This is a genomic window from Pseudoalteromonas sp. APC 3893, from assembly GCF_030408095.1.
Classification (GTDB): domain Bacteria; phylum Pseudomonadota; class Gammaproteobacteria; order Enterobacterales; family Alteromonadaceae; genus Pseudoalteromonas.
In genome coordinates this window covers 807,400-865,070 of the sequence record NZ_JASDCD010000001.1, presented here as the reverse complement: position 1 = coordinate 865,070, position 57,671 = coordinate 807,400, and the positions used below count along the sequence as shown (strand labels likewise).

Sequence of the window (57,671 nt, the reverse complement as noted above, 5' to 3'; positions counted from 1 at the left end):
ATCTTCTAACCAACGATAAGGGTCGGCTACTTTTTCATCAAAATAGATATCAACAACAGCTCCTTTTTTAGTTTCAGGGTAGGTTAACTGCTGTGTAGTTTCGTTTTTAGTTATTACTTCTTTTTCACTTTTATTAACAGGCATATCCGAACAACCACTTAGTGCTGCTATAACGGCGCAGGCTAAAACTTTTTTTAACATTATATTTTCTTTCTCGCTAATTAGTTACCTTATAACATATTTTTTTACGGGACTATTGTCTAGCGTAATGCGACTAATAGATTGTGCTACTGTGAATATATGTAAACATGCTAAATGCAAGTTAGAAAACTATTCACTTAAAAGGTGTATAAAATGGAACAACAAAATAAACAAAAAACCTTTAAGATATATTAATGGGTAAATTCGCCGGTGAACAGCCTGCTTTTATTAACTGCCAATGCTATAGTAGCGCTAATTTTTGTTTTTTAAGATATTAAAATGTATCGATTATTTGAGCGGATGACAAAACCGTTCCCTGAACAACAGCCAAGCCAACCACCTGAAACTCTGCTTGCCTTCTGCCTGCACTATACTAAGGGTATGGAGCTATCTTTAGTACTAATGTCACTCAGTGCTGCAATGTTGGCCATTTTAGAAGTATCTCTTTTTAGTTACATGGGTCAACTAGTAGACTGGTTGGGAACATACACGCCAGAAACACTCTTTGTTGAGCAAAAATCAGAGCTCATTAAGATGGCTGTTGTCTTGCTGGTGGTATTACCCATAGTGGTGTTTTTTCACTCGGCTATATTACACCAAGCACTTCTTGGTAATTACCCCATGTCGATTCGTTGGTTGGCACATCGCTATTTATTACGCCAAAGTGTTAGCTTTTATCAAAATGAATTTGCTGGACGTATCGCCACAAAAGTAATGCAAACATCGTTGGCGGTTCGAGAAACCGTAATGAAGTTACTTGATGTACTGATGTATATTGTGGTTTATTTTGGCGCCATGGTATTTTTAGTTGCCGAGGCAGATTGGCGATTAATGATCCCACTACTAGTCTGGCTTGCACTTTATGCTGCAATTCAAATGTACTTTGTGCCAAAGCTAAAGCGTATTGCCAGCTCACAAGCCGACGCCCGTTCTGAAATGACTGGCCGAATTGTCGATAGTTATACAAATATTTCAACAATAAAACTGTTCTCATACACCCAGCGTGAAGAGCAATATGCAAAAGATAGCATGGACGTATTTTTACAACCTGTTTATAAGCAAATGCGGTTAGTCACCAGCTTAAATTTTTGCATTAATAGCCTTAATTATTTACTGGTTTTTAGTGTATCAGCATTATCTCTTTATCTTTGGTCATTAAGTGCAATCAGCGCAGGTGCAATTGCTATCGCTGTCAGTTTATCTCTTCGCTTAAATGGCATGGCACAATGGATTATGTGGGAAATTAGCAGCCTTTTTGAAAATATTGGTACAGTCAGTGATGGTATGAAAACCTTGTCGACACCGATTGATGTTGATGATGAACCAAATGCTAGTACACTGGCGGTTAGTGAAGGGCAAATTATATTCGATAACGTGTTTTTTAACTATGGTAAAGTGGCTAATGAAACCAACCGAGGCCCAGTTATTAATGGCTTAAATTTGAACATAAAACCCGGTGAAAAAATTGGCTTAGTGGGTCGTTCTGGTGCAGGTAAATCAACGCTCGTAAATCTCTTACTGCGTTTTTATGATGTTGACAGTGGTGCAATAAAAATCGATGGCCAAGATATATCAAAAGTCAGTCAGCAAAGCTTAAGAAAATACATTGCGATGGTTACGCAAGACACCTCTTTACTGCACCGTTCAGTTAAAGAAAACATTCTTTATGGCCGCCCAGATGCAACCGATGAACAAATGATTAATGCCACAAAACAGGCTAAAGCCATGGAGTTTATCGAAGACTTAGAAGACAGCAAGGGCAATAAAGGGTTTGCCGCACAAGTAGGCGAGCGCGGCGTCAAACTCTCGGGTGGCCAACGCCAACGCATCGCAATTGCACGAGTATTGCTTAAAAATGCCCCTATTTTAATTTTAGACGAGGCCACAAGCGCCCTTGATTCTGAAGTTGAAGCTGCAATTCAAGCTAGTCTAGATGATTTAATGACAGGCAAGACGGTTATTGCCATTGCTCATCGCCTATCAACCATTGCCCAAATGGACAGACTAATTGTGCTTGATGAGGGCGGTATCGTAGAACAAGGCAGTCACGAACAGTTATTGTCTCAAAACGGTATTTATGCGGCGCTATGGACCCACCAAACCGGTGGATTCATAGGCGTTGAATGAAGGAAGCAAGTTAGCAAGTTAGCAAGTTAGCAAGTTAGCAAGTTAGCAAGTTAGCAAGTTAGCAAGTTAGCAAGTTAGCAAGTTAGCAAGTTAGCAAAGCTTAGTCGGTGCTTTAGGCTAGTCAATTTAAAGTTAAATATACTTCAGTTTTAACTATCTGAAGTATATTTAACATCGCTATCAAGCCTAAATAATCGAGACTAACATCAATTAGCATAGTCATATTGACTAAAGTACCGCTTGTAACTGTTAATATTTTTCTAACCTTCCCCCTTTTATAAGCTTCAATCCTAGACCTTTGACTAATCCCAACTTGTACAAACTTGCTTTACTCTAGGCATTCAATATTTATTGCTTTGAAAAAGCTGTATTTAATTTTGAAACAGAGCAGCAAGCATGTTGCCGGAGAAGTTATGACAACAACATCACAGGATAAGAATCCACCCAACGCTAACACCGGTGATCACGATAACAGTGTAAACGGTAGTTATGAAAACCTCCATAAGCCCAGTTCATCATTTGATACCCGAGATGAATATCTCGAGCATGAACTACAAATAATGCAGCCAAAACGCTGGCGAGCAAACTTGCCTTTTCGTGATTACCGTTTTGAGTTTGAAGATACTATTCCAGCTATGGCAGGAACTATAGGTAAAGTTGTGATGGTTGGTGCAATTGCTGCTACCTTTGCGGCTCCGCTCGGTTTAGGTGATGCCTTTATATTAGAGAATGTGCGCTACGAACTATTAATTGTCGCATTTTTCATTATATTGTTTTCTGGATTCATTTTACCTACCGCTAATTTAGCGGGTACACATGGCCCTTTGATCCCCCTTATACCTATTGTGGTTGCAGCAGGCGGCCACCCAATGGCTTTTGGTTTATTGATAGGCGCATTTGGCTTTATTCTTGCCATCAGTAAAGGAGGTAGTTTACTTGCACGATTAACCAGCAAAGGTGTATGCGGAGGATTACTGCTCTATTTAGGGTTTATCGGTACTATTTCCCAGGTTAAAAAGTTATTTTCGTGGGCTGAAAGCATTAATATGAGCCACATAGCCTTCATTGTAATTTTAGCGACTATATTACTTTATGCACTCTTAGAGCACTTTAAAAAACGTTGGCTTGCTGTGCCGTTAAGCTGCTTAATTGGCGGTGTCACAGCGTTTGCTTTAGGTGCACCTTTTGAATTCAAAACAGCACCTGGCCTACCTAATATGAATCCAATGTACTGGTGGGGTGAAAATACTGGCTGGATGCTTGGTTTACCTACCCTCGAAAGCTTTGTTGTTGTGTTACCTTTTGCCATACTCGCTGTAGCAATGTGGTCACCTGACTTTTTAGGCCATCAAGTATTTCAAAAAATTAGTTACCCGCAACGTACTGAAAAAGTACATATGAATATAGACGATACTATGTTTAGCGCATCGGTTCGTCAAACCTGTGGTTCATTACTGGGGGGCTCTAACTTTACCTCATCTTGGGGTACGTATATTGTGCCAGCGGCTATCGCTAAGCGCCCTATCCCTGCTGGCGCTGTGTTAACTGCCCTATTTTGTATTATTGCTGGTATTTGGGGATACCCTATGGATTTAGCCATATGGCAGCCAGTACTTTGCGTTGCGCTAATTGTAGGGGTATTTATACCACTGCTTGAGGCAGGGATGGAAATGACCCGCGAAGGCAAAACCACTCAGTCCGCAGCCATTGTTGTATTTGCATCAACGCTGGTAAATCCTGCATTTGGTTGGTCTCTGACAATGCTGCTTGATAACCTGGGTCTAATTGGTTGTAAAGAGCGAAGTGCTGAGCTAAGCCCGATGAGTCGTTGGAAAATTCCGTTGATAATGTTTGTTCTATTAACCAGTGTAATGGCTATGGTCGGAATGCTACCTGGAATACCTGCACTGCTAAGTGATTTCAGACATTTATAAATAACCATCTTATACAAGCAGCAAACTAAGGGTTAGTTTGCTGCTTTTTATATTTTCTGAATGGATTTTTAAAAAGCAATTAAACGTAAACCTAATAGAACCAGCATCACCATATTTGCCCCTACACCCGCTAAAAAGAAATAGCTTCGAGGACTTGGATTTTTTTCTGTCGCAATAACATAATAAAGTGCCATGTGAATACAGCGAGCAATAACATAAACCCACATGCAAATTGCAAATACAGCACTGTGGTAACCAATTATGAATGAAAAGAAAACAGTGCCTAAAAACAACACACTATTCTCAAGGGTATTTTTAAACGTACGATGCGCCCTAAAGACAAAGCTATCGTGACTTAAATTAGAATCAATTTTACCTGGTACTGCATCTTTTTGGCTGGCTTTACTAAATGTAGCAACAGCCCATTGAGTAAAAACCATAATCAAGTAAAAATACAGAGCAAAATAGGCAGACAAAGCAAGTTCAGTCATCATTATTCCTTTTTTATTTAGATACTTACCATAAAGCAAAAAACAAGCCTGTTATAACCAACTGAATAATATGTAATTTCATATATGATTATTATCTAATATGTAAAAAATAGTCTTGCTTGTATAAAAACTACATTAATGTGAGTCATCATGTTTTTGATAGGTGTTATGTTTGCTGTATTGGGTGGTTTTAAATGTAATCTGCGGCTAAAAAAGTTCACTGCTAATATTTTTTAGATGGCATCAAATACCCATAAACAGAATATATATCAGTAATCTAATGTATGCATATTATCAATTGAAGTGTTCTAACAAACTAAAGTGTATGTAAACAGGTAATAAGTTTAGATTGAAAAACAAAGAAGACCTAGCTTCTTTGCTTTAAAGAAGTCGTTTTTGCTAAAACAAAGATGCATTTAACCACAAGTGCAACAAAATACTTGCAGCATAACCTAGTGCAATAACAGGCGTCCATTTTAAATGACCAAAAAAGGTGTAGTAGCCTCTGGCTTGTCCCATCAATGCAACACCTGCCGCGGAGCCTATTGATAACAAACTGCCACCTACTCCCGCAGTAAGCGTAATGAGTAACCACTGCCCATGAGACATATCAGGCTGCATAGAAAGTACTGCAAACATCACAGGTATATTATCTATCACCGCTGAAATAACCCCTAAAAAGATATTAGCGGATGTTGCTGACCAATTTCCGTAAAGCATCTCAGACATTAAATTTAGATAACCCAAAAAGCCCAAACCACCGACACACATAACAATGCCATAGAAAAACAATAAAGTGTCCCATTCAGCGCGTGACACTTTACTAAACACATCGAATGGCACCACACTACCGAGTTTGGCGATGCGGTCATTGTCACCAATTTGTTCTGCATGGGCCTTTTTACGCGCTAATGAGCCCGGTAATGTCATTCTTAAAAAGTAACCAAAAAACTGTAAATAGCCTAATCCCATCATCATACCTAGTACGGGAGGTAAATGTAAAAAGCTATGACACGCAACGGCCGTTGCTATGGTTAATAAAAATAGCGTTATAATTCTCAACGCACCGCGTTTAAGCTCAATTTCTTCGTACACCGCTGAAGGCTGTTTATTTGCAACATAAAAACTCATTATCGCAGCAGGTACTAAATAGTTTGCTAAAGCCGGTAAAAACAATACTAAAAACTCATTAAAATGAACGAGTCCCGCTTGCCAAACCATTAAAGTGGTAATATCACCAAAGGGGCTAAATGCGCCACCAGCATTGGCCGCAATAACGATGTTGATACAACTTAGATTAATAAAAGGCTTATCACCCTCTGCCACTTTCATTACTACTGCACACATTAATAATGCAGTGGTCAGGTTATCTGCAATTGGAGAGATAAAAAATGCTAAAAACCCGGTGATCCAAAAAAGGTTCTTATAATTAAAGCCCTTTTGAATCATCCATGAACGTAGCGCATCAAACACACGCCTTTCTTCAAGGGCATTAATGTAAGTCATTGCAACGAGTAAGAACAGCATAAGCTCGGCAAATTCGAGTAAATTGTGTCTAAACGCGGACTCAGTAATGCCCGGTATATCATTGTTTACATAATACGCACCGATTAAAATCCATATCAGACCCGCAGCAACCAGTACTGGTTTAGATTTTCGTAAGTGGAGCTTTTCTTCAAGCATAACCACTGCGTACGCAATGCAAAATATAACAATACACAGCAAGCCAACGTTCGAAGTTGTAAGATTTAATTGCCCTTCACTAGCCCATGCAGGAGAGCAAAATAGTAGTAACACTAAGCTAAATAAACTTAAGCCTCGTAATAAATTTTTCACACGGTACGTCCTGTTTTAATTTTAAATACGGTATTTTTATAACCAATTTTTTGTTGTCGTTATTATTAATGAGGGATGTTATAAAAAAGTTGACGTAAGTTATCATAATTTTACATAAAGGGAATTATACTCAAGTCTAAATATTCATTCTTTAGTGTTATATAAAAAATAACATCGATGAATACCTAATCGCGACTTTGAATTTTGCTTGTACGTTTATAAATTTAATTATTGCACTTTTAACAACTTAGCTTTACTTGTAAGCTGTAACCAACTAATGAACATCAACAATGAATTAAGGTAACATATGCGATTAGGACCAGGTTTACTCGTCACCGCAGCTTTTATCGGCCCTGGGACAATCACTAGTGCAAGTATTGCCGGTGCAAACTTTGGCTTCGCACTGATCTGGACATTACTATTTTCGGTCATTGCGACAGTATTATTGCAATCAATGGCAGCACGCTTAGGTGTTGCTACAGGTCTAGATCTCGCTCAAGCTCTACGTACTCATATACACACTCCCTTATTTAAGAAACTAGCAGCAGTTTTAGTTCTTAGTGCCATTGGGATTGGTAGTGCCGCTTATGAAGCTGGTAATTTGAGCGGCGCAAGCATGGGATTAATTGAAATATTCCCTCAAGTGAATGCTCAAATATGGACGCCTCTAATTGCAATTTTTAGTGCTGCCCTACTTTATAGTGGTAAACATAAAGTAGTGGAATCTGCTCTGATCCTGTTAGTTATTTTAATGAGTTTGGTGTTTATCTCCACGTTAGTCATGGCAGCACCTCCTATTATGTATATTCTCGAAGGGTTTATACCCAGTATTCCAAAGGGTTCTATGACAACAGTACTTGCATTAATTGGCACTACTATCGTGCCTTATAACCTCTTCTTACATTCAGGAGTGCTTGCAGCACAGCATGATAAAAATAGTGATAAAGCCACCATTATCAAACAAACTAACCTAGATACAGGTTTATCTATTTCATTAGGGGGTGTGATCACCTTGGCTATTTTATCTACTGCTTCAGTTGCTTTTTATGGCACAGATGCCGGTAAAATAAGTGCTGCAAATATGGCTATGCAGCTAGAGCCGCTACTTGGTAATGCTGCACATTACTTTTTTGCTATTGGCTTATTTGCCGCAGGATTAACCAGCGCGATCACCGCACCTTTGGCAGGTGCTTATGCCGTTTGTGGTATGCTGGGTTGGTCTAACGATATGAATGAAAATCGATTTAAATTGGTTGCAGTTATCATTTTAGTTTTTGGCGCCACAGTCGCATCGCTTGGTTTAGACCCCGTTGCAGTCATTATTTTTGCACAAGCAGCTAATGGGTTGTTACTACCGATTGTTACTACCTACCTTGTATGGTTGGTAAATCAAGAATCTGTGATGGGTGATTACACTAACTCACGATTTGTAAATTTTCTTGCGTTACCTGTATTAATACTGATTTTTTCACTCAGTAGTTATAAGCTAATTAGTCTATTGATACAGTAATGCTTAAAAAAGCCGCTATTGTTAGATAGCGGCTTCAAATATCTGTTTAGTTACAGAGTTGATAAACTTACGGTTAAAACAATAATTGATGGAAATAGTTTGTTCATTTTTATATCCTTATTTAAAGTTGCCAAGCGTAGCTTAGTTTTGTAAAGAAAGTGCGCTGATCACGCTCTATATCTTCAAGTGAATCATCTTGGTAACCTTTATCTGAATAGCCTAGGTAAAATAATGTTTGGGCATTAATTTTATATGAGTAGACTAACTGACTACCATAATCACGGTTTATTTTATCTACTGCATAGTAATAGGCGTTTTCGTTGCGATCGATGTCTTCAAATTGCAAAATAAGTTTAAGCATGGAACGCATATTGAATTTATAATAAATTCGTAAATCGGTCAGGTTCGCGGTAAATACATTATCCCCCTGTGGATTATTTAACCGACTGTAGCTATGCTCTAGTTGAACTTGCCAGTGATCATTTATATCCCACGTTAGTTCTGGCTCTAACGTAAATAAGTCCCCCAGTTGCTCATTGCCGTAATCTATTTTACTACCAAACTCAGTATATAAGTTTAACGTGAGATCCTTACTCGGTTTAAAACCGCCCCAGATATAGCCGATATTTTGGTTATAAAACTTATCGTCGTAGTTTTCATTTCTATGAACATAGCCAACCTCTAAAAATGACTGCATCTGCCCTTTTAGAAAAACATAGCCTTCGTATTCTTCCTCTAGCAAACTGCCATCTTGCGCCCAAGTTTTATCCCAATCAACATTATATGAGTATTCCGTAACCAGCTCGTTTGCGTCTAAATACCAAGTTTGCCCGCCACCTAGTAACGCTTTTTTATAATCGACTTGAGCTTGATAGCCTAAGTCAGTGCGGTAGTCTTCACCAATATCTTCATAACTAGCCAGTAATTTATAATCACGTTTCTCACGGGAAAACTCGAGCTTATAAGCTGTATCTGATTGACTTTCATTTAAACCATAATTATCAATTAAAAAAGCTGAATTGTTAGTATCAGAGGTCGCAACTTGGTACAACACGCTATCTGATTGGTTAAACCAATAGCTGCCATCAAGTGATAAAACCGTATTATGATAATTATCAGCTTCACGATGTGTTGTGCTAATACCAATTGTGCCTTGTTCGCCAATATCATACTGATAACGACCAACTGCAGCTTTTGATTTCTCTGCTAAATTTGCAAATCCTGAGCCTTGATTGGTCGGAAGTAAAATGCTGGTATTTTCATCATCAGCATACATGAACGCATAACTATGAGCGTCAGTTTTACCAGTTACTTTAGCCCCTATGTCAGGCTCGGCAATCGTACGGGTATAAAGTAGTTCGAATAGGCTACTTTTAAAATAGGATGCACCATCTAAAAAGAATGGGCGTTTTTCAGCGTAATAGATTGAATAAGTGGTGTTTACATCAAGCTCTAAACTATCAGTTTCAACTTGTGAAAAATCTGGGTTTATCGTGGCGTTTATAACAGCGTCTTGGCTAATACCCCAACGTATATCTAATCCTGCTTCGGTATCTATATCACCGTTTTGCCAATCTCCCGGCACTGTCTCTTTTACATCATGCCTTAGTGCTGTCAAGGTGGGGGTTAACTGGATATTTTTACTGGGCTCCATCGCATTAAAACCCGTTATTTTATCAAATTGACAAAAGCTGCATTTTACATCACGATCAAAACCAACATTTGACATCTGATACATCACATCACGTGGGAAGTTACGCCACAAAGCGATACTCCACGTCATATCCGCTTTATTTTTTGGAAACCGTAATGCAGTGAAAGGAATGCGCATTTCTACCACATAACCTTGGTCAGTTATTTGCCCTGCACTATCCCAAATTGCATCCCAAGATGGGTCTTCACTCCAGCCATCAGTATCTGTCATACGCATATCTCCCTGCGCACCCAGTGGATTTACGTAAAACTCGTAACCTGTTCTTTCATCATTAAAGGTATCAATCATTAATGCAACATTGTCATCCGTCCACAATGTATCACGATCGCGAAGCGCAGCACGGATATTTTCAGGTTTGTCGTCATAAGCGATAATGGCAACATATAAATACGTTCCATCTTCATATAGGTAAGCATCTGTTTTAACTGGTGGCGCGCCCTTTTCATTGGGTTCATTTTGATAGATTAGCGGAATCAGCGTGGCATCTTGCCAATGCGACTCTAAAAGCTGTCCGTCAAGATCAATTGATTGTTCAAGGTGAGCCAAGTTAAAGTTTTGTTTTTGTGCAAAAACATGCGTACTGAAATAAACTACAAAAATATAAAAAAGGGTTTTTATTATTTGATTTTGATACTGCATAAACATCCATTTAGGTTCGATTACTCAGCAGGAGTAAATTAACCAGAGGATTGTAATTTAGTAAGGTGCATTTGTTAACACTTTTATAGCTAAAATGTTAAAAACAATAATTATTTCGCAGTGATTTGAGGCAAAGTTAGATTATGTTTCAATTAATTTTAGTTTACCCACCACACCATTCCAGCTGTCAGCATCATTGGGGGCTGTTTTTACTTCGGTTATTCGCGGCCATACTAACGCGAGCTCAGCATTCAATTCAGTAAACTCTTGCTGATCTTGAGGAAGTTCTTCTTCTTGATAAATTGCCTCAGCGGGACATTCAGGCACACATAAACCACAGTCAATACAATCAATTGGACTAATGGCTAAAAAGTTAGGACCTTCATAAAACGCATCGGCTGGACACACAGCTACACAATCAGTGTATTTACACTTGATACAATTTTCTGTAACTACAAATGCCATTATTCCGTTTACCTAAGGTTTATATACTGTCAGGGCGGGATCATACCCAACCACAGCGAAAATACAATAAATAATCGCTGCCATCATTAGCTAAATTAACGTAAAATACATGCCTATTGTGAGCATAGCTAATGCGTTATTGCTAAGACACCTAACAGAGAAAAAATATGATACGTTTAACAGAAATAAAGCTACCGCTTGATCATGAAGAAGATGCCCTACAACAGGCAATTTTAACTAAACTTGGCATAGAAAAAGCGCATTTAAATAGCTTTAATGTCTTTAAACGTGGCTACGATGCACGAAAGAAAACCGCTATTTTACTTATTTACACACTTGATATAAACGTCGAAAATGAAGCTGAACTGTTGGCTAAATTCAGTAAAGATCAACATGTAAAGCCCGCCCCTGACACATCTTACAAATTTGTCGCTCAAGCCCCAGCTAATTTAACACAGCGTCCAGTGGTTATTGGTTTTGGACCATGTGGTCTATTTGCCGGTCTTGTGCTTGCGCAAATGGGCTTTAAGCCTATTATTTTAGAGCGTGGTAAAGAAGTAAGGGAGCGCACAAAAGACACGTTTGGCTTTTGGCGTAAACGCACTCTAAATACTGAATCAAACGTACAATTTGGTGAAGGCGGTGCAGGTACATTTTCTGACGGTAAACTTTATAGTCAAGTGAAAGACCCTAAACATTATGGCCGTAAAGTGATCACCGAGTTTGTTAAAGCCGGCGCACCTGAAGAAATTCTATATGTAAGCAAACCACACATTGGTACATTTAAACTAGTCACCATGATTGAAAAAATGCGCGCGCGAATAGAAGAGCTTGGCGGCGAAATCCGTTTTAGCACTCGCGTTGACGATATCCTACTCGAAGATGGCCAAGTAACTGGTTTAAAGTTATCGACTGGTGAGCAACTCGATACACAACATGTCGTACTTGCTGTTGGTCATAGTGCCCGTGATACATTCCAAATGGTTCACGACAAAGGTATCTATGTTGAAGCAAAACCATTCTCGGTAGGCTTTAGAATCGAACATAAGCAATCAATGATTGATGAGTGCCGTTTCGGGCCTAACGCAGGTAACCCTATTCTTGGCTCTGCTGATTATAAACTGGTACATCACTGCGATAACGGCCGAACTGTGTATAGTTTTTGTATGTGCCCAGGAGGCACTGTCGTGGCTGCAACGAGCGAAGAAGGACGTGTTGTTACCAATGGTATGAGCCAATATTCTCGTAGTGAGCGAAATGCAAATAGCGCGATAGTCGTGGGTATTTCACCTGAAAAAGACTTTCCAGGCCACCCACTGGCAGGTATCGATTTGCAACGTAAATTAGAAGAGCAAGCTTATGCGCTTGGCGGTAGTAATTACGATGCGCCAGCACAATTAATTGGCGACTTCTTAAAAGGTAAAGACTCAAGTGACTTAGGTGATGTTAAACCATCGTATACACCAGGTATTAAACTCACTGATTTAGCTAAAGTATTACCAAGTTTTGCCATTGATGCGATCCGCGAAGCTATTCCAGCGTTTAATAAACAAATTCGTGGTTTTTCATCGAATGATGGTCTATTAACTGGCGTTGAAACACGTACTTCATCACCAATCTGCATTAAGCGTGATAAAACCATGCAAAGTATAAACACCCAAGGCTTATACCCAGCTGGTGAAGGGGCCGGTTATGCGGGTGGAATTTTATCTGCGGGTATAGATGGTATTAAAGTGGCAGAGGCGCTGGCGTTATCAATGCTAGAAAAACACAGCTAAAAGCACTTATAGATTCAAAAAGCCTGAACTTATCAGGCTTTTTTGTGCTTTAAAGTAACTGCGTGTTATTTCTTAAGCGTTAGTTTTTCACCCTTAAGTGACTTACGTACACCTGATATACGTGAGCGATTTTTAGCTCTTGCTTCACCCGTTGCTTGTCCTGAAGGTTTATTTGCACGACTACGACGAAGGTGAGAAGGCTTCTTACCAATTTTATCAATTAAAACTTCGCGGTTACTCACTTCATAACCCGCTAAATATTCTCGCTTAATTTTTTGGCCAATTAACGTTTCAATTTCAAAAAGCATGTTTTCTTCTTCGCGGCTTACGAATGAAATTGCTTGGCCCTGATTACCAGCGCGGCCTGTTCGACCAATTCGATGCACATAATCTTCAGCAAGCCACGGCAAGTCAATATTGATAACACGAGGCAAACCATCAATATCAATGCCGCGAGCAGCAACTTCAGTCGCAACTAAGACACGAACCTTGCCTTCTTTAAAGTCTCTTAATGCGCGACGGCGATTACCTTGGGTTTTATCACCGTGACACACGGCAGCAGGAATACCATCTAAGTTAAGTTCTTTAACCAGTTCATCAGCCGTGTCTTTCATGTTTACAAAGACCAGCACTTGCTGCCAATTTTTCTTGCCTATAAGCTCAGATAATAGCTCTTGTTTACGGCGCTCTTCCACAGGATAAACCACGTGGTGAACGGTCGCAGCGGTGCTGTTAGTTTGATCTACTCTGATGATTTCAGCTTGCTTTAATACTGTGCTGGCAAATTGTTTAATTGCCGAAGGGAACGTTGCTGAAAACAGTAAAATTTGGCGCTCTTCAGCACAACCGTTTATCACCGTTTGCATATCAGTAATAAAGCCCATATCAAGCATACGATCGGCTTCATCAAGCACCAAGTGATTTACCTGTGCGAGGCTTAGATTACCAAGACGAATATGATCAAGTAAACGCCCTGGCGTTGCAACAACGATATCAGCCCCTTCTTTTAAGCCATTGGCTTGACCCGCAATGTTAACGCCACCAAATAAGCACACAGTTTTAAGTGATGTGTATTTAGCAAAATCTTTAATATTGTTCGCGATTTGTTCAGCAAGTTCACGTGTAGGAGCAAGTACTAATGCACGCGGAGCGTTCGTCGCTGTATGCTCAACTTCAAATAGCTTTTGTATAATAGGCAATGAAAATGCAGCTGTTTTACCGGTACCCGTTTGAGCACTGGCTAAAACGTCTTTACCTTTACGTACTGCAGGAATAGCGCCACGTTGAATGGGCGTGAGGGTGTGATAGTTAAGTTCGTCTAACGCCTGAAGAAGCTCAGGGGCAAAACTAAAAGATTTAAAATTCATGCTGTATAACCTACGGCCACATTATCAAGGGTCGCAAATTATACAGCAATTCTGTGGCAACAGTTAGTTATAACTTAACTAAAGTGCCTTTTAATGCAACGCCGGCCATGATTGTACCTGCGCCACACTCATATTCGGTGCTACTAACAAATTCACGTTTTTTATAGTAAGACTGAATGTTAACAACTGCATTCATACCCTCTTTAACTGCGCGCTCTTGCAACGCTTTTAAAGCACTGAGCATAACCCACTCACACGCCTCTTGGTCACTTTTATTAAATGCATTGGTTTTTTTATTCGTGATCACTTCGCCGTATTTACTGCTCTCACTACCATAACTTTGATCAGCAAAATATAGCGGAATATCGAGTAATGCGCTTTTTGCTTTGCTCGTTTCTAACAGTGACTGAATAGGATATTTACCTATATCATCACGTGCTTCAACCGCAGTGACTGTTAGCATTGATGTAGCTAATAATAAGCTTGTCATTAATTTCATTTTATATTCCTTCTTTGGTATAGAACTTCCATGCAACTCCAAAACCAAACGAGATACTACTATCTTGTTTCACTAAGGGACTACGTTGCTGTTTACTTTGAGCTAGATGGTGATATTTAATAAAACCACCTAGCCAATATTTTTTACTATCAAAATTAAGCCCCAACGACATATCAGCGCCAGAATAGCCCGACTGACTGTTAAACTCAGAACGTGCATTATGTGTATCTAATGCAGATATACCATAATAATAATTTAAGTAACGGTCATCGGCAAAATTAGCATTTGCTCGTATACTGGTAGTAATTTCATACGTTGGCGTAATAAGCACAGGGCTCTCATAATAAACACTCGGGCCATAACGCCAACCGACGTTAGTCACTGAGCTAAAATCAGTTGCCATAGCTTTACGGGTAAATAAGCCAATATAAAATTGTTCTGCCGCTTGGGGATCACCTTTAAAGTAATAATTTAGCGAAGGCCCAAGTTCAAATACCCAATCTAAATCATCCATGCCTTCACGGGCTTGATTGTCTTCACTGTCTACAGCAAGGCTCACACCCGCAGATATATCTAGGTGTACATTATCAAAATGCCATAAGTAACCAGTAAAGCTGTTACGGTCCACATCTAACTCATCACTTTGATAACGAACATAAGGCACTGGCATTATGTATTGTTCACTTTGATCAGAGCCTAAGTAATGAGGAATATCAGCCATAAAGGCGCCGCCACCAATTTCCAGTTTAGCAGCAGCCACACTCACCGAACTGTATAAACACAGCGAAATCAACAACCACGATATATTATTCACTTTTGAAGCGCTTAAATATTAATGAAGTATTGATGCCGCCAAACGCAAAGTTATTGCTCATTACATAGTCAGTGTTGATTTCTCGACCACACTCTGTGATGTAATCCAAAGCTGCACATTCATCGTCCACTTCGGTTAAATTAATTGTTGGGGCAAACCAGTTATCAGTCATCATATTAATACTTGCCCACGCCTCTATCGCACCACACGCACCTAGAGTATGACCAAGATAGCTCTTTAATGAACTGATAGGTTTAGCGCCTAAGGCATTAAAGGTGGCTTGACTTTCAGCAATGTCACCTCGGTCCGTTGATGTGCCATGCGCGTTAACATAACCAATTTGATCGGCAGATAAATTGGCATCTTGCAACGCCATCTCAATCGCAATTTGCATAGTGCCCGATGTTGGTTGCGTAACGTGTTGACCATCAGAGTTACAACCAAAGCCAACTATTTCGGCTAATATAGTTGCCCCTCGGGCTTTAGCATGCTCATATTCTTCTAAAATTAAAGTTGATGCACCCTCACCAATTACCAACCCGTCACGCCTTTTATCAAACGGCCTGGGTGTCAATTCAGGGCTATCATTTTGGGTACTTGTTGCATATAAAGTATCAAACACTGCGGCTTCTGTAACACACAGCTCTTCTGCACCGCCTGCAACCATGAGTTTTTGTCGGCCAAACTTTATCGCTTCAAATGCGTAACCAATACCTTGAGAGCCGGATGTACAGGCCGAGCTTGTTGTAATCACTCGCCCTTTGATACCAAAAAACACGCCAACATTAACCGGGGCTGTGTGCGCCATCATTTGAATATAGCTGGTGGCTGTTACTCCATTCATTGAGCCTGTGTCCATCATACGGCCAAATGATACCAGCGGTGCCGTAGAGCCAATTGACGAGCCATAAGACACTCCAGTCGAACCATCGGTTAATGCAGGATGATCAAGAAGCTGAGCTTGCTCAAGAGCACGTTCAGTGGCTAAGGTCGACATTAAAGACACACGCCCCATTGAACGCACTTTTTTACGTGAGTAGTGGGCAGGACGGCTAAAGTTTTCTATTGGGGCTGCAAGGTTGGTATTTAAGCCATCAATATACTCCCATTCCTGCATTCGTTTGACTGCATTTTTACCTGCGACCAATGCGCTTTTAAAATCACTCCAGTTATCACCCAAAGCGGTGATAGATGACATTCCAGTAACAACAACTCGCTTCATTACGCCATACCACCATTTACTTGAAGAACTTGGCGGGTGATGTAACTGGCGCCGTCAGACATTAAAAACGAGACCGCAGCAGCGACTTCCTCTGGATTACCCATGCGATTGGCGGGGATCATTTTTGTCATTTCTGCAATCGGTAGATCGTCGGTCATTCCTGTATCAATCAAACCAGGAGCAACACAGTTAACAGTAATTTTTCGCTTTGCAAGCTCAACCGCAAGTGCTTTAGATGCGCCTATGACGCCCGCTTTTGAGGCACTGTAATTGACCTGGCCACGATTGCCTGCCACACCAGACACTGACGACATAGCAACAATACGTCCACCCTTTCGCGTTCTGACCATCGGCATAACAAGAGGGTGTAACACATTATAAAAACCATCTAGATTGGTGTGCACTACACTATCCCACTCTTCATCTGTCATTGCTGGAAATGCAGTATCTGCGGTGATCCCAGCATTACAAACAACGCCATAAAAAGCACCATGGGTTTCAACGTACTTATCTAAAATTGCTTTTGCTGAGGCCCTGTCTGCTACATCAAACTGCAAGATATCAACATCTACACCCAACGCAGCTATTTCGGCTTTAACTTGCTCTGCCGCTTCTAGACCTGAGCGGCAATGCAGGCTAATATTAAACCCATCTTTAGCTAATTGTAGAGCAACGGCTTTGCCAATTCCTTTACTTGAACCGGTTACTAATACTCTTTTTGACATTACATTTGCTCCGCTAAAAATTGTTCTGGGTTTTCTGGTTGAAATACATTAATTTTGGCTTCAACAAGCAAGCTGTCGGCTTCTTGAATACGACAATCAAACGCACTTAAACCGTTAGCTTCACTGTAGAGCTTTTCTACTTTAACCGTTAACTTACTGTTTAAAGCAAAGTGATTACAGTGCATTTTATATTTTCGGCTACTCACTAAAAAACCAATTTCGACTTTAGCACCGCTATCTACTTGATTAGCATTTGCATAAGCGGCAATAGCTTGAGCCATATATTCGATGCCTACATGGCTTGCTACGCTTTGTGAGTCTGCATTATAAAAATTACTCTGTGGCGTAATAGTGACTGAGCAAATTCCAGTATTTTCATCATAACTATCTAAGCTATCGATCAAAATCATGGGCGCAGTATGAGGTAAAATAGTTTCAATTGGGTGCACAGGCATCTCTTATAATCCGATTAATACACTGACGTTATTGCCGCCAAAAGCAAATGAGTTTGACAGGCATGTTTTAATTTTTGTTTCGCTTTTCGCCCCGACAGGTACGAGGTTGATAGTTGGCAAAGCTGGATCCGCTTCACCATCCCAAATATGTGGGGCAAACTCATCGTCACCAAGTAACAACCAACATAAGCCGATTTCAGTTGCGCCTGCTGCACCTAAGGTATGCCCTATCATGCCTTTAGAAGAACTACAGGGTGTGTCAGTACCAAACACTTCAGCCACTGCAATGGCTTCCATCTCATCATTTTTGGGGGTTGCAGTACCATGCAAATTAACATAATCAACGTCACTTGGTTGATAGCCAGCTCGAGACAACGCAGCACGCATAGCCGCCACTGCACCTTCGCCTTGTGGGTGCGGGGCAGACATATGATGCGCATCGCTAGATTCTCCGACGCCGAGTAATTTAATTGTGCCTTGTTTTTCAACTATGCATAATGCCGCAGCTTCACCTAAATTGATACCATCACGGTTTATACTTGACGGATTGCTTATACCAGCAGAGGTTGAGGCCAATGCGGTAAAGCCATTGACAGTCATACCGCACAAACTATCTACACCACCAACAATTGCAACATCAGCAAGATCGCCAGCAATTAATTCTTGCGCTGTAGCAAATGCTTTGGCACTCGAAGAGCAAGCTGTTGATAAGGTCATCGCCGGCCCTTTTACTCCTAGATACAAACTAATAAACTGAGATAAATTATCCATCTCTTGCTGCTGATAATGATAATTTTCCCCAAACTCCCCTTGCGCTAGCTGTTGCACCATGGCTTGTTCACCTTGCGCGATCCCTGAAGTACTCGTCCCTACAATAACCGCAATTCGATGTTGGCCATATTGCTGTTTTAATTCGCTAACAGGGATAATAAGTTGCTCGAGTGCTAAAGCAGCTAATTGGTTATTGCGGGTATGAAACTCACGAGGATATTGCGCTAATGAAGGTAACGCTGCTTGCACCGCGCCAACATGAATTGGCTCTTCATTAAGTAGTTCATTATTAACAACTATGCCGTCTTGATTACCTGTTAACAAGTTACGTTTAATTGTTTTATTGTCACACCCTAATGGGTTAACCATGGCGTAGTGGCTAATAAATAGCGGTTGTTGCATATTAATATTCTTCTAATCGTTCTATTTTTAAGCGGTAGTCTTGCTCATACTCTGTCATTAGAGTAATAGCACCATTATACGTGATTTCTCGAACTAATGTGTCATTGCGATAAAACTGCCGAGTTCGCATTACTGTGTTATCAAGCTCAATCACCTGATTATTATCAAGCATGTTTTGCTCAAGCATCGCCAACGGCCAAAATGCACTTTGCATATCGTAAATAATTTTTTTGCCATCAAGCTCTACCGCTAACGTAGTCGAGGTGCTTAGTTCATGAGTTTGAGTATCAAATTGCAGCTGTGTTAATGGCACCCCTTCAAAAGTAAGGGCAACAACTTTAATTGATGATGTTGTAAACTCAGTTGATACCAACATTGATTCATCAACAATGCCTGCAAATTGAAATCTTTCTAGCCAGCCTTGTTCATTCAGCTCTGTGGGTACTGGCATGAAATTAAACATTGGCGTTGCCACATGATTGGCGGCCATTTGTTGGCAACCAGCTATAAATAGTACACATAATGGCAACAGCGTTCGTCTAAATAATCGCAACATCAGCAACACCGTTAAGCAACACTATCATTGTTATCTGGCTCGCAGATTTGTTCTAAAATCTTCAAGCCACGCTTTGTATTTTTAACAAATGGGTTGCTTTTATCCCAGGCGTACCCTGCTAAAATTGAACAGACCATGGCTTTTACATCTGGTTGACCATCAGCAAAAAAGATCACCGACTGTAAACTCGTGTCATACCATGAGTTTACAAAATACTTGAAAACATCAATACCTTCACGTAATGGGACCTCGTATTGACTTTGCCAATCAATGTTTTCACCCGCAAGTTGTTTTACTACCAGCTCAGTTGCTTGAACTGCTGATTTTAAAGCAATTGTGACGCCAGATGAAAATACCGGGTCTAAAAATTCACCAGCGTTACCCAGTAAGGCGAACTTATCACCGTGTAGTGCTTTTACATTCGCTGAATAGCCACCTATTGTTCGTACAGGCGCAATAATTTGGGCATCAGCAAGTAATGTGCTCAGGTTGTCATCTGCATGAATAAAGTCTAAAAGTGTTTGTTCAAGTGTTTGATCTGCCCTCTCGATTTGTGCTGTTTCACCTACGACACCCACACTAATTGTGCTATCACTAAATGGAATAGCCCAGTACCAAATATCTGGGATTGTAGGGTGTACGGTGATCAATATTTTATTACGGTCAAACTGGCTGTTATCAATATTATCTTTGAAATGGGTAAATACTGCCTTACGAGGAGTCAATTCACTTGGCTCTTCTAAATCAAGTAAACGCGGCAGTACACGACCAAAGCCACTACCGTCTAGCGTAAATCTTGCCGTTATTGTTTTTTCTTGTTGCGTTTTTAAATCAATAACATCTAATGAAGTTATATTGTGTTCAGTACTAAAGCCGGTCACTTGATGTGAAAAGCAAATAGTTGCTCCCTGTTTTTGCGCTTCTTCAGCTAACAAATTATCAAATTCTGCACGTTTTACCTGATAAGTTGTGCCAGGACCTTCACTGAACTTTTCTTCAAAATTGAAGTAAGTATGGTGACCACTACGATAAAACGCAGCACCGTTTTTGAATTGAAAACCAAGTTCATTCGCATTGTCGATTAAAGCTTCAAGCATATTTGCTTGCTTAAGATAATCCATTGATTGGGGTAATAAGCTTTCACCAATTGAAAAGCGTGGAAACTCATCGCGTTCAATAATACACACACTTAAACCATGCTGCATTAACAAACAAGCCGCAACTGTTCCTGACGGGCCAGCACCAATGATAGATACATCAAAATCAGTTGATGTCATTAAATGTTCCTTTTCGATACTAAAGCAAGGCGCGGTGAAATTAAAAACACCACCACCACACCGATAAATACAGTGAAACCAAATTGGCTTACCGCAGGTGTTGAGCTAACAATTAATATTGCAAACACAAACAATGAGCTCAACGCTGATACACAGGTTGTCAGCGTAATTTTTTTACACAAACCATGCTCTGCATAAAAAATACAATAGTCTAGACCAAGGGCTAAAATAAGTATCCCTGCTACATAATTAAAAACTGTTAAGCTGCCATAAAACCATGTACTTAAAATAAGTGCAACTAGAACTGCAATGAGCGGACGAGTCACTGCAACAAAGGCATTTAACAAGCCATAGCGCAACCAAAATATTGCCATAGCCATAGTCAAAGCTAAGGCATAGATAAAAATCAATTGCAGTCTAAATTGCCCTATTTGCTCGCTAATACCGGCTACTTTATCAATAAAAAAGACATCCGTATAAGTGTTAGCTAAGCTTTTAACCGTGCTTGTGTTTTGTAGACTTTTTAGCTTAATCACACTGTAGTAGCGATGCTGAATTTGCAACCATTGGTTAGTAAATAAAGGCGCTACTTTTGTGTTTTGCCATGTTGCAAAATCAAGTTGTTGGTACTCATCTAACGGCCTTGCTGCTAAGTTAAAACCAAGCACTGAGTTTAACTGTGTAAAATCCCCGCGATTGACTGCATCACTTAACAATTGTTGATTACTCTTTTGCATGGATATTGACGGCAGCCATTGGCTGATACTGGAATACGCTGTAATTTCTTTGTTTGCTTGTAATTGCTCAAGCCGTGGTAACAGTTGCTCCATCTGCCTAAGCACCTGCTGCTCGTTTTCACCGGCGATCAACAGATATGAACTGTCCCATTGCGCTGCTAATAAATCGCTGATTGTTTGTTGCTGAGTAATTAAATCATCGGGAACTTTATAGAAATGCCGTGGATCATCATCATTATCTAAAAACGTTAAGCCAAATAACCCGACAATAATAAACAGCAATTGCCAACGCATTGCCAACTTATTATTTAGCCAAACTTGCTGTAGGTTATGCAACCCTGAAATAAAGTTCGGCACCTGCATAGCGCTTTTAGCTTTTAATACCACTAAACTTGGATAGAGTAGCAATACACACAATAAAGTCCCTAACAACCCTGCCATGGTGAAGACTGCAATTTGTTTAAATAATATTAATGGTGTAAACACCAGTATTAAATAACCGGCAGTCGTCGTTAGAAAGCTTAATAACAATGAGCTACGAATAGTATGCAGTGGATTTGCTACTTTTGGTTTAGAAAAACGTAATTCACTCAGAGCATGAAAACTATAATCGGCTGCTATCCCAATTAAGGTCACTGCAAATACGAGTGTTAAAACATTAACCTCAGTAAACAATAAACGCAGTGCAGTGTAGCCATAAATCATACTGACTGAAACGACGAATAACGTGCAAAACACACTCAATGCACTACGATAGATGATCATGATCAGCAACAAGGTTGCAAATACTGAAATGGCGCCAAATACTGTCATTTCATTTTGTGCACTTGAGCTTGCACTCGCGGTAAAAAAAGCAGCCCCTGTGGCCAAATAATCCACACCTGTATCTTGTGTTAATGCCTGTTTTTTAAGGGAAGTAACGTTTGCTGCAATCTTTTTCGCGACATTTAAATCCAACCCCGTACCATTACTCATAAAGTTTACGAGCACATAATAGCGAGTCTGTCCTACAGGCTCGTTTTTAGTCGCAATTAAAAAGCCATCATGATTTTTAAGTTTTGCTGAAGGTAAGCTCTGTTGATTAAAAAAATCGGCTAGCGCTAATGTTTTATCTTTTTCTAATGTAGCGGCAACCCAAGGCGAAGCCATTTCATTAAGAAGACTAAATTGGTAGTTAAATAAACTTTGACTATCATTGGCTTGCAACAAGTATCTATATTGCTCACTGATAAACGCATGCGGATAATTAAGGTAATCACGCACTATTGAGTCAAGTTGGGGTAAAGCATCAAATTTTACTTTAACAGCAATACCCGCAATTGCATTTAATGACTCAGCCGCTCTCAGGGCATAGTTAATTGCCGTGGTTTTATCTTGGTGACCAACTAATAAAAGGTGTTGGCGTAATTGCTGTTGCTCTAATTGCTCACTAACAAGTTGTATTTCTGGTTCTTGTTCTACGTTAAATATTTGATTGAGATCAGCAACAATTGTAAATGACTTAAATAGCCATAAATAACTCAATCCCGCTAATAAAACGGCAAACTGTATGCACCATACAACGAGCTTAGTGCGTGAGCTTAACGGCATCCATGTCACCTTGACTAAGCTCCTTAGTGGTTATTGTCATCGTAATGTGGGTATTATTATTTTGCTGATCGGTTATCACTATTTCACGTTGGCTGTCACCATTTCGGCACAGTTTAACTTGCTTAAACATCTGTGTAACTTGCACTAAAGTTGGTACTAATAGATAACAGCTGGTTTGCTCAATAGCAGTTACTTGCCAATCGGAGTTCTGAATTTGGCCACTTAATAACTTGGCTAATAATTGGTTTATTTGCTTATCTTGAGTCAGCACTTGGTAATCTTGTTCAACATCATTACGTCGATAAATCCCATCAGCTAAGACCAGCAGCTCACTTTTCACGGGCAAAAGCGTATGCCAATAAACTTGTTGCTGAAAAATAACAAATTCACCTTGTGATTTAATGGCTCGCTTTAAAAAGGTGAAATGCTTTGCTTGGCTAAACTCCCCTTTTCCTTGTTTAATTTCAAACTTACTAAAATCACTTTGCGCAAAACAGTTAGTCGTCACACAAACGAACAACATGGCTACAAGCCATAATGTATGGCTAAATTTATTCAACATAGGCACGTACTTTATCGGTAAATACAGCAGGAGATTCAAATTGCAATTCTTGATTTTGTAAATCTAAGGCAACTTGAATGGTATAGGCTTTAGTCAACACCTTCTGGCTGTCTAAACATTCAATTTTATAGTCAATTTTGATCCGTGTTTCGAACTCAACCAAACTCGCATGAATACGTATATGTGAACCAAACACAGCCGATGCAACATACTTTAACCGCATATCAACAATCGGCCACATATAGCCTGAGCGTTCCATCGTATTGTAATTATAGCCAATTTTGTCAAGCAATACGCATCGTGCATCTTCTATGTATTTCACATAGTTACCGTGCCACACAATTCGCATTGGATCGACATCGTAAAATGGCACCACCATATCAACATAAACGGTTACAATAGCGTTGGATTTTTTCATTTTATACCTTCAGCTTATTGATAAAGTGACCAACGTTGAGTTTGTATATACTCGATGGTTTGACGCAACAACTTATCAGTTGGACGATCTTCTTCCAATAAATCAAAGAAGCTAGCTACATCATCAATCATTGCTGTAATTTCAGGGTTAAGTGCTGCAGCATCGATTTCATTATTTAAAATACGGATGCGCACACCTTGTACTGCAGCAAGTAAAGTCGCAGCTAAAACTTGCTCAGTCAGTTGTAAAATACGTAAGCAATCACGCGCAGCTATGGTTCCCATACTCACTTTATCTTGATTATGGCACTCTGTTGAACGAGAAAATACACTCGCAGGCATGGTTAACTTTAACGCCTCAGCAGTCCAAGCAGAGCAGCCAATTTGAATTGCTTTAAAGCCATGGTTTATAAAACGACGCTCACTTGAAGCCGCGCTTAAGTTAGACGGTAAACCGTGGTTCATTTTAACATCAACTAAGGTGGCGATTTGGCGATCAGCCAAGTCTGCTAAGTTAGCCACGCAGTTTTTCATTGAATCCATTGCCATGGCGATATGGCCGCCATAAAAGTGGCCACCATGTAGCACATGCTCACCGACACCATCAATAATCGGATTATCATTGGCACTATTAAGTTCATTTTCAATCATGTTTCTCAGCCACGGTAGGCTGTCTTCTAACACACCAATAACATGAGGTGCACAACGGATTGAATAACGATCTTGTAGACGATGTGAATTACGCGGATGTTCAACATGATTTAAATCAGTTTGAATGCGCTTTGCCACATTTTGCTGCCCCGGATGCGGTTTAACACTGAATAAAATATCATCAAAGTGATTGCTATTACCCTTCAGTGCAATACTTGCAAGAGCAGTAATTCGCGTCATCAAACGGCTTGCGTATTCACTGCGATCATAAGCCTGACACGCAAGCGCTGTCATCACCGCTGTGCCGTTCATTATTGCTAAACCTTCTTTCGGGCGTAAGGTAATAGGCTCGAGGCCTTCTTCTTTAAAGGCCGCTAATGAGTTAACAACTTGATCTTTATAATAGGTGTCTCGTTCACCAATTAAGCTTCCTGCTACGTACGAAAGCGGCGTTAAATCACCACTAGCACCCACTGAACCTTCTTGTGGGATAACAGGAATAATATCACGGTTGATCATTTCTACGAGTAGTTTTAGTAAATCCCAACTAACACCTGAATAGCCTTGTGATAATGATGCTAAACGGCTAGCTAAAATCAATTTACCTTGTTCAGGCGTAAAAAAATCCCCCAAGCCACAACCGTGGAAGCGCGTAAGGTGCATAGGTAACTCATTTACTAATGCTAATGGGATTTCTACCGTACACGAGTCACCATAGCCAGTAGTTACACCATAGATATGGCCTTCTTCAGCTAAAAGCTTATCTAAAAAGGCAACGGCTGAATCAATTTTTTCAGCAAACTGGCTATCACCAGATAGCGCTACGGTACGTTCTTCTTTTACAACACTAATAATGTCTTCAATCGTTAAACGGCCTGCGCCAAATAAAAGGTGTGTTGATTTATTGTTTTCCATTTACTACTGTCTCCAGATATTTAGCTAGGCTTTGAATCTTTGTCGCTGGCTTTTTGCCAAAAATTAAAAAAATTGTACCATTGATAAGGCGCTTTTTTACAATAAAACTCAAGACGCTCAGCAAACTTAGTTGCCATTGCTTGAAAATGCGCTTGGCGCTCTTTGCGTTTTACTTTAATAGGATCTGCAAACTTCTCAATATAGGTTCTATAGCGGCCGTGTTCATTAATGCAAAACATCAAAAACACTGGGCATTCCATAATGTTTGCCAGTGCGAACGGACCAACAGCAAAAGGCGCCTCTTCCCCTAAAAACGGTGCTTGATGCACACTTGTTGGGTTATTGACCGAGGTTCTATCAGCAAAGATGACCACCGCTTCACCATCATCAATTTTTTGTTTTAGTTTAATCGTGTCATCAGGACCGAAGTTATTAATATGAATAAAATTAATGGCCGCTTCTTGGTTTACTTTCTTTAAGAAATTATTAAATGACGGGGTATGCTCATTATAAGTGATCACATTAAGTGGACGCTTATTATCACCCATACTAAAAATTGCGCGGCATATTTCCATATTGCCTAAATGAGCACTAAAGATGACCGCCCCTTTCGCTTGCACTAACGCTTGATAACCGTCAGGGGTCGCTATTTCGATATCTTTAATATTTACTTTACCAAGCCACGCATCAAACTTATCGAGTATCGCCATACCAAATGAAAAATATAATTTAAAACCTTGTTTAAAGCGCGCTAAGCCAACTCGCTTTTGCTCGCCCATACTGGTGTTTAAATTGTCTAAGTAATGCCAAATCGCATGTCGTGATAAACGCCCGGTAATATAAAAGTAAAACATCACTGGCGTTAATACGACCTTAAATAGCCATTTGCCAAATACTTTATAAATAAACACTAACACTTCGATACCAAACATCGAGCCACGCTCTTTTAATTGTGACCAATGAAAAGTACTGTCGTTATGAGGTTGCTGTGGTTTGTTGTTGTCTGACACTGTGTTTATTACTTCCTATTTAAATTTTTTCGCGATGAGCCGAGGTAAACGCAGCAACATACCAAAAAATAAACGCGTATGCATTTTTGATATCAAAACGTTATCTTCCCATACATTAAAGTGAGAAACACCATTTTCTGGGTACAATACTTTAGTTTTAATGAACTCAACGGGTATGCCCTGCCAATAAAGCTTTACCATCACTTCAATATCAAAATCCATCTTATTGCCTAAGCGCGTATTATTTATTAACTGCGCATAAGCAGCTAATGGATACACCCGAAAGCCACACATAGTGTCTTTAATTTTGAAAGAAAGCGTTTCAATATAGACCCAAAAATGAGTGATAAAGCGACCGTAATAACGCCCTTTAGATATTGATTCATCGTAAACAGGCTGACCACTTATCAACGCTGTAGGAGCAAACTTAGAGCGGGCGATTAGTTGCTCTACATCATTCAAATCGTGCTGACCATCGGCATCAACTTGAATCGCATGACTCCACCCTGCTTGATGAGCATGGGCTAACCCTGTTTGTACTGCGGCGCCTTTACCACCGTTTTTCGTTCTACGAACAAGCGTAACTAGAGCAAACTCTCGTTCAACATTCTCTAACACTGTTTGAGTTTGTTGGTTACTACCATCGTCGACCAAAATAATAGGTAAATTAAAACTAACTAAATCTGCAATGGTATTGCGAATAACTAAATGATGATTGTAATTTGGGATCACAAATCCGTATTGGCTGCTCATGACCAGTTCGCCTTAATCATCTGCAAGTACCACTTTGCCAGAGGCATGCTGACCATGTGTGGAACTGTAACTAAAGCTAAATTTATTTGCTTTGATTTTTTTTAAAAGCAGTTCAACCTCATACTTAGGCTGTACAATAATTTGAAACTTCAGGGCATCAATCGACATCGTTTTAGTGCTATCGACCGCCATAAACTCTGTTAAATAATGCATCACCCAGTCAAGCTGCGCTACACCGGGTAAAATAGGTGCCTGCGGAAAATGGCCTTGGAAATAATAGAGATTTTCAGGAATTGTTAACTTTAGCAAAACATGTTCTTCACTTTGCTCAATCAGCTGACAATCCGGTTTATATACAAAATCAGTCAAACAACTTCTCCACCTGCGCTTTATTCAGTTTACCCTGCGAGTTATATGGTAACTCAGTTAAATAACGATATTTTCTAGGTATCACTAAGGGTTCGAAAAATGCTTTTAAATGTGTTTTTAATGCTTGAGAAAACTTAAATTTGCCAAGCTGCTCTAATACCTGCTCACCAACCTCTGTTAATACTAGTACAGCGGCAATTTCATCTCGCTTACCCGTACTTGAATCATGTTGCAGTAATAAAACATAACTATCTAGAACCCAATCAGATTGATTAACTTTGACACTTATTTCATCGAGTGAACAACGTTTTTCTTCTATTTTGACAATACGGTCAGCGCGACCTAATAAATTAAACTGATTATTTGTCAATAACTGTACCCGGTCATCAGTTTGATACCACTGCCCATTATCAACATAAGGAGATGAAATAATAAGTCGCTGACAATCATCGAGTTTAAGCTTAATTGTTGAAAAAGCCTGCCAATGATCATGGGCGTTTTGTTTACGCCAAGCAATGCCACCCGTTTCTGTACTGCCTAACACTTCTATTGGCGCATCACCAAGTTGACAAGCCAACTGTCTTGCCGCGGCGGTTTTTAGTGGCCCACCTGATGAGAATAAACAACGTAGTTTGTGCTTTATAGCGACAAGCACATTATCTTGTACTAATCGATGATAATAAGCAGGGCTGCTAATCACCACAAAGTCATGGCTATCATTTTGTAGATTTATAAAGTGCAGTAAATGCTCTGGGTAGTCAAAGCTATTAAAACAGACATCGCGGCCAGTATACAGTGGCCACAAAACCTTAAACAATAAACCATAAATATGCTGATGCGACACAGTCGCAACCATCATGGTTTGTTGCATTTGTTCAGAAAATTGCTGTTCAAGCTCTTTAACTTCAATCAATAACTGGGAAAAGGTTTTATCAATTGCTTTTGGCACACCACTTGAGCCAGAGGTAAAGAATCGGATCGCGGCGTTTTCATCAACCTCAATGACTGTATTTACCGCTTGCTCAATACCAATGTGTATATTAAAAGCCACTTCTGCGTAGGTGTTATCGGCTACGCCAGTAAACGCCTCAGCTTGCGCTAAGCACTGTGCAAGTTGCTCTGGTTGGCCATTTTGTGGCAATACAATAGACTTGTTTGCGGCTAATAATGCAAAAAATAAAACACTAAACTGGTAACTGTCAGCATCAAATAATAACCATGTTTGTTCATCACGCGCAGCAAATAGACTGGCATGAGCATGTACTTGCTGTTGCCAAATATCAAAGCCATGATTTTGACAATAAAAGTAGGTCTTGTTAGTCGGCCATTTCATTTGATTTATTTTTTGCCTTTTGAAACTTTCTTATTATAAATTCTACAGCCATTAATGTCCCCATTAACAAATAGGAAATTAAACCATTATAGGTTAGCCAAACCACTGGATCTGGATGAAAAATCGTTGCTGTCGCAATTAATCCATTAATGATAAAAAATGCACACCATATTTTTGTTACGGTACGAGTGTAACGCTTGCCGTGCTGGTCAAGCGTTTCAAATTTACTGGCAATCATTTCAACAAAACTAGGTGGTTTATAAAGTGAATACGCAAATACAGCTAAAAAGCAGCTACTTATTACCACTGGGTAAAACTTAAGTGCCAATTCAGAGTTAGCAAAAGTCGCAAAACCTAATAAAGCTATACCACTAATAGTTATTATTTTCATGTGTGCAAAATTAACTATACTGCTTTTCGTTAACCAGTATCGCGCTAAAATTACTAAAATAAAGAGTGCAGCAATTAACGCAGGCTCGCTAAACTGCAAGCCAAAATACACGGCTAGCGGATATAAAAAAAGTAACCCAACTAGCACGGCTTTGTTCATTAAGCGTCTGCTGTCATTAGTTTTTCAACAGCATCAATGACGTCTTGCACTGTACGCACTTGTTTAAAGTCATTTGGCTCGATTTTTTTACCAGTTTGCTCACGTAATTTAACAACCAAGTCAACCGCATCAATGCTGTCTAAATCAAGGTCTTCATATAAATTCGCGCTGCGGGTAATATCTTCTGCATCTATTTCAAAATCCTGCTCTAGGATTTCGCTTAGCATTGCAAAAATTTTATCGCCATTATTCATGTTTTCATTACTCATAGTTACTTCCAAACAATGCAGAGTGACTGCCGTTTATTATGCCCGTGTTGAGGCAATAAAATCACACAAGGTTTTAACCGAGTAAAAATGCTTTTTACTGTCGTCGGTATTACCATCAATTTTTACGTCATAAGCTTTTTTAATCGCAACACCTAATTCAAGTGCATCAATAGAATCAAGGCCTAAACCATCGACGAATAACGCTTCATCATCATTGATATCTGATGCTTCGATATCTTCTAGGTCAAGAGTTTCAATGATTAGTTGTTTTACTTCAGTGCTTAAATCACTCATGTTTTAATTTTTCCTCGTTAAAATAAGCTTGTAAGTCGCGTGTAAGTTGTCTAACAGTGTTCGTTACATGATCACCTTGTAAATAAGGTTTTATCTCATAAATCGGTAGCACGCGCATTTTAAAGGTAAAGCGACGATCTGTCACTTGATACCACTTTTGTCCCTTGGTCAGCGTGACCGGTGATACATCTATCAAAATTGGCAGCATATCAACTTCAGTACGAAGGGCTATATTTGCTACACCTCGTTTAAATTTCCATGGCTGACCGGGGACACTTCGTGTGCCCTCAGGGAATACAATCAAGTTATTACCACGGGCAAAACTTTGCTGACACTGATTTAAAAAATATTCAGGATCAGCATCATTGTTAATATAGCCCGTAGCCTTTACCACACCTTTTAAAAATGGATTTTTCCAAAGGTCTGCTTTGACGACACAATCGGCATTTCTGACTATAGAAATTAGTACCACCACATCAATTAAAGAAGGGTGATTAGCGATAATTAGCTGCCCTTTCGCATTTTTTATTGTATCTAATTTATCAAGATCAATTCGTAAAATACCAACGAGGCGCATATAACCGACAAAGAATTTAAACGAATAATGCACCGCTGTGCGCGCGGCTTGATTTCGTTGGTTTATATCAGCATAAAGTAAGCGTTGAATCGAAAACACCAAAACCGATAAAACCAAGCCTCCACCGCTAAATAAGGCAAACGCACTACCCGTTGCTATTACGCGGTATAGTTTTATGAATGCGGCTTTCATACGTGGCTTAACTGCCATTGATAGCGTTTTGAATCAAGCACTAACTGTTGATTGTTTGAATAATAAAAACGCAAAAACGCCAATGCCTGTAATTGCGATGACTCAGCACTGTTAGGTGTGTCATGGCTGGTAAACTCTAAATTAACGCATGCTTGCGATGTACTTTTCTCTATTAATAAAGCCACAGCGACGTTATCAGGGTTTTGTTGTACGTAAGGTTGGTATTGCTCAGGTACGGCTAAATCGCTATATACATATAAAATACGATCATAATTGTAAGCATGTAATTTTGAGACCGCATCAACCAAACCCATAAAAAAACTATCTTCGCCCGCCGACACTGCCGATAAAGGCGCTTTATTACCAGTAAATATGCTAAATAAACCACCTACAGCATTATGAACAGATAAGCCAAAGTGGGTTGGAGACAAAGCCTCTTTATTTGCCACATCAGCAATTAATTTGCTTGTTTTATGTAAATCACCGTGACGAGACGAAAATACGCTGGGTACTGTTTGTTCATAGGATTCACTGGCAGCAAGTGCGCAGTGCAGCGTTAATTTAGCAAATGGACTAAGACGTCTGCGCTGCATAGCAGGCATTTGTTTTAATTCAGGAAGTGTTAACGTTTCAGTGTTTAGACTGCCATTATTAGCAAACGTATACCAATCCTCGACGCTGGTTTTACCGTCGCCCCAAGCTATGCATTTTTTTATAGCAAATTTCAACGTAACAATCCTTATTACAAAGGTGATGACAAAAAGAGGCTAGATTCTACAGTTGTGCATGTTCTGATTCAAGGGAAACCCACTAATCTTTATCACGTTCGCTGGAAAAATCCGCGTTTTCTATAATTTTAACTGAACATTGCCGTGTTTTGTCATCTTCTTGCCACACGACTAAGATAGCAATATCAATGATCCCACTTTGAATATCAGCCTGAGCTAACAGTTGATTTTTTTTCATGCCTAACTTATCCGAGCCGATAAATAGATTAGGTCCAGTAATCGAGTAAGCACTGGCAAGGTAGTAATTAGCGGCATTGCCCACACTCGCAACAAAGCTAAGCGGCTTAATGGCCTCACGGTTGTGCACATCAAGCAACATAGATTGCATTAAATCACTAGAAAAATAATCAGCGCAACTGTACAAGCCAATCCGCGAGGTTAAATCAACGTCCTGTTTTGCCCTAAAAACGGCCAATAAGGCAATCAGCGTAAATGCATCCATTCTACGAACTGTTAAACCTGTCTCTTGCTTTATTTGCTGGCGTAGTACTTTTATATCCAGGGATTTATCTAAACTGACTAATGAGTTTGCAAGTACGTTCATCATCTAAGCCTTATGCCTTTGCATCACTAACGCTGCGTTATTGCCACCAAAGCCAAAGTAATTAAGTAGTACAGTGTTCACCTGTGTAAAGTCTGGCTTTAAATAAAACGGCCACATTAATTCTTTGCTATCATGAGCATAACTTGCCACTGTGTAATTTTGTTGTTGCTGACATTGCTGGTACAGGGCTATTTCAATAACACCACACGCTCCCAAGGTATGACCTGTAAAAGGCTTGAAAGCGATTAAAGGTGGTTGATGCTGGTTAAAAACCCTTGTTAAGGCATTGCACTCTGCTTCATCGTTACCAAGCGTTGCTGTGCCATGAACCTTCACAACATCAATCTCGCCAGCGCTAATACCGGCATAGCAAAGCGCATCGGTGATCACTTGCGCAATATGACTGCCGTCTTCTTGCGTCATAGTTAAGCTGTAAGTATCACACGCGGAAGCACCACCTAATAACTTAAACTGACATTGCTCAGCTGCGTTTGCAGATAGGTACAATGCAGCAAGGCCTTCTCCTAACACCAGACCTGAGCGGCCTTTAGCAAATGCAGCTAAGCCAGATTGACTAATCAAATCTAGCGACTTAAACCCTTCGACTGTTAAAGGATTATAAAACTCACAGCCAATGACTAACGCATTGTCTATTTTACCTTGGGCAATTAAGCGTGTTGCGTATAAACATGCATTAGCGCTAGCGGTACAGGCCGTACTAAAAGTAAATTCTAAGTCATTGAGGCCATAACGCTGAACTAAAGCACGATTTATTTTGTTGGTAGTAGAGAGCCAAAGTTCACCACTGGCACCAATATCAACTGCACTGATATCTAATGATGTTGAACCTAAAAACAAAGATGTCGTTTTAAGATCTTCAGCAGTTAATGAAAGTTTTGCAAACAGCGGTAATAGCAATTGATCAAAGTAAGCTAAAATGTCGCCAAACGGACTGTTGTCTATTTCATCTCTAAATGATTTAAACGCCACTATTTCACTTTCATTAGTCACCACGCTATTACTTGTTTCAGTGCCTAGCGCTGCACACATAACTTCACTGGCATTTAAATAGACACTGCGTAAAGTCATTATTTAGCGCGCTCACTAACAATAAAATCAACAATAGTATCAATAGACTGCAAATGTTTACGGGTTTCTTTCGAGCCCTCAACTTTAATACCAAAATGCTGCTTTAGTACTAAAGATAACTGTAACGCATCTAATGAGTCTAAATTTATGCGTGACTTACTGCCAAATAAAGGCTCTGAGTCAATAATATCTTCAGGGGCAAAATCATCCTCTTTGTCACATTCGGTTATAATCAGCTGCTTTAATTGTAGTTTTAGCTCGGCTAATTCCATGTCAAATTCCTCATTTTTTTATTAAATATCCATAGAGCGGCACTAAAGCATGACAATGAAAAACCCCAAAGTAATACGCTGTAATGCCAAAAACTGTGTGTCATTGTCTCGCCCATAATCAGCCTTAAAATTTGTGCTGACCAATACATAGGCGAACCATTTGCCAGAGCGGCAAGATTGCTTGGCATGATCTCAAGCGGCACCATAAAGCCACTCAATGCCGCTAGGATGATATTCACTCCTCCCCCAATAACAATAGCTTGCTCATAGCTTGATACTAAACTGGCTAAAAATAATGCAAATGAAATAGCCGCAACACTCAAAGTGATTAACGCAATCACAGACAAGCTAAAGCTATTTAGTGATAGTAGCGGCAAATCTAAACAATAAGGGATCACCACGCAGCCTATTAACGCTAATAACACGGTTTGCACTAAACTCACGAGTGTATAGGCGCATGCTTTATTATAAAAGTAACGCGCCATGCTAATCGGGTAGGTTTTTAACCGTACTAAGGTGCCATTATTTCGCTCGTTTATAAAAGTTAAAGAGACTGGTAACACAATAAAATACACGCCAAACACCCACCATGCAGGAATACTATTTAATGCTGGGTTGTGTAGTGCTTTTGCTGGCGTATCAATAAGTAAATAATTGACATCAGATGCTGTTATTACTGCGTTTATTTGCTCATCAATAACGGCATCGGCGTCTAAATCACCGGTTTCGAGCATATATAAATAAAGTTTCAGTTGGGCTAAACACGCTTTAACTTTTTCTCGCAGTAATAAACGTGTTTGTGGGGCAAGATCATCACTTATAATAAGTTGTAACTGGCTTGTACCTTGTCGCATAAGGATTTGTTGATCAAACTGCGGGTTGATAATCAACTGACTGACTTGCTCGGTTCTGTTTTTATTAGCGCTAATGGTAAACCCTTGTGCTTGCAGTAACTTAGTAATAACCAAGCTGTGTTGGCTATTATTTTCACCCGCCACTGACAGTATCAAGTTCTGCTGTATACTTTGTTGTGACTGACTACTTGCCATGGTCATAATCACCATGAACACGATAGGCATAAGTAATAATACAGCTAAACTGTGTAAATCATTAGCAATTAAGCGCGCTTCTTTTTTCAGTGTGTGAATTAACATGCCTGCTCCGAAAACAACGCCCGATAAAGCTGCTCAATTTGGTTATCAGAAAAATTAACAGACTTTATTTCATCACTGAGCTGACTTAAAGCGCTAAAAAGACTGCCAAGTAGCTTGGTGTCTGAAATAGTCAACTGATAGTGAGCCTCACTAATTACTGTTAATTGCTCTGTAAATAACGCTAACTGCGCCTGAGATAAACGGTTTTTAGTAGTAAAGTTAAGCGTGAGTTGAGCACTGTTAATAGCTTGGTTGGCGACAATTTTACCGTTTTTTATAAACACTACATCGTCACATAATTGCGTCACTTCATACAATAAGTGTGAGGTGTAAACCAAGGTTTTCCCTTGTTTTTTTAAATCCTGCAACAAACTAATAATGGCATCACGAGAGAGCGGATCGATACCTACAGTCGGCTCATCTAAAAATATAATATCAGGTTGTTTGCTCAGTGCGATCGCGATATTTAAACGCCGTTTATAGCCACCTGAAAGTATACTTGCACGTTTATTCGAAACCGCTTGTAAATTGCAGGCTGCAATTGCTGATTCAATATACTGCGCATGTAGACGACTATTTTTTTCACTTATTGAAACAAAAAAAGCAATATTATCATACACAGTTAGCTCTTCATAAAAGGCAAAATCTTGTGGTACTAAAGCCACTTTTTTTGTTATTGCCTGTTTTAGGCTTAGCTGTTGATAATACGGATACTCTATCCGTCCAGCATCAGGGGCTAACAAGCCAGTCATTAACGAAATTAATGTCGATTTACCTGCGCCATTTGGGCCTAAAATAGCGGTGCATGTACCTTGTTTTAGCTGCAATGAAACAGCATCAACCGTCAACCGTTCAGCCCTTTTGTAAGCAAAGCTAAGTTGTTGTAGCTCGAGCATGATAGGAGCTATTTTTGCCATAAGGTATCCTGCGCCATGATTACTGTCCTTGTTGTTATTTTAATTATAAACGTTGGGCAAGGTGAAACGCCTCACCAATAGCCCGTTGTAAATCTAGTTTTTCGACTTTTAATGCACCACCAATATAGCTTACAGGAATAGAGAGTTCATCTAGCTGCTGATGATTGCAAGGTAATACGGATTCTTGCCCACTACAAATCACAACATGGTCAACTGCCAGGATCCGCTCTCTTTTTCGTACGCTGATATGTAACCCTTGTTGATCAATTTTAGTGTAATTTACCGCAGCTAACATCTTAACACCTTGATGTTTTAAATGTTCACGGTGGATCCAACCTGTGGTTTTTCCCAAGTCAGCCCCATGCTTTCGTAGTTTTCGCTGTAATAAGTACACTTTAGGTGCTGTATCAGCACTATCGACTTTCGGTTGTTTATTTATTACACCACCCGGTGAATTCACCGTTAAATCAATGCCCCACTGATTCGAAAAATCCTGCGCAGATTGTTGCACACTGTGCCCAGATTGAGTCCCAGTAATAAAACTTGCAACATCAAAGCCTATGCCACCAGAGCCGACAATCGCCACATTGCCTTTAATTGGTACACTGCCATCTAACACTGCTTGATAGCCGACCACTTTCGGGTCGTCAATTCCCACAATATCAGGTGTATAGCCCTTTACCCCAGTAGCAACAACACAATGGTCATACTTAGCCAAGGTTGCAGTATCCGCTTGTGTATTCATGCAAACTTTAACATTAAGGCTCGATAAACGATTTTTAAAATACCGTAATGTTTCTTTAAACTCTTCTTTACCCGGAATATTTGCCGCTAATAAAAGTTGCCCACCCAGCTGGTTGCTTTGTTCAAACAAGCTCACTTTATGGCCTCGCTCAGCAGCATAAATTGCGCAGGCCATGCCCGCAGCCCCACCGCCGATAATAGCTATCTGTTTACTTTGTGTAGCTTTAACTGTCGGCATTAAGGTTTCATTACATGCGCGAGGATTAACAATGCATGAAGCGGGTAAATTAACAAAAATATTATCGAGGCAAGCTTGATTACACGCTATACACGTATTGATCTGTGCACTTTGGTTGTTATGTGCTTTGGCAACAAATTGGCTATCAGCTAAAAATGGTCGCGCCATGGAAATAAAGTCAGCGTGTTCGTTCGCTAATAATTGCTCTGCGACTTCCGGGGTATTGATACGATTACTGGTGATCACCGGCACCGAAACCGCCGCCTTTAAACGTTGGCTCAATGACGTAAATAGCGCCCTAGGAACACTGGTTACAATGGTCGGCACGCGTGACTCATGCCAGCCTATGCCTGAGTTGAGCATATCGACTCCTGCATCTTCAAGCGCATGTGCAAGCTGTAATACCTCAGCAAAAGTGCTGCCATCTGCAACTAAATCCAGTAATGACAACCTAAATACTAATAAAAATTCAGGGCCTACGGCTTGGCGAACCTGTTTTACAATTTCAATCGCAAAACGGATACGATTTTCATAACACCCGCCCCACTCATCAATACGCTTATTGGTCGCTTTAACAATAAACTGGTTAATTAAATAACCTTCTGAGCCCATGATCTCAACGCCATCATAGCCTGCTTGTTTAGCGAGTTTTGCACATTGCGCAAAATCATTAATTTGTTTTTCTATTTCAGCGGTGGTTAATTCTTTTGGCGTGTAAGGACTGATCGGTGCCTGAATGGCCGAAGGCGCAACTTGCTGAGGCTGATAGCCATAACGACCGGCGTGGAGTATTTGCATGCATATTTTAGTACCGTGTTGTTTTACGGCATCTGTTATGAGCTTATGCTGTGCGACCCCAGTTTGGCAATCAAGTACACTTCTATTCGGTGCCAGTATGCCTTCGGGATTCGGTGAAATCCCCCCTGTGATTATTAAACCGACCCCACCCTGGGCACGTTCACCGTAAAAAGCAGCAAGGCGAGTGAAGCCATCTGGTAGCTCTTCTAAATTTGTATGCATAGACCCCATTACCACGCGGTTTTTCAGCGTAGTAAAAGCTAAATTATAAGGGGTAAATAATCGACTGAATGACATACAAACTACACAACTGTGGTACAAAACCGCGCTAGAGTAGCAAGCTTTAATAATGACTGCAAAAATTACCCACTAATTTTCTTCTCAGCATATTAAACAGTGCATTTTATAGGCAAAATTAAAAATAAGGGCTTGTTGAATAGCTAAACCGGCATTATGATAAAACTCAATTAACGGATAAAAACGTTTGTACCCTCTGTTTTTATTAATTTTATTTTATTCTACCAACAAGGAATGGTTATGTTTTCATTCAAGCCTTTATTGGTTGGCTTAACATTAGCAACCTTATCAAGCTCAGCATTTGCCCTTACAACAATAGAGCAGCGCGATTATGATCGTTTAGTTTCTGGTGATTTAACCGAAGTAAAAAAAGCCGCACAATCAATAGTCGCTAATAATACCAACAATGCTCAAGTGTTAGATGTACTAGCCGAATTTGTCGCACAAAACTATTTACATGCACCGGATTATCAACTCGATACCATTGCATGGGCGTGTCGCGCACTAGGTGAAACAGGTAACCCACGTTACCGAGAGTTACTCACTAGCATTGTAAACAGTGATGCTCATAAAAAAGTTCGTAAATACGCGAAACGCTCACTAAAAAGCTTACCCTCTACTGATGCGAGCCAATACGTTGTTGGTAGTATTGATTTAAAGAGCATTCAAAAAGCGCCTGCTACAAACGGTTCATCATTAACTGGTGATGATAAAGCAATGTTTGATATTGCTTCAGGAAATTTAATTGAAATCAAAATGCTCGCGCAAAAATACACCACAAGTGGTATTCCTTCGCAACAAGTTGGCGACACCCTGGCTGAATATTTTGCCCAAAACTACAAAACGGGGCAACAACATCAATACGATACACTCGCATGGGTATGTAAAGGCTTAGCAACAGATAAAAACGGTCGCTATAAAGCCTTAATTGAAGATGCCGAAGAAAATAGCCCTATTCGCGCAGTGCGCAAGCATTGTCCTGACGAAATAGAAGGCAAAGGCCCCTACTATCAGGCAGGTACGGTTGACCTAGTCAAAGTCGAAAAACAACTACAATAATACAGGGTCTGTAGACGTTATAAGCTCAACAAACCTTAATAACAACGCCGCATTTTAGCGGCGTTTTTTATTATTAACCTTGATGCGAATATCGCTATCTTGGTTAAGTTCAAAGACAGTATCTTCTGGGGATGGCTGGCCAAACATCAAATTAGGGTTATTTGAAAAACCAACTGGCTCTTTGGGTATCGAGCTGGCAGCTAAATCTAGCTCACCATTGCCATTTAAATCCTGAAAAAAGCGTACACAATAGCTACCTGCTTGCAGTGAAGTTGACTGCTCAAGTGAGCTGGCTGAAACGGCTACTTGTTGGGTGAGTAAATTAGGTAACTTTTCCCAACTCGAGGCCACATTGCTGCAATCAAGAATTTGATAATGCACCGTGCCAGTGACCTGTTTAAATTTTGCTAACGATAGCTTAAGTGTGTGCAGCTCCCCCGCGACACTTTGGCTCATCATTAAGCATAAGACTAATAATCCAATGAATTTTTTCATGCCCTATACGCTCCTTTCTATGGCTTGAGTACCTATATCTAGGTATAATAGCGGACTTTTAGGAAGTTACAAAAGGTTAAAGGATGCGTAAAGTCCTCGTTATTCACTATTCGCAAACGGGTCAACTCACTCAAATAGCAGACTCTATAGTCGCACCGATTAAAGCTGGTGACGATATAGTTGTCGACTACCTTAATTTAAAACCGAGTCAGCCTTTTCCTTTCCCTTGGCCGTTTTTAACCTTTTTTCATATTTTTCCTGAATGCGTAAAAATGACTCCACAACCAATGGAGCTCATAGAGCCTGAGCATGATGACTACGATTTGGTAATTTTAACTTACCAAGTATGGTTTTTATCGCCTTCGTTACCTATATCTTCGTTTATGCAGTCTGAACAAGCGATTAAGCTGCTCAACAATAAACCTGTTATTACCGTAATTGGTTGTCGCGGTATGTGGCTAAGCGCGCAAGAGAAAATGAAACAACTACTGAGTAATGTAAACGCTAAGCTCATTGATAATGTGGTACTGAGCGATGAATGCGGCACTGGTTTTAGCTTTTTAGCAACCCCTCTTTGGATGTTTTCAGGGAAAAAGAAATCAGTATCTTGGGTGCCAGCGGCGGGTGTAGCAGAGCACGAAATAACCGCAGCAAGTCGTTTTGGCGTTGCTATCAAAAAAGTCTTATTAGCCTTAGAGCCTAAGCAAATATTAGATCAACCCGTACTTAAAGGGCTTGGCGCAGTCAAGGTGAACGAAAAATTTATCGCCAGTGAGCGCGTTGGCCAACATAGCTTTAGGATATGGAGTAAAATTTTAACTACACTAGGCCCTATGCATTCAACTCGTCGAAGTTGTGGGCTATTGATCTATGTGTTATTTTTGCTGACCTTAATCATTACTGTTGTGCCAATAACAGCAATAATAAAAAAATTAATTGCCCCCTTAACTAGAAAAAGAATAGCCAAGCAAAAAGCCTATTTTGCTGAGCCATCTGGAGAGTAACCGTCCGTTATGGAAAATGCTGTATATATAAATAACTTACACGCTGTCTTACCCAATAGTCCTGTAAGCAATAAAGAAATGGAAGTCGTTTTAGGTGAGGTTGGCGGACAACGGTCCCGCGCAAAACCCGTTATATTACGAAGCAACCAAATAAAAACCAGATACTACGCCATTGATCCACAAACCGGTGAATACAATTACACCAATGCGTCATTGGCTGCGGATGCAGTTCGTGGTTTGTTTAATCAGCAAGGCACACAACTTGAACAGCTCGATTGCTTAGTTGCCAGTACCTCAATGGCCGATCAAATTATGCCTAATCACGGTGTGATGGTTCATGGCGAGCTTAAAAATCCGAGTCTTGAGGTGGTCTCAACCGCTGGTATTTGTTTATGCGGGATCACCGCACTTAAATACGCATACTTAAATGTAAAAGCAGGTGAAAGCCAGCACAGCGCAGTGGTAGCCAGTGAGCTTGCCTCAAATGTCATGCATTCGCGTAATTTTAACGCTGAGAGCGAACATAAAGTTGCAATGCTAAACCAAAAGCCTGAAATCGCCTTTGAAAAAGATTTTTTACGTTGGATGCTTTCAGACGGTGCCGGTGCTGCATTATTAAGTAACAAAGCCAACGAACACGGCTTATCTTTGCGTATCGACTGGATTGATGTCACTTCGTATGCTGATCAACTTGAAGCCTGTATGTATGCCGGCGCTGAAAAAATTGACGGTGAGCTTAAAAGCTGGACACGTTTTGATTCACAAGAGCGTGAACAACACTCTATTTTATCAGTAAAACAAGACGTAAAACTGTTAAATGAAAATATTGTAAAATACACCGTAGAAGACGCGCTGAGCAAAATAGTTCAAAAGCGAGGCATTAAAGCCTGTGATTATGACTTTTTCCTGCCGCATTATTCTTCGGGTTATTTTCGTGAGCGTTTATTCGATGGGCTTTGCAATATAGACTTCCAAATTCCGTACGACAAATGGTTCACAAATTTAACGCAAAAAGGCAATACTGGCTCTGCGTCGATCTTTATTATGCTTGATGAACTGTTTAAATCAGGTCAATTAACTGATGGACAAACACTATTGTGTTATGTACCTGAAAGCGGCCGTTTTTCTAGTGCTTTTATGCAGTTAACCGTTATTAACAAATAATGTGAGTCGCCTGTGAAAAAACACGATGTGCCCCAAGACAACAGTAAAACATATCAAGGCCAAAATAAACTTGTTTACGCCGTGGATGAGAGCGGCCATTATGAAGGCGTAAAATCATCAGGTTGGGAAGTGGAAAGTTTTGCCACCCAAATGGCTGTTGACGATTTAAACGAGCAAACCAACGAAGCTCTAGCACAAGCGCATCGTGGTGAAGTGTCGCCATTAGCTTATCATATGCTAGCTAGGCGCTTCGATATTCCCACACTCGCTGGCGCCAGTGGTTTTTTTCAATGGCAAATTAAACGTCATTTACGCCCTGCGGTGTTTGCAAAACTGTCTGATAAAAAACTTAATCGCTACTGCGACACCTTAAAAATTAGCCGCGAAGCATTGCTGACTTTGCCCTCACAATAGATACTTTCATGCCTGATATTATTTTACCAATAAACCACCAGCAATCTTCGCATTGTGAAACTGGCGTAGTGGCTACGCTATTGCAAAGCAAAGGGATAGACATGAGCGAGCCAATGGCATTTGGGCTTGCATCGGCGCTTACTTTTGCTTATTTACCTTTTGTTAAAATTAGTGGTATGCCATTAATCGCCTACCGCATGCCACCAAAAACCATAATCAAAAAAGTCTGTAAAAAGTTAAATATAGAACTAGAAAGCCGCAAGTTTTCAAGTCCAGAAGCCGGTATGCAAGCACTAGATGACGAGCTTGGAAAAGGCAATTTAGTGGGCCTACAAAGCTCAGTTTATTGGCTACCCTACTTCCCTGAGGATATGCGTTTTCACTTTAATGCCCATAATTTGGTGGTATATGGTAAAACTGAGCAAGGTGATTACTTGATCAGCGATCCGGTTTTTGAACACCCTGTGACGTGCGCATACGATGATTTAAAAAATGCCCGCTTTGCCAAAGGTGCATTGGCTGCAAAAGGCTTAATGTATGTGATTCGTTCAGCGCCAAGTCAATGTGACTTAGCCCCAGCAATAAAGCCTGCAATCAAAAAAACCGCTAAGATGATGAATGGTCTAGTGTTACCTTACTTTGGCCTGAAAGGCATTCGCCACATGGCAAAACAAATACGTCAACTTGATAAAAAGCCAGCAAAATACACACGTTTATATTTAGCGCACATCGTACGAATGCAAGAGGAAATTGGCACCGGTGGCGCTGGCTTTAGATTTATGTACGCCAGCTTTTTAACACAAGCCAGCGAGCTGACAAACACTCCAGCATTAAAAGAATGTGCAGAGCATACAACACAGGTAGGTGATTTATGGCGCGAGTTTGCCATGTTAGCAGTCAAATACTGTAAAAAACGCAGCGACGTCACCCTGCATGATATAGCAGCGAAATTAGAGCAAGTTGCTGAGCAAGAAGCAAAGTTAAGTAAATTATTACAAAATGCCCTTCTCTAACGAGACCACTTATCTAGCTATAATTATGAATTTTTAGCTAGGTATTACCCGTTCTATAGAGAGTTAAAGTAATTTGACTTGAAAAAAAGCTGTGCACTTAACAAGTGCAACAGCTTTTAACAACCAGAATAGATTTATAGGGCGGTTTCAAGTTGCGGTAATACCTCGAATAAATCAGCCACTAGACCATAATCAGCAACTTGAAAAATTGGCGCATCTGGATCTTTATTTATTGCGACAATGACTTTGGAGTCTTTCATACCAGCTAGATGCTGGATCGCACCACTTATACCAACTGCTATATACAAGTTAGGTGCGACAATTTTACCCGTTTGCCCTACTTGCATGTCGTTCGGTACAAAACCGGCATCAACAGCAGCACGTGATGCACCAATTGCGGCACCTAGCTTATCGGCAATGCCATTTAGGAGCGCAAAGTTTTCACCATTTTGCATACCACGGCCGCCAGAAATAACCACCTCTGCGGCTGTTAACTCTGGACGTTCAGACTCAGTTTGTTCAACACTTACAAAGCTACTTGATTGATTATCAATAGCGCTATCTATAGTTGAAACTGTTACAGCAGCTTGTTCTGTTTGTAAATCAAAGCTACTTGCTCGCACTGTGATTACTTTTTTACTATCAAGTGATTTTACTGTTGCGATTGCATTGCCTGCATAAATCGGACGCTTAAACGTGTCTGCATCCACGACATCGATAATTTCTGAAATTTGAGCAACATCTAATAAAGCTGCAACCCGGGGCATAAAGTTTTTACCCGTGGTTGTTGCACTTGCAACGATGTGCGAATAAGCTTCCGCAAGTGATATAACCAGCTCGGCGGTATTTTCTGCTAATTGATGGGCATAAACTGAATGATCAGCTACTAGTACCTTGCTTACACCATCGATTGACGCAACTTGAGTAGCCATTTCATTGATATTTTCACCAACAACTAGCACATCGATTGAATTGCCTAACTTCACTGCCGCATTAATTGTTTTAGAAGTTTCTGGTTTTAAAATACCATTATCATGATCGGCTATTACTAATGTTTTCATGTTAAATCACCTTCGCTTCTGTTTTTAGTTTTTCAACTAATTGGGCAACATCATCAACAATAATACCACCACTGCGTTTTGCTGGCTCTGAGACTGAAACCAATTGCGTTCGTGGCGCTAAATCAACACCTAGGCTATCGGCAGCAATTACCTCAAGCGGCTTACGTTTGGCTTTCATAATATTAGGTAATGACGCATAACGAGGTTCGTTCAAGCGTAAATCAGTTGTGACTATTGCGGGTAGTTTTAATTCTACCGTTTGTAAGCCACCATCCACTTCACGGGTCACTTTGACCGTTGCATTTTCGATATCAACCTTAGATGCAAACGTACCTTGCCCACGATTTGTTAGCGCAGCGAGCATTTGACCTGTTTGGTTATTATCTGAATCGATTGACTGTTTACCTAAAATAACCAACTCAGGTAATTCTTGCTCAACTATTTTAGCCAGTAATTTAGCAACATGAAGTGATTCTAGTTTCTCATCTGTTTCAATATGAATGGCTTTATCTGCTCCGAGTGCAAGCGCTGTACGAAGCTGTTCTTGAGAGGCTTTTGTGCCGATAGTCACAGCGACAACTTCGGTTGCAGTGCCTGCTTCTTTTAAACGAATAGCTTCTTCAATAGCAATTTCACAAAATGGATTCATCGCCATTTTTACATTAGTAAGATCAACGTCGCTATTATCGGATTTAACGCGAGCTTTAACGTTATAGTCGATGACTCTTTTTATTGGAACGAGAACTTTCATAGGAACTCCCTGATTATTTAAACCTACAAGCTAACGTTTACGTCAACCTATTTATTTTATGATTTCAGACTACTTCCTGTTGACGTAAACGTCAACCTAAAATAACCTTAAACTATCCAAAGCCTGTAACGTTTCATTTGCAAGTATGAAATTTCCTTGTTTTAAGGTGCAGGTCCGTCACACACAAGAGGTTATTATGGTCGAACGCGAAACCATGGAATTTGATGTAGTTATCGTGGGAGCAGGCCCTGCGGGGCTATCAACGGCGATTAAATTAGCGCAACAAGCACAACAAAAAGAACAAGAGTGCATGATCTGTGTTGTTGAAAAAGGCTCAGAGGTCGGCGCCCATGTACTTTCGGGAGCTATTTTTGAAACCACCGCTTTAGATGAGTTATTACCGAACTGGCAGGAATTAGGGGCACCAGTGAGTACAAAAGTAACTTCTGATGAGATTTATTGGTTCAATAATGAAAATAAAGCAACCTCTATTCCTCATTTTGCCACTCCCAAAACATTCCATAATGAAGGTAATTATATTGTCTCTATGGGCAATGTGTGCCGTTGGTTGGCTGAGCAAGCAGAAAGTTTAGGCGTCGAGATCTTCCCTGGTTTTAGTGCTCACTCGTTAATAATTGAAGATGATACAGTAAAAGGCATTATCACTGGCGATATGGGTGTTGATAAAGACGGCAACGAAAAAGATGGCTATATGCCTGGTATGGAACTGCGTGCCAAGTACACTGTATTCGCAGAAGGTTGCCGTGGGCACTTAGGTAAACAACTAATAAATCGTTTTGCACTCGATAAAGATGCTTCACCACAACATTATGGGTTAGGGTTCAAAGAAATTTGGCAAATAGACTCATCTAAACATAAAGAAGGGACTGTTGTACACGGTACTGGCTGGCCATTAGCAAGTGATACTAATGGCGGTGCATTCATGTACCACAGTGAAAATAACCAAGTTGTCGTAGGTTTAATTGTTGATTTAAATTATTCAAATCCACATTTAAGCCCATTTGATGAGTTTCAACGGATGAAACATCACCCAGTCTTTAAAGAAGTTCTCCAAGGGGGTGAACGTATTGCTTATGGTGCTCGGGCAATTGCCAAAGGTGGACTACACTCATTACCCAAAATGCACTTTCCGGGTGGTTTATTAGTAGGCTGTGATGCCGGTACACTTAACTTTGCCAAAATTAAAGGTAATCATACAGCAATGAAGTCTGGCATGATTGCCGCTGAGGTCATCTTTTCAGCCATTGAGAGCGGCTTACAACACAGTGACTTGAAACAGTATTCAGAGGCTTTTAAACACAGCTGGGCCTATAAAGAATTACATCAATCGCGTAACTTCGGCCCAGTTATGCATAAATTGGGGAAATTTATTGGCGGGGCTTACAATACCCTTGACCAAAATATTTTTGCAGGAGGCCTACCTTTTAATTTCAAGGACCATACACCTGATCATGCAACATTAGTTGACCAACATACAGTGGATAAAATTAATTACCCAAAACCAGATGGTCAGATTAGCTTTGATAAACTCTCCTCGGTGTTTTTATCAAATACCAATCATGAAGAATCGCAACCGTGCCATTTACAGTTAAAAAACACGGCTATTCCAATTGATGTTAATTTAGTTAAATTTGATGAACCGGCACAGCGCTACTGCCCTGCAGGTGTTTATGAAGTACAAGAAATTGAAGGCAAAGATGAGTTTGTTATTAATGCTCAAAACTGTGTGCATTGTAAAACCTGTGATATTAAAGATCCAAGCCAAAACATAACCTGGATCACCCCTGAAGGTGCTGGAGGCCCCAACTACCCTAATATGTAAATACCTCTAATTTATAAACTAATCCTAAATTGCAGGGGCTTCGGCCCCTTTTTTGCGCTATGCTCAATAATGTCGAGAAATAATAAGAGAGTTAGAGTATGCCGTCATCAAGTGTCGTATTTCGTTTTTTAGCAGAGCCAACCGATGTTAACTTTGGAGGGAAAGTCCATGGCGGTGTTGTCATGAAGTGGATTGACCAAGCAGGTTATGCCTGTGCCGCGGGTTGGAGCGGGCATTACTGCGTCACAGTATCTGTCGCTGGAGTTAAATTTAGACGCCCTATCCTTGTGGGTCAAATAGTCGAAGTTGAAGCTAAAATAGCGCACACTGGCAAAACAAGTATGCAAATTTTTATACAAGTGCGTTGTGGCGATCCTAAAACTCAAAATTTAGTTGAAACAAATCATTGTATTATTAGCTTCATTGCAATGGATGAAACCGGCTACTCAGTAGCTGTTCCACCTTTTACTGCTGTAACAAAAGACGACAAGCAGCTGGAAAACTATGCAATAAAAATGAAAGAAATTGCGATTGAAACAGAAACGCTATTGCATAAATCAGCACCTTAAAGCGTTATAGTATTAATTGAGCAAGTAAAACTTACAAAGCCCTTTGAAAAAGCTGCATCGATGAAACTGAACGCGCGTTCAAAATAACAGCGAACACCGAAAAAAACCATATAAAAACATACAATTAGGAAATTTTTTAAGCTCCCTGTTGTTGGCACAATAGATGCTCCTAAACAAATGACTAAACGACGAATAACGAAAAGTTATTTATTTTTTATTTTGTAAAGGAGCTATTAAATGATTAAATCACTTTCAATTTCTGCTGTTGCACTTGCCCTATTTGGTTTTAACAACGCGGCTCACGCAGAAGTAACTGATATGGATATGCCGAGCATTTATACTGGTATCGGCTATGGACAATATTCTTTTGAGTTTGAAGACTCAGAAAACGATACAGACTTTGATGACGACTCACAAATGCTAAAAGGTTACGTGGGTACTCAATTTAATAAATACGTGAGTGTAGAACTTGCTTATCAGAATTTTGATGAAGTAAGTGATATCGATAGTTATGCTGAGGTTGATGGTGTGTCGCTTGCAGCACGCTTGGCAGCCCCACTTACAGAAAGCTTTTCCATTTACGCAAAAGGTGGTTGGCTTGAATGGGATGCTGAAGTAACTCAGGACATTCCTGCAATTGGAAGTGTGTCGGTTGATCAAGATGGTGGCGATGTATTCTATGGTGCAGGTATTGAGTATGCGTTTACGCAAAATATACAAATGCGTTTAGAGTATGAGCGTTATAAATTAGAAGACGATATTGATCCAGATATGGATGTCGCTTCTGTCTCAGTTCAGTATATGTTTTAATTAGACCACTCGGTTTAATATTAAAAGGCAGCATCAGCTGCCTTTTTCTGTCTTTTACGGTTAGAATAACGCAAAATAAACAAAAAATTGGTTTTATGAGCGACTATCAGTTAACGGCCGTAGGCCATATTCACTCTCCATATAAGCAAAAGTTTGCAATCCCCCGCCAACCTAGATTAGTACCACAAGCAAAGGCAAAACTTGTATTTTGTGCTGATTTCAATCGGGAAGAATTTGTCAGAGGTTTGGATGACTTCTCTCATATTTGGCTGCTTTTTCGTTTTCATGAAACGGCTGATAAAGGCTACTCTGCTATGGTAAGGCCGCCGCGTTTAGGAGGAAATGACCGCAAAGGCGTATTTGCCACTCGTGCAACATTTCGGCCAAACGCTATCGGTATGAGCGCTGTTAAGCTTGAAGGTATCGAATATGTAAATGGTCAGCTCAGCCTGCTACTCTCTGGTATCGATTTGCTCGATGGCACGCCAATTTTAGACATCAAACCTTATTTGCCTTACTCTGATGCAATGACCGATGCAAGTGCAGGGTTTGCTGATGTAAGGCCAGAAACACAAATGAGTGTCGATTTTAGTGAATCTGCTACTCAATTTATTGCTCAGCAAAAGCAATATCCCGAGCTTAAAGAGTTTATCGAAAATGTGCTTAAGCAAGACCCTCGTCCCGCGTATAAAAAACAAAAAGATGGCGAGCAAAATTATGGCATGACCTTATATGAATTTAACATTCGCTGGCAAGTTAATGGCGAACATAACTATGTCAGTCATATAGAAAAAATATAGAAAATGTCACTTAGCGCTTTAGTGTAAAAGCAACCGCTGCTAAACTGTGGCTCTTATTGAAATAATAATTTTATAACTATCGGAAAAAACATGCGTACCAGTCAATATATACTCGCTACACTTAAAGAAACGCCGTCTGATGCTGAAATAATATCGCATCAATTAATGCTTAGAGCCGGCATGATCCGCCGCGTTGCGTCGGGTTTATATACGTGGCTACCCTCTGGTTTACGCGTGTTACGTAAAGTCGAAAATATCGTTCGTGAAGAAATGGACAAAGCAGGTGCAATTGAAATGTTGATGCCTGTTATTCAACCTGCAGACTTATGGCAAGAGTCTGGTCGTTGGGACCAGTTTGGTGATGAGCTAGTTCGGTTTAATGACCGACATAACCGCCCTTTTGCGCTTGGCCCTACTCACGAGGAAGTTATCACTGACTTTGTTCGTAAAGAAATAAGTTCATACAAGCAGCTTCCGTTAACACTTTATCAAGTACAAACTAAAGTACGTGATGAACGTCGCCCTCGTTTTGGTGTAATGCGGGCTCGTGAATTTACCATGAAAGATGCATACTCTTTTCACTTAAGTGAAGAGTGCCTTGATACTACATATAAAATTATGCACAAAGCGTATTGTAATATTTTTGAGCGTTTAAATTTAGATTATCGCCCGGTATTAGCTGACACAGGATCAATTGGTGGTAGCTTATCACATGAATTTCATGTGCTTGCTGAGTCTGGTGAAGATGCGATTGCGTTTAGTGATGTGGGTGACTACGCAGCAAATATTGAAAAAGCAGAAGCGCTTGCACCAAGTGAAGAACGCCCAGCCCCAAGTAAAGAATTAAAAGCATTTCCAACACCGGATGCTAAAACAATTAGTGAGCTGAAAAAACACTACGGCGTGAAGCCTCATCGCGGCGTTAAAACCTTGATTGTCTATGGTGTGGCTGATGAGAATGGTCAACGTGATTTGGTTGCCCTTGTTCTGCGAGGCGATCATGAGTTAAACGAATTAAAGGCTCAAAACCACCCACTAGTACATTCGCCACTTGAAATGGCACCTGAAGCAGAAATTGTTGCTGCAATTGGTGCAAAACCTGGCTCCCTTGGCCCTGTTGGTTTGACTATGCCAATAATTGTTGATCGTACAGCCAATGTAATGGCTGATTTTGTAGCCGGTGCTAACAAATATGACGAACATTACAGCGGCATTAACTGGGATCGTGATGTATCAAACTATGAAGTCGCCGATCTTCGAAACATTGTTGAGGGCGATCCGAGTCCATGTGGCCAAGGTACATTGCAAATTAAACGTGGTATTGAAGTAGGCCATATTTTCCAGCTAGGCACAAAATACTCAGAAGCAATGAAAGCTGGTGTCTTGAGCGAATCTGGTAAAAACCAAGTTATGACTATGGGTTGTTACGGTATTGGTGTTTCACGCATTGTTGCCGCTGCCATTGAACAAAATAATGACCAATATGGTATTAAGTGGCCACAGCCAATTGCCCCATTTGACTTGGCAATAGTACCGATGAATATGCATAAGTCACATCGTATTCCAGATATTGCAAATAACCTTTACGATGAACTAAAAGCAGTAGGGCTTGACGTTTTATTTGATGATCGTAAAGAACGCCCAGGAGTCATGTTTAATGATATGGAATTACTTGGGGTACCTTTTACTTTAGTGATAGGTGAACGTAATCTAGATGAAAACAAAGTTGAGCTGAAAAATCGCCAAACTGGCGAAAAGCTTATACTTGATTTAGATACTGCTGTGCAGACAATTAAAGCTGCATTAAACGCCTGATTATTTGCTGCCATCATTTTAAAAAACCGCTTAACGCGGTTTTTTATTGGCTATGTAATTGCCTCCACGGCTATTTCGACCTGTCCCATAACGATTATTCGCATCTACTACACTGCAAGAAATATGGCCACCTGTAGTAATGACAGATAAAGTGACATTCTCAATGACCTGATCGCTTATATTTTTAAATTCAACTGCATTAATTTATATCCTTATGTTCATTAACTAGTTGGTAGTCCATTAGGATACGGTAAGGGTTATCATATTTGAATATCTTTATAGTTGTCATAGAGATTTAGTAAAAGTGTCGTGTAAGCGTAACTAAATATACCTAAAATGGTTATTATTACACCGCGAGTAACTCTCATGAACAATACAGAAAAGAGTAATAAAAAGCACTATCCAGCCGTTTGGATCTCCGATGTACATCTAGGCTATAAAGATTGTCAAGCAAACTATCTGCTCGACTTTTTAAATAGCATTGAATGCGACACTCTATTTTTAGTGGGTGATATCGTTGATCTATGGTCGATGAAAAGGCAGTTTTTCTGGCACCCAAGCCATTATCAAGTGTTGGCGTGTATACAAAAAAAAGCACAATCAGGTACCCGTGTTATTTATATTCCAGGGAATCATGATGAGACATTTCGACATTATGTAGATAACACATTATTTGGTGTTGAAGTCCACCAGCAATATATTCATACAACCAAAGCCAATAAACGTTTTTTACTGGTTCATGGTGATGATTTTGACTCAGCAACCCGCTATAACAAATTTATCAGTATTGTCGGTGATGCAGGCTATGATCTGTTATTATTTTTAAATCGTTGGACAAATCGAGCTAGACGGTTGTTTGGTGGTAATTACTGGTCTCTAGCATCATGGTTAAAAGCACGGGTCCATAAAGCGCGTGAAGCCATTGAAGCTTTCGAAAATGCTGCAATCCATGAAGCAAAAAAGCAAGGTGTTGATGGTATTATTTGTGGCCATATTCACCACCCTCAATTAAAAGTAGTGGATGGGATTGTGTATTGTAATGATGGTGACTGGATAGAAAACTGTACCGCGTTAGTAGAGCAAGAAAATGGCCGTATTGAATTACTACACTGGTCAGAGACACAAAGGGTCATTAATTCCGCAGATATTACTGCAATTAATGACCCTCAAACTAAGCCTGAAAAGTCAGCGGCATAAACTAACTGGCTATGAGTTATGACTTAACCACATAGCCAGTTTATTTTTCAATGTAGGCGGCTTAATGGGTTTAGTAATATAATCATTCATTCCTGCGGTAATACAACGCTCACGATCCCCCGCCATAGCACTGGCTGTCATTGCAATAATAGGCACATGTAAATAGACTTTTCCCGCAGCCCCCCTTCTTATCTCTGATGTTGCTTCATAGCCATTTAAATTTGGCATCTGACAATCCATAAGAACCACATCAAATGGGTTCTCTTGATTTTGCTTTAAGGTATCTATGGCATCAACACCATCACTGGCACAGGTAATACTAATCGAAGTACGCTTTAAAATTGCCTTAGCAACTTCAAGGTTGATCATATTGTCATCGACCAGTAATACTTTATAGCCTGATAGCTCAAATTCATCCCCCAGCTCTACTGTTTTATCCGTTGGTAATAAAAAACTGTTATTTGCACCAAATATACTGGCAAGCTTATAGCTAAATTGATCTTGTGTTAATGGCTTATTCAACACGTGACAACTTTGCGGGTAACTGGCTTTTATATCTTTGCTGAGCAATAAATCACGTAAAATTAGCATGTATTTTTTATTCTGTTTTTCACATAATGTTATTAATGCATCTAATTGAGGGTGTTCATTATCTATGACCAGTAAATCAACTTTGACTTCTTCGCAATTAAATTGATAGTCAAATCGTTGAATATTATTCGAATCAACTTGGCAATTCTTAATAAGTAAATTCTTGATATTGTTGAAGACACTTTCATTTTTAATCAATACACCCACTTCAATATCTTTAGCAAGCTCAATTGGGGTATTTAATTTTTTCTCAGGTGCGACATGAAGCTCTATCTGGGCTGTAAAACAACTTCCTTTTCCTTTTTCACTTACAACCGAAATATCCCCCCCCATCAACCGGGCAAGCTTTCTACATATTGAGAGCCCTAGCCCCGTGCCACCAAAATGGCGAGTTGTGCTGCTGTCTTCCTGTGTAAAAACTTCAAATAGTTTATCTATATTTTGCGCCGCAATACCTATTCCAGTATCTTGTATTGCAAAACTCATGATCAGTTTATTTTGGGTTAAATACTGACAGTCTAAACTCAGACTCACTTCACCTTGATGAGTAAATTTGAACGCATTATTTAGTAAATTAATTAATATTTGTTTTAATCTGTGGCTATCGCCTACCAGCATTCGATCGAGGACTTTATCTGTATTTAATATGATCTCTAAACCTTTGCGTTGACCTTGTAAGGCCATTGAAGTAATTAAATCACTGCATACGCTAATCACATCAAAACTGTGCTTATCAATATCGAGTTTGCCAGCTTCTATTTTTGAAAAGTCGAGAATATCATTAATCAACGTCATTAATGACGTTGCACTTGAGTTTGCTAACTTAAGGTAATTAGCTTGCTGCTGTGTTAACGGCTCTTCAGCAAGCATGCCCAACATACCCAATACACCATTCATGGGGGTGCGGATTTCGTGGGAAATATTAGCTACAAAATCACTTTTAGCTTTACTTGCTGCCAATGCTTCGTCAATAGCCATTTCGAGTTCAATAGTACGTTGTGCTACTTTTTGTTCAAGTGAACCGTTCAGCGCTTGTAACTGCGTTTGTATTGTCTTTAATGAGTTTATATTTCTTAAAATGGCAGCAACTTGGTGGGTTTGAGTAAAAATATCATAAACAGAAGTGAGCGTAATTGAGTAAAAATGCTGTTGCTTATTTTCATCTATATAGATTGCTTCAAACGGCGGTTTAGTACCTAAATTAATTGTTTCACTAATGTAGTCATGATCTTGCTCATTAAGAATAAATAAATCAGAAAATCTAGTTGTTCCCTCTATTAATTTAAAGTTCGCTTTAGCTGTATGATTAGATTGACAGATAACGCCTTGTTCTTCAATCGTAAGAATCGCATCAAGAGAATTTTCTATTATCTTATTATTTTGTTCTTTTAATGAATGAAACTCTAACTTACGGTTAATATAACGTTGATACAACCAGACTAAAAAGAGTATGACTGAAAACAAAGTAGCTAATACAATAATAAAGTTATTTCGTCGCTGAGAGACCTTTTCAAGTAATATTTGAGTATCAATTGAAACCGCGATTTCTAACGGTTGCATTGCAATATTACCCTCCAAATTTAAGCGTTTTTTTAAATAATACTGCTGTGATAATCCCGTCATCGGCAGTGTAACCTGCGATGACATCTCTTGGCTTTTTGTAAAAAGACTTGACCATGTCACGTCTTGGCCAAATTCAAAGCCAAACTGAATGCTATTGTCTGGATGGTAAAGAAATTGCTCATTACTATTCAATAAATATACACTTAGACCTTGCGTTGTATTTTTAGGTAAATTCGCTAACAAGGGTTCAGCAAAGTAATTGGTCACTAAAACTGCAAACACAAAGCCCTGATCATCAAATACCGGCTTAGCAACTCTGTATGTACTTGTATATGGACGCTGAATATCTCCATTTTCACGATTGTAATTTATCGGAGAAATATAAATTGTGTTTTTATCTTGCATGCTCGCTTTGAGCATATAATCTCGTTGCCCTTTTTGTTGTAACGCATCTCCTTCGATGCGTATTATCTCATTATTTATACGATCAACTCTGACTAATTCCATCCCTTGATTCGCTAAAGTGATATAACGAGCTTGTGAGAGGGTTTCATCTGTTTGCATAAACCCTGTGAATATTTCAGCTAAACGGGTTTGCCAAACGGACACTGAGATATCAAAAGCGGGGTCTATATTATTGTTAGCATGAGAGCGGCGGATACCCGATATTGGAGGCGTTGAGTCTAAAAAGTGGATTGACGCTACACTGGTTTGTAGTTGAGCTTTAAGATACCGTATTTTAGTTTCAAGTACATGTTCAAGCGCTACTTTTTCATTATTGAAAATATCACTTCGAGTTTTTAATTCAAAAACATATATACTCGGCAGTGCTAACATAACAGATATTAGTAGCGCTAAAAGAAAAACTTTGCTTGATTTGAACATACTCGTCAAAGAGCGTGGGCTTTGCATGAAATCAATGCCATTTTGATAAATTTTATTATCACCGAGTATAGATCATTTACACACTGAATTAATCGATATTTCTGAATTATTTATCTTATTTATTGAAATATATAGTAATGGTGGCTGAGGAGCCACCATTACAATGCTTACCTAAATAATACTTCTTCTTTGTTAAACCACTTAACACAAAACGCAATCAACGCGCCTGCAACAATAACTGTTGCTAAAAAGATTAAACCGACCAAGGTGTAATCAACAGTCCCTTTGATTATCTCTTTTATAGCAAGAGCAACATTAGTAACCGGGATGAAAGCTGTTTTAGCCGTCAACTCTACATTAGGCAAAAGTGCCACTATAATTGGGAAAATCACGCCCATGCTCAGTGGAGTCATGTAATTTTGCGCCTCTTTAAAGCTACGGGCATATATTGATATAGCCAACGCAAGAGATGCAAAAATAGCCGCTAGAGGGAGTAAAATAATAAATATCAACGCAAAGTCTATTACATGTAAAGTACTAAACGCCGTTTTTGCAATCTCTAAATCCATAACATTAATGGCGATTGTGATCCACACGCCCATACTCAAAACAGTTATACTGGTTGTTACAATTGATGACACCAATAAAGTGATAAATTTACCAAGTACCAGTTGCGTACGTGTAATAGGGGTTAATAGCAGCGTTTCAAGTGTGCCTCGTTCTTTTTCCCCAGCCCCAATATCGATGGCTGGGTAGCTTGCTCCCATTAACACTAACGGAATTAATAAATAGGGTATAAATCCACCTATTTTTTCACCTAGGCTTTCGCGTTTATCGGCAGTGTCAACTTTAACAACTTTAATCGGGTCTATGATGGCCGTTTGTAGCTCCTCACTAATACCATAACTGGCTAGTTTATCCGCTCTTATTGAGTCACCAAACTCAGTTGCTAATTCCTTTACTCGTTGAAATAAAAAGTTTATTGATTTGGCATCATTGAACACAACTTGCCACTCACTTTGTTTTTCATCATTCAGTGTTGCTCTTGCGTTACTTGGCAGGTAGATCCCCATATCAATATGGCCTGCTTTTACTGCTTCTTTAAGCTGTTCAGCCGTAGTAAACGTTTTATCACCTTGGTAAAGTTTAAAACTTTTATGATAAAACACTTTGTCTGTGAATTCTTGTGCGTATTCGCCATTAATAATGGCATACGTGTGAACTTCTTGTTCGGCCTCAAGTGCCGCTTGAGAAGTGATAAATGCCATTACAGCAAAAATTAACGGGAATAAGGCTATTGGTAACGCCACAATAAACAATAATGTTTTTTTATCGCGTAGAAGCTCTTTTAATTCCTTTTTAAATACCTCAAACATCGCGCTTCTCCGTCAAAATATTCATAAATGCTTGGTTAAGTTCTTCGCTATTACCAGCGAGTTTAAAATCTGCAACAGAACCATCAAAACAACTAATACCTTCGTTAATAACCGCAACACGATCACACAATAGAGCGACTTCATCCAAGTGGTGGGTTGAAAATATAACCGGTGTCCCCTGCTCTTTTAACCCTTTAATAAACTTAATCACAGTTTGCGTAGTCATGATATCAAGCCCCGTTGTTGGCTCATCAAGAACAACTACTGCGGGTTGATGAACAACAGCACGTGCAATATTTGCTTTTTGTTTCATACCGGTTGATAGATTATCAGCGCGTTTATCAATAAAGCTGTGCATATCGAGTAAATCAAACAACTGTGCACAACGCGAGGTAATGGCTGCTTTTTTCATGCCATGTAATTTAGCAAAATACTCTATATTTTCTTTCACTGTTAAACGGCCATACAACCCCGTACTACCAGACAAAAATCCAATTGACTTACGGCCAAACAATGGTTTTTTTATGATATCTTGCCCAGCGATGGTAATACTGCCTTCATCTGGCACAAGCGCAGTCGAGATCATTCTCAATGTGGTGGTTTTTCCTGCCCCATTTGGCCCAAGTAAACCAAGTACTTCACCTGCATTACAATGAAAGCTTACATCCCTAACCGAATGAAAATAATCTTTATCTTCCCTTGGGTCCGTTTTTTCAAGTTTGTTTTTTTTATGATCTTTAGTTAGCTTAAACTTCTTTTTAAGCCCTGCTACTTCTATCATTTTCGTGTCCTTCGTTTTGGCCTAAAGTAATCCGTATTACTGTAGAAATCACTGTTATTATTATCAATATGCCAGCCAGGAACACCTAACAATGGCAAAGGAGATAATAGACTATTATCAGCTAGACAATTATTTTTCCCAATCATCTCATAAAGCACCGTATCTAGGTACGCATATTGCGCAGTTAAATCTTTACAAAATGTGTCTTCAGGCACTTTCACAAAAAAGGCTTTACCAGTGAGCCCTATATACGGTTTTGTCAGCATTTCATAGTTTGCATGACCAAACATATAGGCATTGATGCTTTTACCCCACTGTGCGCGTAAATCAACAAAGGCAGTTTGCCACTGATGCTCTCTAAGTAATTCGGGCCATTGAGAATCTGTCACGGCTAAAATAACGCCACATTCATCAAACAGTGTTAATGCATTACGGTGTTTACTTCGTTGCTTTGTGCCATGCAAGCTGATTTCTTCAACGTGACGCTTATTCAATAAAGCTTTGGTTTTAGGAAATAGGCACCAAATAAAGCCACCAAATAAATCATGCCAGTTTTGTTGGCGAGTTGGTACACAGCCTGTATCAAATATGATTTGTTCGTAATAACGCTGTTCTTCACTAAATAAAGCGTCATCTT

The 57,671-nt window shown here is 39.8% G+C and carries 55 protein-coding genes (2 of these 55 only partly in view); 15 read left to right on the top strand and 40 right to left on the bottom strand.

Features of this window, described 5'->3' with window-relative positions; all coding sequences use genetic code 11:
• Positions 1-201, bottom strand: the beginning of a protein-coding gene (locus QMA12_RS03925) for a prolyl oligopeptidase family serine peptidase (protein WP_290208420.1). 1,956 nt of this gene lie to the left of the window's left edge; 201 of the gene's 2,157 nt are visible here — the first part of the coding sequence; the start codon lies at positions 199-201; the stop codon falls past the left edge of the window.
• A 279-nt stretch (positions 202-480) separates the two neighbouring features.
• Between QMA12_RS03925 and QMA12_RS03920 the strand changes: the two genes are divergently transcribed.
• Positions 481-2,328, top strand: coding sequence for an ABC transporter ATP-binding protein (locus QMA12_RS03920; protein WP_087533842.1), 1,848 nt, complete (start codon positions 481-483; stop codon positions 2,326-2,328).
• 413 nt (positions 2,329-2,741) lie between these two features.
• On the top strand, positions 2,742-4,262 hold the full coding sequence (locus QMA12_RS03915) for a DUF3360 family protein (protein ID WP_290208421.1): 1,521 nt from the start codon (positions 2,742-2,744) through the stop codon (positions 4,260-4,262).
• 68 nt (positions 4,263-4,330) lie between these two features.
• Here QMA12_RS03915 and QMA12_RS03910 read toward each other — a convergent pair whose 3' ends face one another.
• On the bottom strand, positions 4,331-4,753 hold the full coding sequence (locus QMA12_RS03910) for an MAPEG family protein (protein WP_290208831.1): 423 nt from the start codon (positions 4,751-4,753) through the stop codon (positions 4,331-4,333).
• A 399-nt stretch (positions 4,754-5,152) separates the two neighbouring features.
• Complete coding sequence (gene nhaD / locus QMA12_RS03905) at positions 5,153-6,589, bottom strand: sodium:proton antiporter NhaD (protein WP_290208422.1); 1,437 nt, start codon at positions 6,587-6,589, stop codon at positions 5,153-5,155.
• A 307-nt stretch (positions 6,590-6,896) separates the two neighbouring features.
• Here nhaD and QMA12_RS03900 point away from each other — a divergent pair, with 307 nt between their 5' ends.
• A complete protein-coding gene (locus QMA12_RS03900; protein ID WP_290208423.1) occupies positions 6,897-8,099 on the top strand; it encodes an Nramp family divalent metal transporter in 1,203 nt (400 codons plus the stop codon).
• 121 nt (positions 8,100-8,220) lie between these two features.
• Here QMA12_RS03900 and QMA12_RS03895 read toward each other — a convergent pair whose 3' ends face one another.
• Together QMA12_RS03895 and fdxA are read right to left on the bottom strand one after the other, a co-directional pair.
• Positions 8,221-10,452: a DUF5916 domain-containing protein gene (locus QMA12_RS03895; RefSeq protein ID WP_290208425.1), complete on the bottom strand. Its 2,232-nt coding sequence runs from the start codon at positions 10,450-10,452 to the stop codon at positions 8,221-8,223.
• Between the two features lie 141 nt (positions 10,453-10,593).
• Positions 10,594-10,917 (bottom strand): ferredoxin FdxA, encoded by a 324-nt coding sequence (gene fdxA / locus QMA12_RS03890; protein ID WP_290208426.1) that lies wholly within the window; start codon positions 10,915-10,917, stop codon positions 10,594-10,596.
• 167 nt (positions 10,918-11,084) lie between these two features.
• On the opposite strand from fdxA, the gene QMA12_RS03885 reads away from it, so the two are divergent.
• Positions 11,085-12,695, top strand: coding sequence for an NAD(P)/FAD-dependent oxidoreductase (locus tag QMA12_RS03885; RefSeq protein WP_290208427.1), 1,611 nt, complete (start codon positions 11,085-11,087; stop codon positions 12,693-12,695).
• Positions 12,696-12,760: 65 nt separating this feature from the next.
• Here QMA12_RS03885 and QMA12_RS03880 read toward each other — a convergent pair whose 3' ends face one another.
• The 28 genes from QMA12_RS03880 to QMA12_RS03745 all read right to left on the bottom strand — a co-directional run bounded on the left by QMA12_RS03880 (position 12,761) and on the right by QMA12_RS03745 (position 37,843).
• Positions 12,761-14,062 carry a DEAD/DEAH box helicase gene (locus tag QMA12_RS03880; RefSeq protein ID WP_290208428.1) on the bottom strand — a complete coding sequence of 434 codons (1,302 nt, stop codon included), beginning with the start codon at positions 14,060-14,062 and terminating at the stop codon, positions 12,761-12,763.
• A 67-nt stretch (positions 14,063-14,129) separates the two neighbouring features.
• Positions 14,130-14,561 carry an excinuclease ABC subunit A gene (locus tag QMA12_RS03875; protein WP_290208429.1) on the bottom strand — a complete coding sequence of 144 codons (432 nt, stop codon included), beginning with the start codon at positions 14,559-14,561 and terminating at the stop codon, positions 14,130-14,132.
• Between the two features lies 1 nt (position 14,562).
• The gene (locus QMA12_RS03870) at positions 14,563-15,375 is read right to left on the bottom strand and encodes a MipA/OmpV family protein (protein WP_290208430.1); all 813 of its coding nucleotides are present in this window, start codon (positions 15,373-15,375) and stop codon (positions 14,563-14,565) included.
• Positions 15,368-16,597, bottom strand: a complete 1,230-nt coding sequence (locus QMA12_RS03865) for a beta-ketoacyl-ACP synthase (RefSeq protein WP_290208431.1) — start codon at positions 16,595-16,597, stop codon at positions 15,368-15,370. The genes QMA12_RS03870 and QMA12_RS03865 overlap by 8 nt, the downstream gene beginning before the upstream one ends.
• The gene (gene fabG, locus QMA12_RS03860; protein WP_290208432.1) at positions 16,597-17,322 is read right to left on the bottom strand and encodes a 3-oxoacyl-ACP reductase FabG; all 726 of its coding nucleotides are present in this window, start codon (positions 17,320-17,322) and stop codon (positions 16,597-16,599) included. The genes QMA12_RS03865 and fabG overlap by 1 nt, the downstream gene beginning before the upstream one ends.
• Positions 17,322-17,777: a 3-hydroxylacyl-ACP dehydratase gene (locus tag QMA12_RS03855; RefSeq protein WP_290208434.1), complete on the bottom strand. Its 456-nt coding sequence runs from the start codon at positions 17,775-17,777 to the stop codon at positions 17,322-17,324. Before QMA12_RS03855 ends, fabG begins: the two co-directional genes overlap by 1 nt.
• Before the next feature lie 3 nt (positions 17,778-17,780).
• Positions 17,781-18,950, bottom strand: a complete 1,170-nt coding sequence (locus tag QMA12_RS03850) for a beta-ketoacyl-[acyl-carrier-protein] synthase family protein (protein WP_290208435.1) — start codon at positions 18,948-18,950, stop codon at positions 17,781-17,783.
• A 1-nt stretch (position 18,951) separates the two neighbouring features.
• The gene (locus tag QMA12_RS03845; protein WP_290208436.1) at positions 18,952-19,506 is read right to left on the bottom strand and encodes a DUF3261 domain-containing protein; all 555 of its coding nucleotides are present in this window, start codon (positions 19,504-19,506) and stop codon (positions 18,952-18,954) included.
• 11 nt (positions 19,507-19,517) lie between these two features.
• The gene (locus QMA12_RS03840; RefSeq protein ID WP_087532141.1) at positions 19,518-20,783 is read right to left on the bottom strand and encodes an NAD(P)/FAD-dependent oxidoreductase; all 1,266 of its coding nucleotides are present in this window, start codon (positions 20,781-20,783) and stop codon (positions 19,518-19,520) included.
• Complete coding sequence (locus QMA12_RS03835) at positions 20,783-23,110, bottom strand: MMPL family transporter (protein WP_290208437.1); 2,328 nt, start codon at positions 23,108-23,110, stop codon at positions 20,783-20,785. Before QMA12_RS03835 ends, QMA12_RS03840 begins: the two co-directional genes overlap by 1 nt.
• Complete coding sequence (locus QMA12_RS03830) at positions 23,088-23,672, bottom strand: outer membrane lipoprotein carrier protein LolA (protein WP_290208438.1); 585 nt, start codon at positions 23,670-23,672, stop codon at positions 23,088-23,090. Before QMA12_RS03830 ends, QMA12_RS03835 begins: the two co-directional genes overlap by 23 nt.
• On the bottom strand, positions 23,662-24,090 hold the full coding sequence (locus QMA12_RS03825) for an acyl-CoA thioesterase (protein ID WP_087532144.1): 429 nt from the start codon (positions 24,088-24,090) through the stop codon (positions 23,662-23,664). Before QMA12_RS03825 ends, QMA12_RS03830 begins: the two co-directional genes overlap by 11 nt.
• A gap of 14 nt (positions 24,091-24,104) precedes the next feature.
• On the bottom strand, positions 24,105-25,655 hold the full coding sequence (locus tag QMA12_RS03820; RefSeq protein WP_290208439.1) for an aromatic amino acid ammonia-lyase: 1,551 nt from the start codon (positions 25,653-25,655) through the stop codon (positions 24,105-24,107).
• Positions 25,656-25,675: 20 nt separating this feature from the next.
• On the bottom strand, positions 25,676-26,665 hold the full coding sequence (locus QMA12_RS03815) for a family 2 glycosyl transferase (protein ID WP_087532146.1): 990 nt from the start codon (positions 26,663-26,665) through the stop codon (positions 25,676-25,678).
• Between the two features lie 15 nt (positions 26,666-26,680).
• The gene (locus tag QMA12_RS03810; RefSeq protein ID WP_290208440.1) at positions 26,681-27,418 is read right to left on the bottom strand and encodes a glycosyltransferase family 2 protein; all 738 of its coding nucleotides are present in this window, start codon (positions 27,416-27,418) and stop codon (positions 26,681-26,683) included.
• 12 nt (positions 27,419-27,430) lie between these two features.
• On the bottom strand, positions 27,431-27,787 hold the full coding sequence (locus tag QMA12_RS03805) for an acyl-CoA synthetase (protein ID WP_290208441.1): 357 nt from the start codon (positions 27,785-27,787) through the stop codon (positions 27,431-27,433).
• Positions 27,780-29,120, bottom strand: coding sequence for an AMP-binding protein (locus QMA12_RS03800; protein WP_290208442.1), 1,341 nt, complete (start codon positions 29,118-29,120; stop codon positions 27,780-27,782). Before QMA12_RS03800 ends, QMA12_RS03805 begins: the two co-directional genes overlap by 8 nt.
• Complete coding sequence (locus tag QMA12_RS03795) at positions 29,104-29,670, bottom strand: hypothetical protein (protein ID WP_087532150.1); 567 nt, start codon at positions 29,668-29,670, stop codon at positions 29,104-29,106. Before QMA12_RS03795 ends, QMA12_RS03800 begins: the two co-directional genes overlap by 17 nt.
• Positions 29,670-29,924 (bottom strand): acyl carrier protein, encoded by a 255-nt coding sequence (locus tag QMA12_RS03790; RefSeq protein ID WP_087532315.1) that lies wholly within the window; start codon positions 29,922-29,924, stop codon positions 29,670-29,672. Before QMA12_RS03790 ends, QMA12_RS03795 begins: the two co-directional genes overlap by 1 nt.
• 51 nt (positions 29,925-29,975) lie before the next feature.
• Positions 29,976-30,233, bottom strand: coding sequence for a phosphopantetheine-binding protein (locus QMA12_RS03785; RefSeq protein ID WP_087532151.1), 258 nt, complete (start codon positions 30,231-30,233; stop codon positions 29,976-29,978).
• A complete protein-coding gene (locus QMA12_RS03780) occupies positions 30,226-31,020 on the bottom strand; it encodes a lysophospholipid acyltransferase family protein (RefSeq protein WP_087532152.1) in 795 nt (264 codons plus the stop codon). Before QMA12_RS03780 ends, QMA12_RS03785 begins: the two co-directional genes overlap by 8 nt.
• Positions 30,999-31,730 (bottom strand): beta-ketoacyl synthase chain length factor, encoded by a 732-nt coding sequence (locus QMA12_RS03775; RefSeq protein ID WP_176372527.1) that lies wholly within the window; start codon positions 31,728-31,730, stop codon positions 30,999-31,001. The genes QMA12_RS03780 and QMA12_RS03775 overlap by 22 nt, the downstream gene beginning before the upstream one ends.
• Before the next feature lie 82 nt (positions 31,731-31,812).
• Entirely contained in the window at positions 31,813-32,337 is a 525-nt protein-coding gene (locus QMA12_RS03770) for a hypothetical protein (RefSeq protein WP_087532154.1), read from the bottom strand.
• Positions 32,338-33,423, bottom strand: a complete 1,086-nt coding sequence (locus QMA12_RS03765; RefSeq protein WP_290208445.1) for a beta-ketoacyl synthase N-terminal-like domain-containing protein — start codon at positions 33,421-33,423, stop codon at positions 32,338-32,340.
• Positions 33,423-33,695, bottom strand: coding sequence for an acyl carrier protein (locus QMA12_RS03760; protein ID WP_087532156.1), 273 nt, complete (start codon positions 33,693-33,695; stop codon positions 33,423-33,425). Before QMA12_RS03760 ends, QMA12_RS03765 begins: the two co-directional genes overlap by 1 nt.
• Positions 33,686-34,849, bottom strand: coding sequence for an ABC transporter permease (locus tag QMA12_RS03755; protein WP_290208446.1), 1,164 nt, complete (start codon positions 34,847-34,849; stop codon positions 33,686-33,688). Before QMA12_RS03755 ends, QMA12_RS03760 begins: the two co-directional genes overlap by 10 nt.
• The gene (locus QMA12_RS03750) at positions 34,843-35,766 is read right to left on the bottom strand and encodes an ABC transporter ATP-binding protein (RefSeq protein ID WP_290208447.1); all 924 of its coding nucleotides are present in this window, start codon (positions 35,764-35,766) and stop codon (positions 34,843-34,845) included. Before QMA12_RS03750 ends, QMA12_RS03755 begins: the two co-directional genes overlap by 7 nt.
• Positions 35,767-35,809: 43 nt before the next feature.
• On the bottom strand, positions 35,810-37,843 hold the full coding sequence (locus QMA12_RS03745) for an NADPH-dependent 2,4-dienoyl-CoA reductase (protein ID WP_290208449.1): 2,034 nt from the start codon (positions 37,841-37,843) through the stop codon (positions 35,810-35,812).
• Positions 37,844-38,083: 240 nt separating this feature from the next.
• Here QMA12_RS03745 and QMA12_RS03740 point away from each other — a divergent pair, with 240 nt between their 5' ends.
• Positions 38,084-38,902: a HEAT repeat domain-containing protein gene (locus QMA12_RS03740; RefSeq protein ID WP_087532160.1), complete on the top strand. Its 819-nt coding sequence runs from the start codon at positions 38,084-38,086 to the stop codon at positions 38,900-38,902.
• A gap of 54 nt (positions 38,903-38,956) precedes the next feature.
• On the opposite strand, the gene QMA12_RS03735 is transcribed toward QMA12_RS03740, so the two are convergent.
• Positions 38,957-39,397, bottom strand: coding sequence for a DUF2141 domain-containing protein (locus QMA12_RS03735; protein ID WP_290208450.1), 441 nt, complete (start codon positions 39,395-39,397; stop codon positions 38,957-38,959).
• Positions 39,398-39,480: 83 nt separating this feature from the next.
• On the opposite strand from QMA12_RS03735, the gene QMA12_RS03730 reads away from it, so the two are divergent.
• The 4 genes from QMA12_RS03730 to QMA12_RS03715 are packed head-to-tail and all read left to right on the top strand — an operon-like array spanning position 39,481 to position 42,992.
• Complete coding sequence (locus QMA12_RS03730; RefSeq protein ID WP_290208451.1) at positions 39,481-40,401, top strand: dialkylrecorsinol condensing enzyme; 921 nt, start codon at positions 39,481-39,483, stop codon at positions 40,399-40,401.
• Positions 40,402-40,410: 9 nt separating this feature from the next.
• Positions 40,411-41,565, top strand: coding sequence for a beta-ketoacyl-ACP synthase III (locus QMA12_RS03725; RefSeq protein WP_290208452.1), 1,155 nt, complete (start codon positions 40,411-40,413; stop codon positions 41,563-41,565).
• Positions 41,566-41,577: 12 nt separating this feature from the next.
• Positions 41,578-41,979 (top strand): hypothetical protein, encoded by a 402-nt coding sequence (locus QMA12_RS03720; RefSeq protein ID WP_290208453.1) that lies wholly within the window; start codon positions 41,578-41,580, stop codon positions 41,977-41,979.
• Between the two features lie 8 nt (positions 41,980-41,987).
• Positions 41,988-42,992 carry a BtrH N-terminal domain-containing protein gene (locus QMA12_RS03715; protein ID WP_290208454.1) on the top strand — a complete coding sequence of 335 codons (1,005 nt, stop codon included), beginning with the start codon at positions 41,988-41,990 and terminating at the stop codon, positions 42,990-42,992.
• Between the two features lie 134 nt (positions 42,993-43,126).
• Here QMA12_RS03715 and QMA12_RS03710 read toward each other — a convergent pair whose 3' ends face one another.
• Together QMA12_RS03710 and QMA12_RS03705 are read right to left on the bottom strand one after the other, a co-directional pair.
• Positions 43,127-44,053 (bottom strand): FAD-binding protein, encoded by a 927-nt coding sequence (locus QMA12_RS03710; RefSeq protein ID WP_290208455.1) that lies wholly within the window; start codon positions 44,051-44,053, stop codon positions 43,127-43,129.
• A gap of 1 nt (position 44,054) precedes the next feature.
• Positions 44,055-44,804 (bottom strand): electron transfer flavoprotein subunit beta/FixA family protein, encoded by a 750-nt coding sequence (locus QMA12_RS03705; protein WP_087532167.1) that lies wholly within the window; start codon positions 44,802-44,804, stop codon positions 44,055-44,057.
• A gap of 196 nt (positions 44,805-45,000) precedes the next feature.
• Between QMA12_RS03705 and QMA12_RS03700 the strand changes: the two genes are divergently transcribed.
• From QMA12_RS03700 to QMA12_RS03675, 6 genes are all read left to right on the top strand, one after another.
• Positions 45,001-46,647: an electron transfer flavoprotein-ubiquinone oxidoreductase gene (locus QMA12_RS03700; RefSeq protein ID WP_290208456.1), complete on the top strand. Its 1,647-nt coding sequence runs from the start codon at positions 45,001-45,003 to the stop codon at positions 46,645-46,647.
• A 98-nt stretch (positions 46,648-46,745) separates the two neighbouring features.
• Positions 46,746-47,216 (top strand): acyl-CoA thioesterase, encoded by a 471-nt coding sequence (locus QMA12_RS03695; protein ID WP_290208457.1) that lies wholly within the window; start codon positions 46,746-46,748, stop codon positions 47,214-47,216.
• 237 nt (positions 47,217-47,453) lie between these two features.
• Positions 47,454-48,026, top strand: coding sequence for an outer membrane beta-barrel protein (locus QMA12_RS03690; RefSeq protein WP_290208458.1), 573 nt, complete (start codon positions 47,454-47,456; stop codon positions 48,024-48,026).
• A 95-nt stretch (positions 48,027-48,121) separates the two neighbouring features.
• Positions 48,122-48,826, top strand: coding sequence for a tRNA (N6-threonylcarbamoyladenosine(37)-N6)-methyltransferase TrmO (gene tsaA / locus QMA12_RS03685; protein ID WP_290208459.1), 705 nt, complete (start codon positions 48,122-48,124; stop codon positions 48,824-48,826).
• A gap of 90 nt (positions 48,827-48,916) precedes the next feature.
• Complete coding sequence (locus tag QMA12_RS03680) at positions 48,917-50,641, top strand: proline--tRNA ligase (RefSeq protein WP_290208460.1); 1,725 nt, start codon at positions 48,917-48,919, stop codon at positions 50,639-50,641.
• Positions 50,642-51,007: 366 nt separating this feature from the next.
• On the top strand, positions 51,008-51,838 hold the full coding sequence (locus tag QMA12_RS03675; protein WP_290208461.1) for a UDP-2,3-diacylglucosamine diphosphatase: 831 nt from the start codon (positions 51,008-51,010) through the stop codon (positions 51,836-51,838).
• 9 nt (positions 51,839-51,847) lie between these two features.
• Here the strand turns inward: QMA12_RS03675 and QMA12_RS03670 are convergent, their stop codons facing one another.
• The 4 genes from QMA12_RS03670 to QMA12_RS03655 all read right to left on the bottom strand — a co-directional run.
• Complete coding sequence (locus tag QMA12_RS03670) at positions 51,848-54,904, bottom strand: ATP-binding protein (protein ID WP_290208462.1); 3,057 nt, start codon at positions 54,902-54,904, stop codon at positions 51,848-51,850.
• A 140-nt stretch (positions 54,905-55,044) separates the two neighbouring features.
• Positions 55,045-56,253 carry an ABC transporter permease gene (locus tag QMA12_RS03665; RefSeq protein WP_290208463.1) on the bottom strand — a complete coding sequence of 403 codons (1,209 nt, stop codon included), beginning with the start codon at positions 56,251-56,253 and terminating at the stop codon, positions 55,045-55,047.
• A complete protein-coding gene (locus QMA12_RS03660; RefSeq protein WP_290208464.1) occupies positions 56,246-57,034 on the bottom strand; it encodes an ATP-binding cassette domain-containing protein in 789 nt (262 codons plus the stop codon). The genes QMA12_RS03665 and QMA12_RS03660 overlap by 8 nt, the downstream gene beginning before the upstream one ends.
• On the bottom strand, positions 57,031-57,671 hold the 3' portion of the coding sequence (locus QMA12_RS03655) for a DUF3025 domain-containing protein (RefSeq protein ID WP_087532176.1). Its footprint extends 172 nt past the window's final position; only the last 641 of its 813 coding nucleotides appear in the window; its start codon lies beyond the right edge, outside the window; its stop codon occupies positions 57,031-57,033. Before QMA12_RS03655 ends, QMA12_RS03660 begins: the two co-directional genes overlap by 4 nt.

What these genes read in the sequence shown, in the direction of transcription:
- QMA12_RS03920 (WP_087533842.1), top strand. Translation starts at nt 481, where the DNA reads ATGTATCGATTATTTGAGCGGATGACAAAACCGTTCCCTGAACAACAG.
- QMA12_RS03915 (WP_290208421.1), top strand. Translation starts at nt 2,742, where the DNA reads ATGACAACAACATCACAGGATAAGAATCCACCCAACGCTAACACCGGT.
- QMA12_RS03910 (WP_290208831.1), bottom strand. Translation starts at nt 4,753, where the DNA reads ATGACTGAACTTGCTTTGTCTGCCTATTTTGCTCTGTATTTTTACTTG.
- QMA12_RS03900 (WP_290208423.1), top strand. Translation starts at nt 6,897, where the DNA reads ATGCGATTAGGACCAGGTTTACTCGTCACCGCAGCTTTTATCGGCCCT.
- QMA12_RS03895 (WP_290208425.1), bottom strand. Translation starts at nt 10,452, where the DNA reads ATGCAGTATCAAAATCAAATAATAAAAACCCTTTTTTATATTTTTGTA.
- fdxA (WP_290208426.1), bottom strand. Translation starts at nt 10,917, where the DNA reads ATGGCATTTGTAGTTACAGAAAATTGTATCAAGTGTAAATACACTGAT.
- QMA12_RS03885 (WP_290208427.1), top strand. Translation starts at nt 11,085, where the DNA reads ATGATACGTTTAACAGAAATAAAGCTACCGCTTGATCATGAAGAAGAT.
- QMA12_RS03880 (WP_290208428.1), bottom strand. Translation starts at nt 14,062, where the DNA reads ATGAATTTTAAATCTTTTAGTTTTGCCCCTGAGCTTCTTCAGGCGTTA.
- QMA12_RS03875 (WP_290208429.1), bottom strand. Translation starts at nt 14,561, where the DNA reads ATGAAATTAATGACAAGCTTATTATTAGCTACATCAATGCTAACAGTC.
- QMA12_RS03865 (WP_290208431.1), bottom strand. Translation starts at nt 16,597, where the DNA reads ATGAAGCGAGTTGTTGTTACTGGAATGTCATCTATCACCGCTTTGGGT.
- fabG (WP_290208432.1), bottom strand. Translation starts at nt 17,322, where the DNA reads ATGTCAAAAAGAGTATTAGTAACCGGTTCAAGTAAAGGAATTGGCAAA.
- QMA12_RS03855 (WP_290208434.1), bottom strand. Translation starts at nt 17,777, where the DNA reads ATGCCTGTGCACCCAATTGAAACTATTTTACCTCATACTGCGCCCATG.
- QMA12_RS03850 (WP_290208435.1), bottom strand. Translation starts at nt 18,950, where the DNA reads ATGCAACAACCGCTATTTATTAGCCACTACGCCATGGTTAACCCATTA.
- QMA12_RS03845 (WP_290208436.1), bottom strand. Translation starts at nt 19,506, where the DNA reads ATGTTGCGATTATTTAGACGAACGCTGTTGCCATTATGTGTACTATTT.
- QMA12_RS03840 (WP_087532141.1), bottom strand. Translation starts at nt 20,783, where the DNA reads ATGACATCAACTGATTTTGATGTATCTATCATTGGTGCTGGCCCGTCA.
- QMA12_RS03835 (WP_290208437.1), bottom strand. Translation starts at nt 23,110, where the DNA reads ATGCCGTTAAGCTCACGCACTAAGCTCGTTGTATGGTGCATACAGTTT.
- QMA12_RS03830 (WP_290208438.1), bottom strand. Translation starts at nt 23,672, where the DNA reads ATGTTGAATAAATTTAGCCATACATTATGGCTTGTAGCCATGTTGTTC.
- QMA12_RS03825 (WP_087532144.1), bottom strand. Translation starts at nt 24,090, where the DNA reads ATGAAAAAATCCAACGCTATTGTAACCGTTTATGTTGATATGGTGGTG.
- QMA12_RS03820 (WP_290208439.1), bottom strand. Translation starts at nt 25,655, where the DNA reads ATGGAAAACAATAAATCAACACACCTTTTATTTGGCGCAGGCCGTTTA.
- QMA12_RS03810 (WP_290208440.1), bottom strand. Translation starts at nt 27,418, where the DNA reads ATGAGCAGCCAATACGGATTTGTGATCCCAAATTACAATCATCATTTA.
- QMA12_RS03800 (WP_290208442.1), bottom strand. Translation starts at nt 29,120, where the DNA reads ATGAAATGGCCGACTAACAAGACCTACTTTTATTGTCAAAATCATGGC.
- QMA12_RS03795 (WP_087532150.1), bottom strand. Translation starts at nt 29,670, where the DNA reads ATGAACAAAGCCGTGCTAGTTGGGTTACTTTTTTTATATCCGCTAGCC.
- QMA12_RS03790 (WP_087532315.1), bottom strand. Translation starts at nt 29,924, where the DNA reads ATGAATAATGGCGATAAAATTTTTGCAATGCTAAGCGAAATCCTAGAG.
- QMA12_RS03785 (WP_087532151.1), bottom strand. Translation starts at nt 30,233, where the DNA reads ATGAGTGATTTAAGCACTGAAGTAAAACAACTAATCATTGAAACTCTT.
- QMA12_RS03780 (WP_087532152.1), bottom strand. Translation starts at nt 31,020, where the DNA reads ATGGCAGTTAAGCCACGTATGAAAGCCGCATTCATAAAACTATACCGC.
- QMA12_RS03770 (WP_087532154.1), bottom strand. Translation starts at nt 32,337, where the DNA reads ATGATGAACGTACTTGCAAACTCATTAGTCAGTTTAGATAAATCCCTG.
- QMA12_RS03765 (WP_290208445.1), bottom strand. Translation starts at nt 33,423, where the DNA reads ATGACTTTACGCAGTGTCTATTTAAATGCCAGTGAAGTTATGTGTGCA.
- QMA12_RS03760 (WP_087532156.1), bottom strand. Translation starts at nt 33,695, where the DNA reads ATGGAATTAGCCGAGCTAAAACTACAATTAAAGCAGCTGATTATAACC.
- QMA12_RS03755 (WP_290208446.1), bottom strand. Translation starts at nt 34,849, where the DNA reads ATGTTAATTCACACACTGAAAAAAGAAGCGCGCTTAATTGCTAATGAT.
- QMA12_RS03750 (WP_290208447.1), bottom strand. Translation starts at nt 35,766, where the DNA reads ATGGCAAAAATAGCTCCTATCATGCTCGAGCTACAACAACTTAGCTTT.
- QMA12_RS03745 (WP_290208449.1), bottom strand. Translation starts at nt 37,843, where the DNA reads ATGTCATTCAGTCGATTATTTACCCCTTATAATTTAGCTTTTACTACG.
- QMA12_RS03740 (WP_087532160.1), top strand. Translation starts at nt 38,084, where the DNA reads ATGTTTTCATTCAAGCCTTTATTGGTTGGCTTAACATTAGCAACCTTA.
- QMA12_RS03735 (WP_290208450.1), bottom strand. Translation starts at nt 39,397, where the DNA reads ATGAAAAAATTCATTGGATTATTAGTCTTATGCTTAATGATGAGCCAA.
- QMA12_RS03730 (WP_290208451.1), top strand. Translation starts at nt 39,481, where the DNA reads ATGCGTAAAGTCCTCGTTATTCACTATTCGCAAACGGGTCAACTCACT.
- QMA12_RS03725 (WP_290208452.1), top strand. Translation starts at nt 40,411, where the DNA reads ATGGAAAATGCTGTATATATAAATAACTTACACGCTGTCTTACCCAAT.
- QMA12_RS03715 (WP_290208454.1), top strand. Translation starts at nt 41,988, where the DNA reads ATGCCTGATATTATTTTACCAATAAACCACCAGCAATCTTCGCATTGT.
- QMA12_RS03710 (WP_290208455.1), bottom strand. Translation starts at nt 44,053, where the DNA reads ATGAAAACATTAGTAATAGCCGATCATGATAATGGTATTTTAAAACCA.
- QMA12_RS03705 (WP_087532167.1), bottom strand. Translation starts at nt 44,804, where the DNA reads ATGAAAGTTCTCGTTCCAATAAAAAGAGTCATCGACTATAACGTTAAA.
- QMA12_RS03700 (WP_290208456.1), top strand. Translation starts at nt 45,001, where the DNA reads ATGGTCGAACGCGAAACCATGGAATTTGATGTAGTTATCGTGGGAGCA.
- QMA12_RS03695 (WP_290208457.1), top strand. Translation starts at nt 46,746, where the DNA reads ATGCCGTCATCAAGTGTCGTATTTCGTTTTTTAGCAGAGCCAACCGAT.
- QMA12_RS03690 (WP_290208458.1), top strand. Translation starts at nt 47,454, where the DNA reads ATGATTAAATCACTTTCAATTTCTGCTGTTGCACTTGCCCTATTTGGT.
- tsaA (WP_290208459.1), top strand. Translation starts at nt 48,122, where the DNA reads ATGAGCGACTATCAGTTAACGGCCGTAGGCCATATTCACTCTCCATAT.
- QMA12_RS03680 (WP_290208460.1), top strand. Translation starts at nt 48,917, where the DNA reads ATGCGTACCAGTCAATATATACTCGCTACACTTAAAGAAACGCCGTCT.
- QMA12_RS03675 (WP_290208461.1), top strand. Translation starts at nt 51,008, where the DNA reads ATGAACAATACAGAAAAGAGTAATAAAAAGCACTATCCAGCCGTTTGG.
- QMA12_RS03670 (WP_290208462.1), bottom strand. Translation starts at nt 54,904, where the DNA reads ATGCAAAGCCCACGCTCTTTGACGAGTATGTTCAAATCAAGCAAAGTT.
- QMA12_RS03665 (WP_290208463.1), bottom strand. Translation starts at nt 56,253, where the DNA reads ATGTTTGAGGTATTTAAAAAGGAATTAAAAGAGCTTCTACGCGATAAA.
- QMA12_RS03660 (WP_290208464.1), bottom strand. Translation starts at nt 57,034, where the DNA reads ATGATAGAAGTAGCAGGGCTTAAAAAGAAGTTTAAGCTAACTAAAGAT.